At 74.7% G+C, this 46,175-nt stretch carries 39 protein-coding genes; 15 read left to right on the top strand and 24 right to left on the bottom strand.

What is annotated here, in order from left to right:
- The 6 genes from UW392_RS37100 to UW392_RS37075 all read right to left on the bottom strand — a co-directional run.
- Positions 1-2,342 (bottom strand): beta-ketoacyl synthase N-terminal-like domain-containing protein (locus UW392_RS37100; protein WP_320779622.1); only part of this gene is annotated, 2,342 nt, incomplete at its 3' end.
- A gap of 8 nt (positions 2,343-2,350) precedes the next feature.
- Positions 2,351-8,236, bottom strand: coding sequence for an SDR family NAD(P)-dependent oxidoreductase (locus UW392_RS37095; protein ID WP_320779621.1), 5,886 nt, complete (start codon positions 8,234-8,236; stop codon positions 2,351-2,353).
- Positions 8,237-8,260: 24 nt separating this feature from the next.
- Positions 8,261-9,883 carry a PfaD family polyunsaturated fatty acid/polyketide biosynthesis protein gene (locus tag UW392_RS37090; RefSeq protein ID WP_320779620.1) on the bottom strand — a complete coding sequence of 541 codons (1,623 nt, stop codon included), beginning with the start codon at positions 9,881-9,883 and terminating at the stop codon, positions 8,261-8,263.
- Positions 9,880-10,977 (bottom strand): SDR family oxidoreductase, encoded by a 1,098-nt coding sequence (locus UW392_RS37085; protein WP_320779619.1) that lies wholly within the window; start codon positions 10,975-10,977, stop codon positions 9,880-9,882. The genes UW392_RS37090 and UW392_RS37085 overlap by 4 nt, the downstream gene beginning before the upstream one ends.
- Positions 10,978-11,152: 175 nt before the next feature.
- Complete coding sequence (locus tag UW392_RS37080) at positions 11,153-12,262, bottom strand: hypothetical protein (protein ID WP_320779618.1); 1,110 nt, start codon at positions 12,260-12,262, stop codon at positions 11,153-11,155.
- A complete protein-coding gene (locus UW392_RS37075) occupies positions 12,259-13,926 on the bottom strand; it encodes a M48 family metallopeptidase (protein WP_320779626.1) in 1,668 nt (555 codons plus the stop codon). Before UW392_RS37075 ends, UW392_RS37080 begins: the two co-directional genes overlap by 4 nt.
- A 179-nt stretch (positions 13,927-14,105) precedes the next feature.
- Here UW392_RS37075 and UW392_RS37070 point away from each other — a divergent pair, with 179 nt between their 5' ends.
- The 3 genes from UW392_RS37070 to UW392_RS37060 all read left to right on the top strand — a co-directional run bounded on the left by UW392_RS37070 (position 14,106) and on the right by UW392_RS37060 (position 17,404).
- On the top strand, positions 14,106-14,480 hold the full coding sequence (locus UW392_RS37070; protein ID WP_320779617.1) for a VOC family protein: 375 nt from the start codon (positions 14,106-14,108) through the stop codon (positions 14,478-14,480).
- A 65-nt stretch (positions 14,481-14,545) separates the two neighbouring features.
- On the top strand, positions 14,546-15,088 hold the full coding sequence (locus tag UW392_RS37065; protein WP_320779616.1) for a GNAT family protein: 543 nt from the start codon (positions 14,546-14,548) through the stop codon (positions 15,086-15,088).
- A 237-nt stretch (positions 15,089-15,325) separates the two neighbouring features.
- Positions 15,326-17,404, top strand: coding sequence for a beta-galactosidase (locus tag UW392_RS37060; RefSeq protein WP_320779615.1), 2,079 nt, complete (start codon positions 15,326-15,328; stop codon positions 17,402-17,404).
- Between the two features lie 9 nt (positions 17,405-17,413).
- Here the strand turns inward: UW392_RS37060 and UW392_RS37055 are convergent, their stop codons facing one another.
- Together UW392_RS37055 and UW392_RS37050 are read right to left on the bottom strand one after the other, a co-directional pair.
- Positions 17,414-18,217, bottom strand: a complete 804-nt coding sequence (locus UW392_RS37055) for an SDR family NAD(P)-dependent oxidoreductase (protein WP_320779614.1) — start codon at positions 18,215-18,217, stop codon at positions 17,414-17,416.
- Entirely contained in the window at positions 18,214-18,624 is a 411-nt protein-coding gene (locus UW392_RS37050) for a CBS domain-containing protein (protein ID WP_320779613.1), read from the bottom strand. The genes UW392_RS37055 and UW392_RS37050 overlap by 4 nt, the downstream gene beginning before the upstream one ends.
- Before the next feature lie 221 nt (positions 18,625-18,845).
- Here UW392_RS37050 and UW392_RS37045 point away from each other — a divergent pair, with 221 nt between their 5' ends.
- A complete protein-coding gene (locus UW392_RS37045) occupies positions 18,846-20,348 on the top strand; it encodes a Gfo/Idh/MocA family oxidoreductase (RefSeq protein WP_320779612.1) in 1,503 nt (500 codons plus the stop codon).
- A 10-nt stretch (positions 20,349-20,358) separates the two neighbouring features.
- Here the strand turns inward: UW392_RS37045 and UW392_RS37040 are convergent, their stop codons facing one another.
- The 5 genes from UW392_RS37040 to UW392_RS37020 all read right to left on the bottom strand — a co-directional run bounded on the left by UW392_RS37040 (position 20,359) and on the right by UW392_RS37020 (position 27,018).
- Positions 20,359-21,105: a VCBS repeat-containing protein gene (locus UW392_RS37040; protein ID WP_320779611.1), complete on the bottom strand. Its 747-nt coding sequence runs from the start codon at positions 21,103-21,105 to the stop codon at positions 20,359-20,361.
- Between the two features lie 40 nt (positions 21,106-21,145).
- The gene (locus tag UW392_RS37035; protein ID WP_320779610.1) at positions 21,146-22,591 is read right to left on the bottom strand and encodes a glyceraldehyde-3-phosphate dehydrogenase; all 1,446 of its coding nucleotides are present in this window, start codon (positions 22,589-22,591) and stop codon (positions 21,146-21,148) included.
- A gap of 87 nt (positions 22,592-22,678) precedes the next feature.
- Positions 22,679-23,947 carry an amidohydrolase gene (locus tag UW392_RS37030; protein ID WP_320779609.1) on the bottom strand — a complete coding sequence of 423 codons (1,269 nt, stop codon included), beginning with the start codon at positions 23,945-23,947 and terminating at the stop codon, positions 22,679-22,681.
- 82 nt (positions 23,948-24,029) lie between these two features.
- Positions 24,030-25,097, bottom strand: coding sequence for a LacI family DNA-binding transcriptional regulator (locus UW392_RS37025; protein WP_320779608.1), 1,068 nt, complete (start codon positions 25,095-25,097; stop codon positions 24,030-24,032).
- A gap of 157 nt (positions 25,098-25,254) precedes the next feature.
- A complete protein-coding gene (locus UW392_RS37020) occupies positions 25,255-27,018 on the bottom strand; it encodes a beta-galactosidase family protein (RefSeq protein WP_320779607.1) in 1,764 nt (587 codons plus the stop codon).
- A 215-nt stretch (positions 27,019-27,233) separates the two neighbouring features.
- Here UW392_RS37020 and UW392_RS37015 point away from each other — a divergent pair, with 215 nt between their 5' ends.
- Entirely contained in the window at positions 27,234-27,632 is a 399-nt protein-coding gene (locus UW392_RS37015) for an SseB family protein (RefSeq protein ID WP_320779606.1), read from the top strand.
- 19 nt (positions 27,633-27,651) lie between these two features.
- Here UW392_RS37015 and UW392_RS37010 read toward each other — a convergent pair whose 3' ends face one another.
- The gene (locus tag UW392_RS37010; RefSeq protein WP_320779605.1) at positions 27,652-28,080 is read right to left on the bottom strand and encodes a MarR family transcriptional regulator; all 429 of its coding nucleotides are present in this window, start codon (positions 28,078-28,080) and stop codon (positions 27,652-27,654) included.
- 239 nt (positions 28,081-28,319) lie between these two features.
- Between UW392_RS37010 and UW392_RS37005 the strand changes: the two genes are divergently transcribed.
- From UW392_RS37005 to crcB (UW392_RS36995), 3 genes are all read left to right on the top strand, one after another.
- Positions 28,320-28,610, top strand: a complete 291-nt coding sequence (locus tag UW392_RS37005; RefSeq protein ID WP_320779604.1) for an ArsR family transcriptional regulator — start codon at positions 28,320-28,322, stop codon at positions 28,608-28,610.
- A 359-nt stretch (positions 28,611-28,969) separates the two neighbouring features.
- Positions 28,970-29,437 carry a fluoride efflux transporter CrcB gene (crcB, locus tag UW392_RS37000; RefSeq protein WP_320779603.1) on the top strand — a complete coding sequence of 156 codons (468 nt, stop codon included), beginning with the start codon at positions 28,970-28,972 and terminating at the stop codon, positions 29,435-29,437.
- Positions 29,434-29,808, top strand: coding sequence for a fluoride efflux transporter CrcB (gene crcB / locus UW392_RS36995; RefSeq protein WP_320779602.1), 375 nt, complete (start codon positions 29,434-29,436; stop codon positions 29,806-29,808). Before crcB (UW392_RS37000) ends, crcB (UW392_RS36995) begins: the two co-directional genes overlap by 4 nt.
- 65 nt (positions 29,809-29,873) lie before the next feature.
- On the opposite strand, the gene UW392_RS36990 is transcribed toward crcB (UW392_RS36995), so the two are convergent.
- From UW392_RS36990 to rho, 3 genes are all read right to left on the bottom strand, one after another.
- A complete protein-coding gene (locus UW392_RS36990) occupies positions 29,874-30,926 on the bottom strand; it encodes an acyl-CoA desaturase (protein WP_320779601.1) in 1,053 nt (350 codons plus the stop codon).
- Between the two features lie 278 nt (positions 30,927-31,204).
- Positions 31,205-32,377, bottom strand: coding sequence for a D-alanyl-D-alanine carboxypeptidase family protein (locus tag UW392_RS36985; protein WP_320779600.1), 1,173 nt, complete (start codon positions 32,375-32,377; stop codon positions 31,205-31,207).
- Positions 32,378-32,503: 126 nt separating this feature from the next.
- Positions 32,504-33,652, bottom strand: coding sequence for a transcription termination factor Rho (gene rho, locus UW392_RS36980; protein WP_320779599.1), 1,149 nt, complete (start codon positions 33,650-33,652; stop codon positions 32,504-32,506).
- Between the two features lie 305 nt (positions 33,653-33,957).
- Here rho and UW392_RS36975 point away from each other — a divergent pair, with 305 nt between their 5' ends.
- Both UW392_RS36975 and UW392_RS36970 read left to right on the top strand, forming a co-directional pair.
- Complete coding sequence (locus UW392_RS36975) at positions 33,958-34,659, top strand: GNAT family N-acetyltransferase (protein WP_320779625.1); 702 nt, start codon at positions 33,958-33,960, stop codon at positions 34,657-34,659.
- Between the two features lie 56 nt (positions 34,660-34,715).
- Positions 34,716-35,438: a class I SAM-dependent methyltransferase gene (locus tag UW392_RS36970; RefSeq protein ID WP_320779598.1), complete on the top strand. Its 723-nt coding sequence runs from the start codon at positions 34,716-34,718 to the stop codon at positions 35,436-35,438.
- 61 nt (positions 35,439-35,499) lie between these two features.
- Here the strand turns inward: UW392_RS36970 and UW392_RS36965 are convergent, their stop codons facing one another.
- The 5 genes from UW392_RS36965 to UW392_RS36945 all read right to left on the bottom strand — a co-directional run bounded on the left by UW392_RS36965 (position 35,500) and on the right by UW392_RS36945 (position 39,323).
- Complete coding sequence (locus tag UW392_RS36965; RefSeq protein WP_320779597.1) at positions 35,500-36,474, bottom strand: acetylxylan esterase; 975 nt, start codon at positions 36,472-36,474, stop codon at positions 35,500-35,502.
- A gap of 195 nt (positions 36,475-36,669) precedes the next feature.
- Positions 36,670-37,254, bottom strand: coding sequence for a hypothetical protein (locus UW392_RS36960; protein ID WP_320779596.1), 585 nt, complete (start codon positions 37,252-37,254; stop codon positions 36,670-36,672).
- A gap of 203 nt (positions 37,255-37,457) precedes the next feature.
- Positions 37,458-38,177, bottom strand: coding sequence for a ferredoxin reductase (locus UW392_RS36955; RefSeq protein WP_320779624.1), 720 nt, complete (start codon positions 38,175-38,177; stop codon positions 37,458-37,460).
- 58 nt (positions 38,178-38,235) lie between these two features.
- Positions 38,236-38,841, bottom strand: coding sequence for a sulfite oxidase-like oxidoreductase (locus tag UW392_RS36950; RefSeq protein ID WP_320779595.1), 606 nt, complete (start codon positions 38,839-38,841; stop codon positions 38,236-38,238).
- Positions 38,842-38,876: 35 nt separating this feature from the next.
- On the bottom strand, positions 38,877-39,323 hold the full coding sequence (locus UW392_RS36945) for a MarR family winged helix-turn-helix transcriptional regulator (RefSeq protein WP_320779623.1): 447 nt from the start codon (positions 39,321-39,323) through the stop codon (positions 38,877-38,879).
- Positions 39,324-39,624: 301 nt separating this feature from the next.
- Between UW392_RS36945 and UW392_RS36940 the strand changes: the two genes are divergently transcribed.
- From UW392_RS36940 to UW392_RS36920, 5 genes are all read left to right on the top strand, one after another.
- On the top strand, positions 39,625-40,431 hold the full coding sequence (locus UW392_RS36940) for a putative protein N(5)-glutamine methyltransferase (RefSeq protein WP_320779594.1): 807 nt from the start codon (positions 39,625-39,627) through the stop codon (positions 40,429-40,431).
- A gap of 150 nt (positions 40,432-40,581) precedes the next feature.
- The gene (locus tag UW392_RS36935) at positions 40,582-41,466 is read left to right on the top strand and encodes a hypothetical protein (RefSeq protein ID WP_320779593.1); all 885 of its coding nucleotides are present in this window, start codon (positions 40,582-40,584) and stop codon (positions 41,464-41,466) included.
- Between the two features lie 128 nt (positions 41,467-41,594).
- Entirely contained in the window at positions 41,595-42,020 is a 426-nt protein-coding gene (locus tag UW392_RS36930) for a hypothetical protein (RefSeq protein WP_320779592.1), read from the top strand.
- 102 nt (positions 42,021-42,122) lie between these two features.
- Positions 42,123-44,147: an NADPH-dependent 2,4-dienoyl-CoA reductase gene (locus UW392_RS36925; protein WP_320779591.1), complete on the top strand. Its 2,025-nt coding sequence runs from the start codon at positions 42,123-42,125 to the stop codon at positions 44,145-44,147.
- A gap of 41 nt (positions 44,148-44,188) precedes the next feature.
- The gene (locus UW392_RS36920; protein ID WP_320779590.1) at positions 44,189-44,731 is read left to right on the top strand and encodes a PadR family transcriptional regulator; all 543 of its coding nucleotides are present in this window, start codon (positions 44,189-44,191) and stop codon (positions 44,729-44,731) included.
- Between the two features lie 27 nt (positions 44,732-44,758).
- Here UW392_RS36920 and UW392_RS36915 read toward each other — a convergent pair whose 3' ends face one another.
- Both UW392_RS36915 and UW392_RS36910 read right to left on the bottom strand, forming a co-directional pair.
- The gene (locus UW392_RS36915) at positions 44,759-45,310 is read right to left on the bottom strand and encodes a hypothetical protein (RefSeq protein WP_320779589.1); all 552 of its coding nucleotides are present in this window, start codon (positions 45,308-45,310) and stop codon (positions 44,759-44,761) included.
- 268 nt (positions 45,311-45,578) lie between these two features.
- On the bottom strand, positions 45,579-46,175 hold a 597-nt coding region (locus UW392_RS36910), incomplete at its 5' end, for a fibronectin type III domain-containing protein (protein ID WP_320779588.1).

Genomic DNA, 46,175 nt, shown 5'->3' with positions numbered 1-46,175 from the left:
GTGAACGGCTCGTCGGCCGGCAGCGCGGGGGCGCCCGTACGCGGCACGGCCCGGTGCCGTACGGCGATCACGGCCACCGCGACGGCGAGCGCGCCGTGGGCGGCGTGGGCCACGCCGAACGACCGACCGGGGTCGAAGCGGAGGGCGGCACGGCCGGAGCCGTCGGCGTCCCCGAGGTGACTGTCGTCTCCGCCGTCCCCGATCAGCAGGGCGGCCGGGGTGCCGGCGTCGTCCGGGCCGTGGTCCAGCAGGGCCAGGATCTCGTCGCCGTCCTGCACGGCGTCGGACAGCCGTTTCAGGACCAGGACGACGGCCGCGTCACCGGCGGGCCGGTCGTCACCCAGCGCGCGCGACGCCGCCTCGTGCACCGGCTCGTGGGACAGGTCGACCGCGCCGGCGAGCACCGCGTCGGCCTCCCCGGCGCGCAGGGCCCGCGCGCCCAGCTCCAGGGCGACCAGGCCGGACGCCTGCTCGGCGCAGACGACGTGACCGGGGCCGCGCAGCCCCAGTTGGACGTTGATCCGGTTGGCCACCAGGTTGGGCATCGTGCCGGGCACGGTCTCCGGGACGACGGGCGCGCGGACCGCGTCCGGCCAGTCGGGTGTCGGGGCGGGCCCGCCGGTGCCGGTGTCCCAGCCGGGCGCGCGCCAGCGGGCGTGGCAGCGCGCGGCCTCCGGGTCCGGGCCCATGCCGAGCAGGACCATCGTCCGGTCGGCGGGCAGCCGGGTGCCGGCGGCGGCCTCGCGGGCCGCCTCCAGCGCGAGCACCTGCTGCGGCAGCGCCTCGGCGAGGTCGGCCGGTGGGAACCGCAGCCCGGCGAGGACGACCTCGATGGTGCGGCGGGGCCCGGCATCGGTCGCACCGGCCAGCACCGCCCGGCACAGATCCGGAAAACCGGCCCCGCCCCCGACCCGAGCCCCGACCGCGACGACGGCCACGGTCCCCTCCGGCGGCGCCGGCGGGGGGACGGACGCGGGGGTCGCGGCGACGGGTCCGGGAGGTGGAGGGGGTGGTGCGGGTGTGCCGGAGGGCCACGCGTCCACCACCACGTGTGCGTTGGCCCCGCCGAACCCGAACGCGCTGACCGCCGCCCGGCGCGCACCCGTCCACTCCTCGGCCTCCCGCAGCAGCCGCAGCGGCGTTCCGGCGAGGGCGTCCAGAGGCGCGTCCGCGTGCAGGGTGGGCGGCCGCACCCCGGCGTCGAGCGCGCCGAGGACCTTCAGCAGCCCGGCGCCGCCGGCCGCCGTCAGCGGGTGCCCCAGGTTGGACTTGACCGAGCCGATCGGCACGTCGGCCGCGCCGCCGAACACCTCGCGCAGCACCAGTGCCTCGGTGAGATCCCCGCCGGGCGTACCCGGCGCGTGGCACTCGACCAGCGAGACCGTCTCCGGCGCGACCCCCGCCGCGGCGTACGCGGCCCGCACGGCGCGCTCCTGCCCGGCGCGGTCCGGGGCCAGCAGACCACCGCCGGCACCGTCGTTGCTCAGCCCGATGCCCCGGATCACACCCAGCACCGGCAGGTCCCGGGCGAGCGCGTCGCGGAGCAGGACCAGCGCGAACAGGACGGCGCCCTCGGCGGGTACCAGCCCGTCCGCGTCCCGGTGGAAGGGACGGCTCCGCCCTGACCTGCTCATCGCGGTCAGCGCGCAGAACCCCTGATGGACGAAGAGGTTGTCGGCGGCGGCCACCGCACCGGCCAGCACCAGGTCGGCCTCGCCGTCCCGCAACCGGTCGCAGCCCAGCTTCACGGCGTACAGCGACGAGGCACAGGCGGCGTCCAGCGCGTAGCCGCCGGCGCCGAGACCGAGCGCGCGGGCGGCCAGGTGCGCGGGGAGCCCGCCGCCGAACCGGTTCCGCGGGTCCGGCCGGGACCCGGCACCGACGAGCCCGCCGGCCCCCGCGGGCCGGTCCTGGCCGGACAGCCAGACGTGTTCGGCGAACCGGGCCATGGCCGTGGTCGGGTAGGCCAGGTTGCCCAGGACCAGACCGGCGCGGCCGAGGTCGGCCGGGCCGCCCGCCTCGCGGAGCGCCTGCCGGCCGGCGTGCAGCACCCAGCGGAACACCCGGTCCAGCGAGGCGATCTCGGCCGGGGTCAGCGCGAACCCGGCCGGGTCGAACACCGCGTCGAAACCGCGGACGTACCCTCCGGTGTCGGTCCAGACCCGGTCCGGCTCACCGGGCGCCCCCAGCACCCGGGACGGCGGCACGCCCCACAGCCCGTCGGGCACGGCGGAGAGCGCGGACCGCCCGGCGACGACGTTGTCCCAGAACGTCCCCGGGTCGAGCGCACCGGGGAGCACGCAGCCGCGCCCGACGATCGCGACCGGTTCGAACGGGCCCATCCCCTCGCTCACCGACCCGTCGGCTCAGGGCGGCGGATCAGTTCCACGCCGAGGAGTTCGGCCAGCGGAGTGCCGTCGTCGGCCAGGACCGCCGCGTCGCACTCGGCGGACGCCCCGTCCGCCCGCCGCGCCGAGACGACGACGCGCGCCGCACCCCACTCCGCACCGCCCCGGTGGATCCGGCACTCCCGCAGCGACATCGGCAGCGCGGCCCCGGCACCGTCCCGCGCGGCCCAGGCGACGGCGAGCTGGAGCGCGCCGTCCAGCGCGGCGACGTCCACCGTCCAGGGCACGGCCCGCCACGGCTCGGCGGCGGCCGGGGCGCGGAGCACGGCCCGGCCGCCGGCGGCGGAGAGCCGTACCTCGTCCAGCACCCGGAACGCCGGACCGTGGAAGAGGACCCGCCCGTCGTACGGCTCCGGCAGCGGCTCGGCCTGTTCCGGGCCGTCCCAGGAGCCGGGGTACGGGGCCGGGGGCGGGCCGGTGACGACCACGGCACCGGCGTACGGCGTTCCCGCGGAGGTGAGTTCGACGGCGAGGCCGCCCGGCGACGAGGGCTCCGCCGGGTCCGGCCGGCCGCGCAGCAGCAGTGTCCGCTCCCGCTGTCCTGGCAGGTCGATCCGGCGCAGTACCCGCACGTCGCGCAGGACGACCGGGCCGCTCTCCGGCCGCCGGGACCGGGCCAGCCCGGTGAACCAGTGCACCAGGACGGCGACCGGGACGACCGCCGTCCCGTCGATCCGGTGGTCGTCGAGGAGCGCGTACGCGGGCCGCCCGACGGTCACCTCGGCGGTGGCGGTGGCGGTCGCGGTCGGTGTGGTCTCGGCGAGGCCCTCCCGCGGTGCCCCGGCGAGCACCGCCACCCGGGTGGGACCGTCCGCGTCGGCCAGTTCGGCCACGAACGCCCGCGCACCGGCGGCCGGTTCGATCAGCCCGATCCCGGCAGCGCGGAACCGCTCCGCGAGCGCCGGGGTGACCATGCCGCCGGCCCACGGCCCCCACGCCAGCGAACGGGTCAGACAGCCGGGGTGCCCGGCCGCGTACGCGGAGAGCAGGTGGTCGACGGCGGTGTTCGCCATCGCGTAGTCGGCCTGCCCGGGACTGCCGAACACCCCGGACACGGACGTGAACGCCACCAGCAGGGCGAGGGGATCGTCGGCGGTGGCGGCCAGCAGCGCGCGCACTCCGTCGACCTTGGTGGAGTACACCCGCGCGAACTGCTCGTCGGTCTTGTCCCCGAGCAGCCGGTCGGCGATCACTCCGGCGCCGTGCACCACCCCGGTGACCGGCCCCCACTCCCGCCGTACCTCCGCGAGCGCGGCCCGCAGCGCGGGTTCGTCGCGGGTGTCCACGGCCAGGTAGCGCGCCTGCGCACCGGTCTGCCGCAGTGCGTGGAGGGTCTGCCGGATCTCCCGTACGGCCAGTACCCGCCGTGCCTCGGCGGCCAGGTCGGCCGGTGTGCCGGGGCGGGGACCCGCGGCGAGCGACCGGACGAGCGACGCCTCGTCGTCGGCTCCGTCCGACCCGGGCGGTTCGTCGGTGAGTTCGGTACGGCCGAGGAGGAGGAGCTTCGGACGGTGGGCGGCGGCGAGCGCGCGGAGCGCCTCGGCGGTCACCCCGCGCGCGCCACCGGTGGCCACGATCACCGAGTCCGCGGTGACCCGGGGGAGGGACGGGCCGTGGGCGACGGGGCGGAGCAGCGGAACCACCCGGCCGCCGCCGGCGGGCAGGCCGACCGTGACCGCCGGTCCGCCGGCGGTCAGTTCGGCGGCGAGCGCGGCCGCGACCTCCCGGTCGTCGCGGCCGGTGCGCGCGCAGTCGATCGCCTTCACGGCGGCCGACGGCCACTCCAGGGCGGCGGTCCTGGCGAGGGCGGCCAGGCCGCCGCCGCCCGGGTGGTCACCGGCTCCGCCCAGCCCGAAGTCGCCGCCGGTGTCCTGCACGGTGACCAGGAGGCCGCCGTCCGCGCGCAGCCGCTCGGCCAGTCCCCGGACCACCGCGAAGGCGGCCGCCGGGTCGTCGCCCCGGTCCAGCAGGACGACCGACCGCGCGTCGTGCGGTACGCGGGCCACCACCCGGGCCGTCACGCCGTGCGCGGCGAGCGCCTCGACGAGCAGCGGACCCACCGGGGTCGCGTCGTCGAGGACGAGGACCTCCCGGTCGCGCAGACCGGCCAGGGCCAGCCCGGCCGGCGCCAGCGGCACGGCACGCACCGCCCGTCGGACCGGCTCCGGCGGATCGGCGGCGGACCGGGCCTCGGGGAGCACGGGAACGCCGGGGACGGTGGAAGTGTCCGGCGTCGCGGCCGGTGCCGTCGCCACGCCCGCCATCTCGGCCACCTTGACCGAGATCTCCCGCAGCGTCCGCAGGGAGGCCAGCTCGGACAGGTCGGCGGCGGGCAGCTCACCGACGCGCTGCCGGACCCGGGACAGCACTTCGACCTTCTTGATCGAGTCGATGCCCAGGTCGGCCTCCAGCTCCATGTCCAGGTCGATGATGTCCGCCGGGTATCCGGTCCGGTCGGCGACCACCTCGAGCAGGAGCGTGCCGATGGACTCGATGTCCGTCGGCAGGGCGGACACGCCGGGAAGGTCGTGGGCCGGCATGGGCATCGGCGCCGGTACCGGCGCGGACGCCGTGACCGGGCCGGCCTCCTCCTCGGGCGCCGGTGCGGGTGCCGGTACGGACACGATCCGCGGCGGCGGAGCCATCGCGACCGGCGCCGCGCCCCCAGCGGGAGCGGGAACGGGCGCCGGCGCCGATGCTTGCGCCGGCACGGAGACACCGGCCGCCCCGAGGAGCGCCTCCATAGATGCCTGCGCCGTACGCAGATACAGCTCGTGGTTCTCCGCGGTCACCCGCTGGTACGTGGCATGCGCCTCCGCGCTCTGCCGCTGCGCCTCGGCGAGCAGCGACAGCCACTCGGTGGGCGGAGGGACGGCCGCGGGCGCCGCGACCGGGGGACGCCCCTGGTCCGGCGCGGGCGCCGGTGTGGGCGTCGGCGCGGGCGCCGGCGTCGGCGTGCTCACGACGGGGGCCGCACCACTCGGCCGACCGGATGCCGCACCGTCCCCCGCCTCACGCTGGTTGCCCCCGTTGATCAGAACCGTCATCCGCGGCTTCCCTCCACCTTCTCCCGCACCCGTGTCGTCCCGCTGGGCCGACGGCCCGTGCCCGCCCCCCTCCCCCTCGCCCTCCCACAGCTCCGACAGGTTCATCGGCACCCCGCGCACCGCCGCTCGCCCCAGCCCGTCGTAGAAGGCGGCCAGCGCGTCGCGTCCGCGTCGGTCCAGGGCGATCGCCTCGTGCGGGCGGTCGCCGAGGACCGCGTCGGCCAGGCCGGTCAGGGTGGTGCCGGGGCCGACCTCCACGAAGGTGCGCACACCCGCCTCGTACATCGCCTCCACCACGTCCTGGAACCGCACGGGCGCGGTCAGCTGCGCGGCGACGCCGTCGCGTACGGCGGCCGGGTCTCGGCCGTACGGTGCCGCGTCGGCGCCCGCGTACACCTCGGGTCCCGGCGGACGGACCGCGACGTCGTCCAGGAAGCGGCGGAACGGTTCGGTGGCCGCGGCGACCGCCGGGCTGTGGAACGCGGCGGCGGCGTTGAGCCGGCGCGTCACCACCCCTTCTCCGGCGAACCGGTCCGCCACGGCGCCCAGCGCCTCCTCCGTGCCGGCCAGCACGACCTGCCGGGGCGCGTTGTGGTTGGCGACCCACACGCCGTCGACCTCGTCCGCCACCGGCCCGACCCGCTCCAGCGGCGCGTGCACCGCGAGCATCCCGCCGGGGGAGGTGGCCGCGTCCCGCATCAGCTCGCCCCGCCGACGGGCCAGCCGGACCAGCGTGGCCGCGTCGAAGCAGCCCGCCGCGTGCAGGGCGGTCAGTTCGCCGAAGCTGTGCCCGGCGACGCAGTCCGGCGTGAGGCCGAGCCGGCCAAGGACGGCCAGCAGGGCCAGACCGTGCGCGGCGAGCGCCGGTTGCGCGACCTCCGTGGCCGTCAGCGCGGCCTCCTGCGCGGCCCGCCCCTCGTCGTCGAAGGCGGGGGGCGGGAACACCTCCCGGTGTACGGGGAGGACCGCCGCCACGGCGTCCCAGGCGTCCCGGGCGGGCGCGTGGTGGACGGCGAGCGCGGCGCCCATGTCGACGTACTGCGCGCCCTGGCCGGGGAAGAGGAACGCGATCCGCCCGGGGTCGGCGGTGCCGGTGGCGAAGTGGGCCCGTGGCGCGGAGAACGGCTCACCGGCCGCGACCCGGTCCGCCAGTGCCTCAAGGCGCCCGGTCAGATCGGTGTCGTCGTCGGCCACCACGGCCAGCCGCGCCGCGTGCTCGGCCCGGAACGCCGCGTGGCTCTCCCGCGCGGTCGCCGCCAGCGGCCGGCCGGACCGGGGACGGCGGATCAGGTCGGCCAGTTCGCCGGGGGTGGCGGCGCTGAACAGCACCAGTTCGTGGCCGGCGGCCGGGGTGAGCCGGGCGGGCCGGCCGCCGCCGCCGGAAGGCACGTACTCCTCCAGCGTGACGTGGAAGTTGGTGCCGCCGAAGCCGAAGCTGGAGACCCCGGCGCGGCGCGGCACGTCACCGGCGCTGACCCACGGGCGGACCGCGGTGTTCAGGTAGAACGGGGAGTCGGGCAGGCCGAGGTCCGGGTTGGGGCGGGTCACCTTGATGGTGGGCGGCAGCACCCGGTGGCGCAGGGCGAGCACCGCCTTCAGCATCCCGGTGGCACCGGCGGCCGACTTGGTGTGCCCGAACTGCGACTTGGCCGATCCCAGCGCGCACCACTGCCGCTCGTCACCCGCGCCGTCCCGGAACACCTCGCGCAGCGCGGCGAACTCGGCGGCGTCCCCGGCCTTGGTGCCGGTGCCGTGCGCCTCGACCAGTCCGACGCCGCGGGGGCTGTAACCGGCCGCGTCGTACGCACGGCGCAGTGCCCGCTCCTGGCCGGTGGCGAGCGGTGCGTAGATGGCCTTGCTCCGGCCGTCCGCGGAGGCGCCCAGGCCGCGGATCACCGCGTGGATCCGGTCGCCGTCGCGTTCGGCGTCGGCCAGCCGCTTCAGGGCGAACATGACCACGGCCTCGCCGAGCATGGTGCCGTCGGCGTCGGCCGCGAACGGCCGGCAGTCCTCGGTGGGGGAGAGCGCCGGTGTCTTGGAGAAGCAGACGTACATGGTGATGTCGTTCATGACGTCCACGCCGCCGCACACCACCAGGTCGCAGCTGCCGAGGGCGAGTTCGCCCAGGGCGGTGGAGAGTGCGGCCAGCGACGAGGCGCAGGCGGCGTCGGTGACGTGGTTGACGCCGTGCAGGTCGAACCGGTTGGCGATCCGGCCGGCCACCACGTTGCCGAGGAGACCGGGGAACGTCGCCTCGGTCCAGGTCGGGAAGTTCGCGCTGATCCGGTCGCAGATCCGCTCGGCGCGGTCGGGGTCGATGCCGGAGGCGAGCAGTTCCCGCTTCCACACCGGCCGGGAGAGCCGGGCGGACACCTCGAAGCCCAGCGCCAGTCCGCTGCTGCCCAGTACGACGCCGACGCGCTCGCGCTGCCGTGCGCTCATGTCGCTGAGGCCGCAGTCGGCCAGCAGGTCGCCCGCCGCCATCATGGCCAGCAGTTGCGCGGTGTCGGTGGCGGGCAGGTCGCTCGGCGGGATGCCGTACGCCAGCGGGTCGAACGGGATCTCCGGCAGGAACGCGCCCCGCCGCACGTAGGTCTTGTCCGGGGCGAACGGGTCCGGGTCGTAGTGGTCCGCCGGGGACCAGCGCTCCGGCGGTACATCGGTCATCAGGTCGCGTCCGGCGAGCACGTTCCGCCAGAATCCGGCGACGTCGCGCGCTCCGGGGGTGTACGCGGCGAGGCCCACCACCGCCACCGGGACCTGGACACCTTCAGCAGTCATCTTCGCGGCACACTCCACAGGCGGTCAGACGAGTTCGCGGGGACGGAAGGTCAGGGCGGCGTCCGGCACGGGGACGCCGTGGGTGCGCAGTTGGTGGGCGCGGGTGAGCACGGCCGCGCCCTCCAGGAGGTTGAGTGCGATCTGGGTGACGGAGCACCGGGCGGGGTCGGCGAGCACACTGCCCCGGGCCCAGTCGTTGAACGCGCCGAGCGCGGGGCCCGCCCACAGCTGGTAGTCGGCGCGGCGCTCAGGGCGGCCCTCGATCGCCCAGCGGCTGGCGTTGCCGACGTACCAGCGGAACACCAGGGCCATGCGGTGGCGGGGGTCGCGTGCGGCGCGGGTGAGCTGGTCGGGGTCGCGCCGCTGCCAGAAGCGTTCGGTGTCGGCCCAGATCTCGTCGAGTCCGGCGCCGAACACCTCGCGCTCCAGCCGCTGCCGCAGCTCCGCGGGGATCTCCGCCAGTGAGCCGTAGCGCCGGTAGGTGTCGTAGAGCCGTCGGGAGCGGGCCGCGAAGAGGGTGTTCCTGGTCAGTACCTGGACCCGGACGCCCTGCTCGAACATGTCGGCGGCGGGGGCCATGGTCACGTCGGTGACGCCGGCGGCGGCGAGGAGTTCCCGGGCGTCCGCGGACACACCGGACTCCACGGCGAGCTGGTTGACCGAGCCGGTCATCACGTAGGCGGCGCCGAGGGCGAACGCGGCGGCCACCGCGGCGGGGGTGCCGAGACCGCCGGCGGCGCCGACCCGGACGGGCCGCCGGTAGCCGTAGGAGACGGCCAACCGGTCGCGCAGCGCGAGGAGTTCGGGGAGCACCACGGTGAGCGGGCGGTTGTCGGTGTGGCCGCCGCTGTCCGCCTCGACGGTGATGTCCTCGGCGACCGGAACCCGGCGGGCCAGCCGGCCCTGCTCGGCGGTGAGCCACCCGTCGCGGACCAGGGCGTCCAGCAGTGGGCCGGGGGCGGGGGACATGAACTTCTCCGCCACCTCGCGGCGGGACACCTTCGCGAACACGTGGGTGTCGCGGACCACCCGCCCGTCGGCGTCCTGCCGCAGTCCGGCGGCCGCGCAGCGGACCACGGCGGGGGTCAGGTCGAGGTAGGCGGAGGCGGAGATCCGGCGTACCCGGTGGCGCAGCAGCAGGTCGGCGACCTGCCACTCGGTGCGCGGCTCGGCGGGGGAGTGGATCAGGTTGACGCCCCAGTTGGGCGCGGTGCCCAGGGCCGCGGTCAGCTCCGTCACCGCCCGTTCCACCCGGTCGGGGGAGAGCCCGGCGGCGCCGAAGAACCCCAGCAGCCGGGCGCCGGCGAGCGCGGTCACCATCCGGGTGGTGGCGATGCCGCCGGCCATCTCCCCGGCCACGTAGGGGAACCGGGTGCCGTGCGCCTCGGCGAAGCCGCGGTCGCCGAGCCACTCCGGGTAGACCGGCGGGAGGAGCCCTACCAAGGGGTGGCCGCCGCCGGTGCCGAGCGACCCGCCCGTCGCCGTGCCGTGGCCGGCGGGGCCGCGCACGACGTACAGCGGCTCCCGGACACGGGCCGTGTGGGCGGTGACACCGGCCGGGTCGAACGCGGGGGCCTCGGTGCCGGGCCGCCAGCACACGGGGGGCACCCCGGTGTCCGGCCCGGACGTCTGGGGGACGAGGGTCATCGCGGGGCGGCCTCCGTTCGCGGCCGGAGCCCCGCGAGCAGGTACTCCACGCCCATGGGTGCGGCGACACCGGGCGGCCCGAGCCGGGCCCGCACCCGGGAGTCGTCGTAGCGGCGGCGCTGGCGCAGGTAGCAGAAGACGCCGCTGAGGAAGGAGAGGGCCGACTCCAGCGGTGTGGGGTCGGTCAGCTCCGGCACGATCTCCACCCGGGCGCCGCCGAGCCGCTCCAGCAGTTGGCGGAGCACGTCGACGGGGGTGTCCCGGCCGTGCACGACGTGGTACGTCTCCACGCCGTCGCCCGGTGGCACTTCGGCCAGCCGGGCCATCACGGCGGCGGCTTCCTCCACCGGCATCAGGTTGAGCTGTCCGTCCGGGCGGCCCGCGACGCGGAACCGGGAGGTGTCCCGGAGAACCGCCTCGGGTGTCCGGCCGGGTCCCAAGTACTCGTGGCGCAGGTCGGACAGTGTCCGCTGGATGTTCAGCAGGGGGTGTTCGGGGAGGTCCGGGTGGGGCGGCGACGCGGTGGTCAGCACGCTCGGCCGGAAGACGGCCACCGGCCGGCCGGTGGCCCCTGCCCAGGTGTGCACCAGCCGCTCCGCCTCGTACTTGGACCGCTCGTAGCTGCCCTCGAAGCCGTAGGCGTCGGTCAGTTCGTCCTCGTACACCACTCCGGCGCGGCGCGCTCCGGCCACGAAGGCGGTGGAGACGTGGAACACGGCGGGGAGCCGGCGGCCCGCCGCGGCGAGGCCGAGGATGTGCCGGGTGCCCTCGACGTTGACCCGGCGCAGGTGCGCCAGGTCCCCGTCGAGGGTGGTGTCACCGGCGCAGTGCCAGATGACGTCCAGCGAGTCGGCCAGTTCCCGGTAGGCGCTCCCGGACAGGGACAGGTCCTGTTCCGTGATCCGCGCCGGGACCACCTCGACGCGGGCCGGCAGGTCGGTGACGTCGGCGGCGATGACGCCGAGTGCCCGGGTGACGCGCTCCCGTACGCGGTCCGGTTCGCCGCGCGCCAGCACGGTGACCGACCGATGGCGGCGCAGCAGTTCGACAAGGAGTCGGAGCCCGAGAAATCCCGTCGCTCCGGTCAACGCCACCCGCACCGTTCCTCCCCTGCCTCGGTCCGCACGGTGGCCCCGTGAGGCGACCACTTTCTCGTGCGATGACAGGAAGTAAAGGAGAACAGGGGAGACATCACTGATTATGCTGATGCGCTGGCGAATGCGCTGACGAGTGCCGGTGTCGTTGCTACACGCGGCTTTCCGGCCGTCGTCACTCCCCGGCGGCCACCGCCAGCGCGGAGGCGTCGCGGATCCGGCAGTAGTGGGCGGTCATGGCGTCGCCGCTGCCCCGGTAGCGCCAGGGCAGCGCGTTCACATGGCCGTCCACGAGCCGGAACTGCTCGATCGCCGCCTCGTCCCGGTCCTGCAACGAGAGGTAGTACGCCAGCAGGTGGCGCAGCTCCGGCAGCCGCGGGTGGTCCGGGTCGGCCGCCGCGGCGTCCGCCAGTCCCGCGTCCACCCGCGCCACCATCTCGGGCGTGCGGTCGGCCTCGGCGTCGTCGGACTCGTCGTGCTCGAAGTGGGCGATCAGCGGCAGTACGGTCAGCAGGCTGCCCGGGGGTGCCTCGGCCGCGGCGCGCTCGGCGAACTCCATGGCCAGCCGCTCGGAGCCGCGCCACTTCGCGCACCAGTACTGGAGCGCCCACCAGTGCCCCTCGTAGTGGTGCGGGGCGCGCGCGGTCAGCTCCGCCCACACCTTGTCCAGCTCGGCGTGCGAGTAGCCGAGGCCGAGCGCCACGGACAGCTCCGTGACGTACGGTGTGGGGTCGTCGGGGCCGAGGGCCGCGGCTCGGGCGATCTCCTCGCGCGCGCCGCGCAGCACCCGGTGGAATCCGGCGAACTGCTCCTCCGTCGTGTACTTCGCCCGCTTCGCGCCGCGGATCCGTCCGGCGACGGAGACCGTGCTCGCGGCCCGCACCACGGCGGCGTCGGGATCGTCGGGGCGGGCGGCCTCCCAGGCGAGCAGCCAGGTGTCGTCGTCGGCCGCCAGCCCGGCGAGCTGCCCAGCGGCCAGGGACCGCCGGTCCCAGTCCCGGCCGATCTCCCGCAGCAGCCCGGCCGCCGCCTCCCAGTCGCCGTCGGCGACCCGGGCGAGCACCTCGTCCCGGCCCGCCGGGAGCGGACCGGCGTGCCGGGTGTCCTGCCGGTCGGCGGGGAGCAGGCCGAGCTTCAGCGCCGCCTCGGCGGCGGCGTTCTCGTCATGGGCCGGGGAGTCCTCGCTCGGGGAGAAGAACTCCTTGAGGAACACCCACGCCAGCCACCCGCCGATGAGCAGTGCGGGGACGGCGAGGACCACCAGGATCCACAGAAGTACGGTCATCGGGAAGCGTCCGTTTCGAGGTCGGGGGAGCCGGCCGGGGCGGCGGGCAGCAGGGCGCGCAGCGGGCCGGTGTCCGGATGGTCGGCGACGGCGGCGGCCACGGCGGGCCGGATCAGGTCACCGGCGCTCCGGCCGGGCTCCGGGTCCGGGTCCCCGGCACCGGCGACCAGCCGCGCGGAGGCCGCCTCGGCCCAGGAGAACTCCCAGCGCAGCCGGGCGTGCGCGCTCAGCTCGGCCAGCACCATCTGATGCAGCGACTCGGCCAGGGCCGGGCGCGCGAACTCCCTGAAGACCCGCCCCTGCGCGGCCGCCGCCTCCTCCGACAGCGGCAGCCGCCGCGCGAGCTGCCACAGCTGCCCGCCGTCGATGAGGCCGAGCAGCGCGGTGAGCGTCGGCCGCTCCGCGGTGTACGCGGCCAGTGCCCGGTGCAGCGGGGTGCCGGACGCCGAGAGCTGCGCCGCCATCGAGCCGCCCAGCAGCTCGGACCAGTCGGCCGCGCGCCGGAAGTCGCGCACCCGCTCCGCCAGGACCGCGTCCTCCAGGGCCGCCAGGGTCCGCGCGGGGTCGGTCAGCAGGTCCAGGGCGGCGCCCCGGCCCTCGTCGGTGCGGCCGTCCGCGGGCAGCTCCTCGATCCGCCGGACCCGGTCGGCGATCGGCGGGTGGGAGTCGTACGGGGAGAGGGCCTCCGTCGGCAGCTCGGCGCGCAGGCCGGCCAGTTCGAGCCGGCGGGCGTCCAGCATCCGGCCGAAACCGCCGAACACCTCGCCGCGCGGCGGCAGCAGCTCGACGTCGTCGCCCAGGCTGACGTAGGCCCGCAGGTAGAAGCCGAACGAGGCGTCCAGCACCGGGATCTCGCGCAGCGCCGACGCGGTGGCGTCCCGGCCGGCGATGCGGGCGGCCGCGGCGTCGGCGGCGTACTCCTGGCCGCGGGCCCCGGCCAGCGTGGCGCGGAAGAAGAACTTGGCGTACGCGGTGTAGATCCACGCCATCGCGCGGTAGGTGAGACCCACGTGCCGGGTGTCGACCTCGCTGGTCTTCTTTCCCTTCGCGGCAGCCTTGGTGTTCTTCTTCTCCTGTCGGGCGCGTTCCCGCGCCGCGGTCTTCCCGGCGCGCTCCTCGAAGTGCCCGATGGTGCGCAGGATCTGGGCCCGGCCGCGCACGACGAGCGCGCTGAGGCGGGTGTCGGCGTGCGAGTAGTGCCCCAGCTCGTGGGCGAGGACCGACCTCAACTGGGCCTGCGTCAAGCCCTGGAGGAGCGGGACGCCGAGGTGGAGACGGCGCGGGCCGGGCAGCAGACCGAGCAGCCGGGTGTCCTCGGCGACGGAGGCGTTGACCTCGGGCGTCAGCAGGATCCGGGACGGCGCCCGGGTGCCGATCAGGTCGGCCAGCTCCCGCACGGTGCGCCACAGTTCCGGCTCGTCGGCCTCCGTGACGGGCAGGCCGTCGGCCTCCTCAGCCTTCGGGGTGCGCAGCATGAACAGACCGCGGACCAGCGGGATCGCCAGCAGTACGGAGACGACGTACAGCTTCGCCGCGGCGCCGGAGGGGACGTACAGGTACAGCAGGAGGTCGAGGGCGGCGAGCACCGCCAGCAGCACCACGCCGAGCAGATGGAAACCGGCGAGCAGCAGGAGGGCGCGCAGCGCGCGCAGCATGGGGCCCATCGGGCAGAGTCCCCCCAGGGGATGAATGATCATGTGAGTGTGGGGGGAAGCGGAGTATCACCCACCGGGCCCTTGACGTGCAAGACGTGTCCATGGCAGGCGGGTCCGGCGGGGTGGCCGGTGGGCCCGCCCTGGGTTACCGTCGGCGTCCGTCACCGTACGAGCGGGGAGTGTCGGAAGTGATTCGTAAGCTGCAGGCGGTCGCGCTGGACTGCGCCGACCCGGTACGGCTCGCCGAGTTCTACGCGGAACTGCTCGGCGGCCGGGTGGTCGGCAGACCGGACGAGCCCGACTGGGTCGAGGTGCACGGCTTCGAGGGAACGCCGCTGGCCTGCCAGCGGGTGGACGGCTACCGGCCCCCTCAGTGGCCCGGTCAGGACCGTCCGCAACAGCTCCACCTGGACTTCGACGTGGACGACCTCGACGGCGAGGAGGCCAGGGCCCTCGCCCTCGGCGCGACCGTCCTGGAGCGCACGGACCAGCTGCGCCCGGAGGCCAACTGGCGGGTCTACGCGGACCCGGCCGGCCACCCGTTCTGCCTCTGCTTCCACTGACCCCGGCCGCCCGCCCGCGGTCAATTCGCTTGCCGCGGGCGGGAACGGTCGGATAGGAAGCCCGCATGCTGAGAGGCGACAGAGTCGGGCTGCGGGCCCGGCACGAGGACGACATACCGGTCCTGCGGGCCGAGCTCTTCAACGACGTGGTCAACGCCTCCCGGGCAGAGGGCGGACCCTGGCGGCCCGTCTCGCCGGACGCGAAGGACCCGCGGCTCGTGGTGGACGACAAGGAGCAGAAACACGTTCCGTTCTCCGTCGTGGAGCTGACCGGCGGAACCCTGATCGGCACCGCCAACCTGTGGGGCATCGACACCCACAACCGGTGCGCGCACATAGGGCTGGGTCTGCTGCCGTCGGCCCGCGGCCAGGGCTACGGCACCGACGCCGTCGCCACCCTGTGCCACTACGGCTTCGTCGTGCGCGGCCTGTGGCGGTTGCAGATCGAGACCCTGGCGGACAACACCGCGATGCTCCGCGCCGCCGAACACAACGGCTTCGTCCGCGAGGGCGTGCTGCGCTCCTCGGCGTGGGTGATGGGCGAGTACCTGGACGAGGTGCTGCTGGGTCTCCTCGCGCAGGAGTACAAGCGCGGCGCGGGAGCCTGAGGACGGGGCCCCGGCGGCAGAGCGCGGCAGCCGGGGCCCCGGCGGGTGTTCCGCGGTATGGATCACCCGCCCGACCGCTACAACGACGCACCACGCCGGGAGACACCCCGGAGACACCCGGAAGATCCCCGCGGGCTTCCGGAGGTGTCCGAGGACCCCCGCGGAGACCTGAAGGCAGCCCGGAGAGCAGTCGCGAAGACAGCCGCGAGAACAGTCGGCGGACACCGGAAGGCAGCCGTGTACACCAGTCACTCCCGCGTCCTCTTCGGCGCCGCGTACTACCACGAGTACCAGCCCGCGCCCCGCCTCGACGAGGACCTGGACCTGATGGCCCGCGCCGGGTTCACCGTCATCCGGGTCGGGGAGTCGGTCTGGTCCACCTGGGAGCCCGAGAACGGCCGCTTCGACCTGGAGTGGCCGCTGCCCGTCCTCGACGGCGCCCACGCCCGGGGCATCTCCGTCGTGCTCGGCACCCCCACCTACGCCGTACCGCCCTGGCTCGCCCGGCTGTACCCCGAGATCGCGGGCGAGGACGCCACAGGGCGGCGCGTCGGCTGGGGGCAGCGGCAGGAGGCCGACCACACCCACCCGGCGTTCCGCTTCCACGCCGAGCGGGTCGTCCGCGCCATCGCCGGCCGGTACGCCGCCCACCCCGCCGTCATCGGCTTCCAGGTCGACAACGAACCCGGCCTGCGCCTCCTCCACAACCACGGGGTCTTCCAGCGCTTCGTCGACTCCCTGCGGCAGCGCTACGGCGACGTCGACACCCTCAACCGCGAGTGGGGCCTCACCTACTGGTCGCACCGGCTCACCGACTGGGCCGACCTGTGGACCCCGGACGGCAACGCCCAGCCCCAGTACGACCTGGCCTGGCGCCGGTTCCAGGCGCGGCAGACCACGGAGTTCATCGCCTGGCAGGCGGCGCTGGTGCGCGAGTACGCCCGCCCCGGGCAGTACGTCACCACCTGCGTGGCCTACGACCGTCCCGCCGTCGCCGACGACGACGTGAGCCGCGCCCTGGACGTCACCGCCGGCAACGCCTACTACGCGATGCAGCGCGGCCTCCAGCTCCCGGCGCCCGCCCACACCCCGCAGAGCTGGACGACGACCGGCGTGTGGGCGCTCTACCACGCCGCGGACCGCATGTGGTCGTCCCGCCAGGCACCCTTCCTCGTCACCGAGACCGACGCGCAGGCCATCGGCGCTCCCTGGGCCAACCGGCCCGGCTACGACGGACAGTGGAAGCAGGCCGCCTGGGCGCTGGTGGCCCGCGGCGCCGACATGGTCGAGTACTGGCACTGGCACACCCTGCACTTCGGCGCGGAGACCCACTGGGGCGGCGTCCTGCCGCACAGCGGCCGGCCCGGACGGGTCTACCGGGAGATCGCCGAACTGGGCGCGCAGTTCGCGGCGGCCGGTGCCCTGGTGACCGGCGTACGGCCGCACCACGACGTCACCCTGCTGTACTCGCAGGACTCCAAGTGGTCGATGCAGGGCGCCCCGCCGCTGGCCCTGGCGGACGGCGGACCCGACCACGACTCCTACCGGACCGTGACCGGCGCCTTCTACCGGGGCGCCTTCGACGCCGGCGCGCAGGTCCGGCTGGTGCACACCGGGCAGGTCCCGGCCGACGGGGACGCCGCAGCGTTCGCGGCCGAGCACCCGGTGCTCGTGGCCGCCGCGCTGTACGTCGCCGACGACCCGCTCCTCGGGTTCCTGCGCCGCTACGCGCTGGCCGGCGGCCATCTGCTCCTCGGGCCCCGCACCGCCTGCGCCGACCCGGAGAACCGGGCCCGCCGGGAGGTGACGCCCGCCGGTCTCGCCGAGGTGGCGGGGGTCCACTACGACGAGTTCTCCAACCTGGACGGGGAACTGCCCGTCGACGGGCTGGGCGGCCCGCACGCCCGCGCCACCCGGTGGGCCGACGGACTGCTGCCCGCGGCGGGCACGGAGGTCCTGGCCCGCTACGCCGACCGGCACTTCTCCCGCTGGCCGGCCGTGACCACCCGTACCGCCGGGAAGGGACGGGTGACCGTGGTCGGCACCGTGCCCGGCCCCGCGCTCGCCGAGGCCGTGCTGCGCTACGCGCTGCCCGGATCGGACACCTCCTGGCGGGGGGAGTCGGAAACGGTGACGGCCACCTCGGCGACCGCCCGCGACGGCTCCGTCCTGCGCTTCCTCACCAACTGGTCCTTCGACCCCGCCGTGGTACGTCTCCCGGCCGCGGTGCGCGACGCGGTCACCGGAGAGCGGCTGCCGGCCGGGACGCGCCTGGAACTGGGCGCCTCGGACGTCCGCGTCCTCGTGGAGCGGTGACGCAGGCTCTCAGCCGGCACCCTCGCGGGCCGCGGTCCGCACGGCCAGCTCCGCCTCCGCCAGCCGGGCGACCGGCGCCGCGTCCCGCAGGCCTGGCACGCACACCACCCGCTCCGTCTCCAGCGCCGCGAGCGAGGCGTCGACGACCCGGTCCACCGGCATGCCGCCGTCCTCGTGCACCGCCTGCTCCCGCCCCGGGACCGGCGCCTCGCCGCGCGAACGGTGGAACTCCGTGGCGGTCAGCCCGGGGCAGAGCACCTGCACCCGCAGCGGGGAACCGGCCAGCTCCGCGGCGAGGGTGCGGGTGAACGTGACCACGTACCCCTTGGTGCCGCCGTACACCGCGCGCTCCGGCAGCGGACGCGGCGGCAGCCCGCCCGCGAAGGCCAGCTGCGAGGCCACGTTGACGAGGGTGCCGTGCCCGCGCTCCAGCATCCCCGGGACCACGGTCCGGGCGAGGGCGGTGACGGCGAGCACGTTGACGCTCACCACCTTGGCCAGGAGGGCGGGTTCGAGCGTGGCGAACGGACCGTAGCCGTTGATCCCCGCGTTGTTCAGCAGGAAGGCGATGTCGTCACCCGCCGCGCGCCGCGTCACCCGCTCCAGACCGTCCGGCTCCGACAGGTCCGCCACCAGCGTCTCCACCGACGTCGCCGTCCGCGCGCGCAGCCGCGCCGCGAGGTCATCGAGGCGCTCCGCCCTCCGCGCCACCAGGACGGTGTCCCAGCCAAGCCCGGCCAGCCGCCCGGCGTAGGCCGCGCCGATACCGGAGGAGGCGCCCGTCACCAGGGCCGTGCCCCGCCGGGTGCTCACTCGTCCCCGCCGATCCGCGCCAGGACGCACGTCGGGTCCCGCTCGGCGGCCACGTCGCTCAGCGTGACGATGCCGACGGGCTGCCCGTCGTCGACGACGGGCAGCCGCCGCAGCGCCTTGCCCCGCATCAGCTGGACGGCCCGGTCCATGTCGTCCTCGGGGGCCACGCACACCACGTCGGGGCTGCACGCCTCGGCGACCGGCCGCTCGGCGGCGTCGCCGTCGTCGGCGAGGATACGGACCGTCAGGTCGCGGTCGGTCACCAGTCCGCGCAGACGCCCGCCGTCCATCACCAGGACGGCGCCGACGTTCCTGTCACGCATGACACGGGCCACCTCCCGCACCGGGGTGTCGGGGGCGACGGTGACCGGACCCAGGGTCATCACCTCGCGTACCTGCGGAGCCATCTCATCTCTCCTTGCCGGGCAGTGACGGTGTGTTACACGGTCCCAGCGGACGTGAGAGTGAGGTACCACCTCAGGAGCGAATCGAACCCGGTTCCGCCCCTTTGCTCTCGCCGAGTCCGTGCCGTCTGGTGGGTCGGGGCACGGAGCACCTACCATGCGTGGAAAGCGCTTGCCGTCACCGTACGGACCGGACTCTGCCCGCCCCGGAAGTCGAGGAACCCGTGACCGAGCACAGCCCCGTGGACCAGAACCCGACCGCGCCGCTGCCCGCGTCGAGCACCCGGACCGCCGCAGGCCCCGGTGTGGTCGCGGCGTTCGCGCCCCCGCCCGCGGACCGGCCGCGGCGCCGGTACGCGGTCGCCGGCACCGGTCACCGCGCCGGGATGTACGTCGCCGCCCTCACCGGCGACCACGCCGACGTCGGCGAGATCGTCGCCTGGCTCGACCCCAACCCCGCCCGCGTCGACTACTACGACGCCCAGGTCGGGACCGCGCTCGGCCGGGGCGAACCCGCGGGACTGCCCCGGTACACCCCCGACGCCCTGGAGCGCATGATCGGCGAGCAGCGCGTCGACACGGTCGTCGTCACCAGCGTCGACCGCACCCACGCCGACCTGGTCGACCGCAGTCTGCGGGCCGGTGCCGACGTCGTCGTGGAGAAACCGCTGACCACCGACGCCGACGGCTGCCGGCGCATCACCCGGGCCGTCGCCGACACCGGCAACGACCTCGTGATGACCTTCAACTACCGCTACGCGCCCCGCAACTCGGCCCTGCGGCAGGTCATCGCCGACGGCGCGATCGGCCAGGTGACCGGCGTCCACTTCGAGTGGGTCCTGGACACCATGCACGGCGCGGACTACTTCCGCCGCTGGCACCGGGAGAAGTCCAACTCCGGCGGACTGCTGGTGCACAAGGCCAGTCACCACTTCGACCTCGTCAACTGGTGGCTCGACGACGTTCCCGAGCGGGTCTACGCCTCCGGCGGCCTGCGCTTCTACGGCGACGCCAACGCCGCCGCCCGCGGTCTGGGACCCCGCCCCGCGCGCGGCACCGGCGCGGGCGCCGACCCCTTCGCCCTCGACCTGCGCGACGACCCGCGCCTTGAGGCGCTCTACCTGCGCGCCGAGCGGCACGACGGTTACCTCCGCGACCAGGACCCGTTCGCGCCGGGTGTCACCATCGAGGACAACATGTCCGTCCTCGTCGACTACCGGCGCGGCGCCACCCTGTCCTACTCCCTCAACGCGCACGGCCCGTGGGAGGGTTACCGCGTCTCGGTCAACGGCACGCTCGGCCGGGCCGAACTCTCCGTCGTCGAACGCGGTCACATCCGCCTCGACGGCGACGGCAACATCGACCTCGACCCCTCGGCGAGCGCCGGGCCCGGGGCCGCCGACCCGGTCCGCCCCGCCGGTGACCGCCTCGTCCTCCAGCGGCACTGGGGGCGTGCCGAGGAGGTGGCGATCCCGGACGGCATCGGCGGCCACGGCGGCGGGGACGCCATCCTCCTGATGGACGTCTTCCGCCGCGACCTCCGCCTCCACGCCGACCCGCTGGGCCGCGCGGCGGGGCACCTCGACGGCGTGCGCGCCGTGGCGGTCGGCATCGCGGCCAACGAATCCCTCCGCACCGGCCACCCGGTCCGCGTGGCGGACCTCGCCCTCGGCACCCCGCTCACCGGCGACGACGCCCCGCGCACCGGGGCGGCCGCCCGGGTCTGAACGCCGCCGCCTACGAGACGCACGGTGCCAGGAAGGCGGACAGGCCGGAACGGGGCAGGTCCTCCAGCCTGTCCCAGCCCTCCTGCTCGCCGCCGGGGCGGGTGTACCGGCTGGCCGGTACCGGCTCGCGGCCGAGCCCGGACCCGCGCTCCCCGGGCAGGGCGACGATCTGGTGGTAGCCCTCTCCCCAGTACTGGTACAGGGCCAGGTCGGGGAAGTCGTCGTGGTCGTAGTCGGCGACGGCGACGCCGCTCGCCTCGAAGAGGGGGAAACGCTCCTCGCGGTCCGCGCGGCCGGCGGGGGAGACCGGCCCGAACCGCAGCCGCACCTCCGCGTTGCGTGGATCGTCCATCGGGGTGGAGGAAGGGGTGACGACGAGGACGAGATCGACGTGTCCGTCGTCGTCGAAGTCCGCGACAGCGGCGAGGACGTCGTGCCGGGCGGGGACACGGCCCGCCAGCTCCCGCGCGGTGACGGGCGTACCGTGTCCGTCCCCCGACCCGTCGCCGAACGAGACCGTCAGCCGCCGCCCGCTGCCCGAGGGGTCGGAGACCCGGTCGGCGCGACCGTCCCCGTCCACGTCCGTCGACTGGTCGCCCGTCGGGGTGACGCAGTCACCGCGCCCGCCGGCCGGACGCGTCGGGCTCCCGGCGGCGCCCCCGCCGGGGGCGCCGGCGGGGCCCCCGCCGCACGCGCAGAGCAGTGCCAGGGCCGCCCCCGCCGCGAGCACGCCGGTCCTTGCGTACGAGTACGTCATGCGGGGGAGACCGACACCGGGGACGGAACGTTGCCCCAAATCAGATTCCGGGCGACGGATACGTCGGGTACTCCACGCCGGACACGTGCTGCACGACCCGGATGACCTGGCACGAGTAGCCGAACTCGTTGTCGTACCAGAGGTAGAGGATGGCGTTGTCGCCCTCGACCTTCGTGGCACCGGCGTCCACGGTCGAGGCGTGACGGGAGCCGATGAAGTCGCTGGAGACGGCGTCGGGCGCCGTGGTGAAGTCGATCTGGCGCTTGAGCGGTGAGGTCAGTGACACCTCGCGCAGGTGCTCCAGGACGTCCTCGCGGGTGGTGGCGCGGGCCAGCCGGAGGTTGAGGATCGCGATCGACACGTCCGGGACCGGGACGCGGATCGAGGAACCGGTGATCCGTGCCTTCAGCTCCGGGAGGGCCTTGGCGACGGCGGAGGCGGCACCGGTCTCGGTGATCACCATGTTGAGCGGCGCCGACCGGCCCCGCCGCTCCGCCTTGTGGTAATTGTCCAGCAGGTTCTGGTCGTTGGTGAACGAGTGGACGGTCTCCACGTGCCCGCGTTCCACGCCGTACTGGTCGGCCATCGCCTTCAGCGGCGGCACGATCGCGTTGGTGGTGCAGGAGGCACAGGAGATGATCCGCTCGTCCGGCTTGACGGTGTCGTGGTTGACGCCGTGCACGATGTTCGGGACGTCGCCCTTGCCGGGCGCGGTCAGCACCACCTTGTCGATGCCGGGCCGCAGGTGTTTCGACAGGCCCTCGCGGTCCCGCCACCGCCCGGTGTTGTCGATGAGGATGGCGTCGCGGATGCCGTACGCCGTGTAGTCCACCGCCGTCGGGTCGTCGGAGTAGATCACCTTGATCGAATTGCCGTTGGCGACGATCGTGCTCTCCGCCTCGTCGACGGTGATCGTGCCCTGGAACTGGCCGTGGATGGAGTCGCGGCGCAGCAGCGAGGCCCGCTTCACCAGGTCGCCGCCGCCGCTGTCGCGGACGACGACGGCGCGCAGCCGCAGCCCGTTGCCGGACCCGGCCTTCTCGATGAGCAGCCGGGCCAGGAGCCGGCCGATGCGGCCGAAACCGTAGAGGACCACGTCGCGCGGCTCGCGGCGCTCGATCTTGTTCGCGCCCGTGGCCCCCGCCACCGCCTCGGCGGTGAACTCCGCCACCGACATCCCGCGGTCGTCGGCCTGGTAGCTCGCGGCGAGCATGCCGAGGTCGATCTGGGAGGGGCCGAGATCGAGCGTGGTCAGCGCGCGCAGAAACGGCCAGGTCTCGGTGACCGACAGCTCCGCGCCGGCGATCTGCCGGGCGAAGCGGTGCGTCTTGAGGATGCTGACCACCGACTTGTTCACCAGGGAGCGGCTGTGCAGCAGGACCGTGACGTCCCGCTCCCGGTGCAGCCTCCCGATCATCGGGATCATCGATTCCGCGATCTCCTCGCGGTTCTTCCAGTCGGTGAACGAGTCGTCGTTGACAGTCACAGTTCCATCTTCCGAGCTAGGCGGCGCTCATATGGTGCGCTCATATGTTAGCCCTTCCCGATGGATGAGCGATCAACGGGTCGGTGATCACACGGCCAGCCAGGCCAGCGCACCCACCGTCAGCGCCCGCATCCCGGTCTCCAGCGTCGGCTGCGGCGTCGGCGCGAACCGCGGACTGTGGTTGGACGGGATGTCCTGGCGCACCGTGCCCCGCTCCGCGGCCTGCGCGTACGTCTCCGGCGCGACGGAGCCGATGCCCCAGTAGGTGTACGGCACCCCGAACGCGTCCGGGATCTCGCTCATGTCCTCGCTCGCCGTCTGCAACTCGACCGTGTGCAGATCGTCGCCGAAGTGGGCGGCGAAGGCACGGGTCACGGTGTCCGTCGTCGCCTCGTCGTTGACCGTCGGCGGGAACGACCGCAGGTGCTCGATCTCCGGGTCCTTCGGCGCGCCGGACGCCTGCGCCTCGGCGCGCACGATCCGCTCGATCGCGGCGAGCACCTCCGTCCGCACGCCCTCGTCGTAGGTACGCACGTTCAGCTGGAGGACGGCGTGGTCGGGGATGATGTTCGGCCCCGTACCGGCCTGGACACTGCCCACGGTGACGACCACGGGCGTGGTGGCTCCCGTCTCCCGCGACACCACCGTCTGGAGCCGGATCACGCACATCGCCGCCATGACCACGGGGTCGACACCGGTCTGCGGGGCCGAGCCGTGCGCGCCCTGTCCGTGCAGGGTGACCCGGAGGTTGTCGGCGGCGGAGAGGAAGGAGCCCGCCCGGGTGCCGACCCACCCCGCCGGGTAGGGCAGCACGTGCTGGGCGAGGACGACGTCCGGCCGGGGCACACGGTCGGTCAGCCCGTCGTCGAGCATCGCGCGGGCACCGTCGCCGTTCTCCTCCGAAGGCTGGAAGAGCACGACCAGCGTGCCCTGCCAGGTGCCGTCGGGCGCCGACGCCATCAGCCGCGCGAAACCGACCATGCAGGCCACGTGCACGTCGTGTCCGCAGGCGTGCATGACCGGCCGCTCGTTGCCGTCCTGGTCCGTCGCCGTGACCGCCGACGCGTACGGCAGACCCGTCGCCTCCCGCACCGGCAGAGCGTCCATGTCCGCGCGCAGCAGCACCGTGGGCCCGGTGCCCCGCGTCAGCACCCCTGTCACGCCGGTCCCGCCCACCCCCTCGGTCACCTCGTAGCCGCAGCCCCGCAGCGCCTCGGCGGCCTTCCCCGCCGTACGGTGCTCCTGGAAGCCGAGTTCGGGGTGGGAGTGGAGATCCCGGTACAGCTCCTCCACGTCGGACCGGACGCCGTCCAGCCCGGACAGCACGGCGCTCGCCGCCGCCTCGACGTAGCTCATGGTCGTGCCTCTCTCTCGCCCGCGCGCGACGATCACTCGCGCGCCGCCAGCGAAACACCCCGGCCGACCTGCTGCAACCGGCCTAGACCGGAGTCCCGGGCGCCGGGCCGCTGCTGCGGCGCTCGACCAGCTCCGCCGGGGCCGGGGCGGGCGCCCGCCCCGGCCCCGGCGCGCCGTCGATCCGGTCCAGCAGCAGCCGCAGCGCGCGCGTGCCCAGGTCGGCGAAGTCGGTCCGTACGGTCGTCAGCGGCGGCAGGAAGTGCGCCGCCTCCGGGATATCGTCGTACCCGACCACACTGACGTCACCGGGGACCGCGCGCCCGGCCTCGTGCAGTGCGTGCAGCACCCCCAGCGCCATCTGGTCGTTGGAGACGAACACCGCGGTCACCTCGGGGCGCCGCGCCAGCCGCCGCCCCAGCTCGTACCCGGAGTCGGCGCTCCAGTCGCCGGCGAGCGGCTCGGGCACCTCGGCCCCGGCCGCTCCGAGCGCCGCCCGCCACGCGGCGAGCCGCAGATCGGCGGAGGTCCAGCCGGCCGGACCCGCGAGGTGGTGGACGGTGCGGTGCCCGAGGCCCAGCAGATGGTCCGTGGCCTTGCGCGCCCCGCTGCCGGAGTCGCCGACGACCCCCGAGCCGCCCTCGCCGGGAACGTCGTCCAGCACCACCAGCGGCGTCGGCAGACCGGCCTGCGCGAGGGCCCGGCCCACCCACCGCTGCGGCGCGATGGCGACCACCCCGTCCGCGCCCTCGGCGGACAGCCGGTCCACGGCCTGGACCACCGTCTCCCGGTCGGCGGTGTCCAGGGCGATGGAACTGACCAGGTAACCGGCCTTCTGCGCCGCCGTGTCGACCGCGGTGAGGATCGCCGCGGGCCCGTAGCGCGCCGCGTCGAAGGAGATGACGCCGAGCATCCTCGTCCGCCCGCTGGCCAGCGACCGCGCGCTGCGGCTCGGCCGGTACCCCAGCTCCCGCATCGCCGCCCGCACCGCCTCCCGGGTCTCGGGCCGCACGGCCGGATGCTCGTTGAGCACCCGGGAGACCGTCTGCTTGGAGACCCCGGCCCGGCGCGCCACGTCGTCCATCACGGGCCGCGCCCCCGCGAAGGCGCGTCGGCTGCGCCGCGCGGGTCCGTCGGGCGCGCTCGGGCTCATGGCGGTCGATTCCTCGGCGGGGTGCGGGTGCGGGTGCGGGCGGCGGGACGAGGGGCGGTGCGCTCCGGGTGAGGCGGGGCGGGCGGTAGGGGTGCCCGTCCCGCCCGGCCAGGAGCACAGCATAGGCCGGGCGGGACAGGTACCGGCGGCAGTCGTGTCAGACCTTGTCCGGCCCCAGGTCCGGTACGTCGGTGAACCGGGCCCGCGCCGCCGGGGTGCCGTGCAGCTCCAGCACCACCAGGTCGTTGCTCCCCGGACGCAGCACCGGCGCGGGGACGTACAGCGTGTGCTGCGGGCCCCGGTTCCAGTAGCGGCCGAGGGCGAAGCCGTTGACCCACGCCTGCCCCTTGGTCCAGCCCGGCAGCGCGAGGAAGGTGTCGGCGGGCTCCGCCACCTCGAACGTGCCGTGGTGGTACGCCGGTACGGCGGCGGACGCGGACTCCGCCGGAGCGAACGCCGCCGCCTCCGGCACCCCCCGCGGCACCGCGTGGCAGTCCCAGCCGCGCAGTTCGGCGCCGTCGAGCGAGACGGGCCCGAGCAGCCCCTTGGGATCGCCGATGTGCGGCCCGTAGTTGACCCCGCCGAGGTTCTCCACCAGCACGTCCAGCCGCGCGCCGGGCCGCGGGACCCGCACCGCCAGCGTCTCGTCGCCGCGCTCGCGCTCCAGCACGCCCGCCGGGGCGCCGTCCACGAAGACCTGGGCGCGGTCGCCGACCCCGCCCGTGAAGCGCAGCAGACCGTCCCCGGCGGCGGGCAGCGCGGTCCGGTACAGGATCAGGCCGGCCGCCTGCCCGAGGGCGTGCGCCGGCAGCGGTTCGTCGTCGCGCACCCCGGCCGCCGCGCCCACCGCGTACGGCAGCAGCGGCGCCCGCCGGTCCAGCACGACCTCCGGCAGGGCCAGCTTGGGAGCGGGCGCCGGGACCGGCTCGTCCGGCACCGTGGTGTGCCGGGCGATGACCTCGCGGAACGCGTGGTACTTCGGCCCGGGGTCGCCCCACTCGGTGAGCGGCGCGTCGTAGTCGTAGGACGTGACGGTGGGGGCGTAGGCGTGGTGGTGGTTGGCGCCGTTGGTGAGGCCGAAGTTGGTGCCGCCGTGGAACATGTACAGGTTCACCGACGCCCCCGCCGACAGCAGCCGGTCGAGGTCGGCGGCGGCGTCGGCGGCGTCCCGCACGTGGTGCGGCCCGCCCCAGTGGTCGAACCAGCCGATCCAGAACTCGGCGCACATCAGCGGGCCCTGCTTCTGATGGGCGCGGAGCCTGCCCAGCGACTCCTCGATCCGGCTGCCGAAGGTGCCGGTGGCGAGGACGCCCGGCAGGGACCCGGCGGCCAGGTGCGCCGGATCGGCCTGGTCGCAGGTGAACAGCAGTTCCTCGACGCCGCGCGCCCGCAGCCCCTCCGCGAGGTGCTTGAGATAGGCGGTGTCGTCGCCGTACGCCCCGTACTCGTTCTCCACCTGGACGGCGATCACCGGGCCGCCCGACGCGGCGAGGTGCGGCAGGAGCGGCGGGAGCAGCAGATCGAGGTAGCGGTCGACGGCGCCGGTGAACCCGGGGTCGGCGCTGCGCGGCCGGATGTCGCGGTCCGCGGTGAGCCACGCGGGCAGCCCGCCGCCGTCCCACTCGGCGCAGATGTACGGGCCGGGCCGCAGCAGCACCCGCAGCCCCTCCTCGCCGGCCAGCCGCAGGAAGCGCGGCAGATCGAGGATGCCGTCCAGGTCGAGGGGGCCTTCCGGGTCCGGCTGGTGGAGGTTCCACGGGACGTACGTCTCCACCGTGTTGAGCCCCATCAGCCGGGCCTTGCGCAGCCGGTCGGCCCACTGCTCCGGGTGGACCCGGAAGTAGTGCAGTGCGCCGGAGACGATCCGGAACGGCGCACCGTCGAGCAGGAATCCGTCGGACGTCGTCGTCAGGGCGGGCATACGGGGGTTCCCCCTTCGGGACAGGTGTTACCGGTAACTTCTGTTACCGGTAACAGTGCAGCGCTCGGAGTGGTTCCGGGTCAACCCCCGGGCGCCGACGCGCGCTCCCGACCGGGATTGGCCTCCCGGCGGCCGGGTACGCGAGCCGGGACCGCGACTCCGCCGATCTCCTACGGGCCGGCGGACCGCACGACCGCCGCGACCAGGGAACTGCCATGGAGACACCTGCGAACGACACCCCCGCCACCCCCGCGCAGCGGGCACTGGACACCCTCGTCGAGAACACCGAGGACACCACGGCACTCGACACACTGGCCGGCAGCGAGGTGCTGGTGCCGGTACCGGACGACGCGGGCGAGGAGGACGCCGGTTCGGCGACGCTGGCCCTGCCGGTGCTGGAGCAGACGGGCGGCGGGCAGGTGGTCCCCGTCTTCACCTCGGAGCTGGAGATGGCCGACCTGCTGCCGTTCGTCTCCCGCTACCGTCTGGTGCCGCTCGGCGCGCTCGCCTCGCAGTGGCCGGCCGACGACCTGTCGCTGTCCATCGACGCGGGCTCGGAACACCGCCTCACGCTCACCTCGGACGGCGTCCGCACCCTGCTGGCCCGTTCCTGAGGGGCTGCGGCCGTACTGCTCAGCCGAGATCGCCGTCGCTGCCGTCGCTGCCGTCGCTGCCGTCGCCGAGCATGCGGGCCAGCACGGCCCGCTGCACCGGCAGCGTCTCGGCGTGCAGCGCCCGGCCCTTGCCGGTCGGCGCCACCCACACGCCGCGCCGGTCCTCCTGGCAGACGGACCGCTGCACCAGGCCGTCCTTCTCCAGCCGGGCGATCAGCCGGGACAGCGCGCTCTGACTGAGGTGGACCCGGCCCACCAGGTTCTGCACCCGGCAGTGGTCGACCTCCTCGCGCGGCGCGGAGACGAGCAGGTCGAGCACCTCGAAGTCGCTCGCGCCGAGGCCGTACGGGTGCAGTGCCCGGTCGATCTCACAGATCGTGCGCGCGTGCACGGAGAGGATGCCCCGCCAGCGCTCCTCAAGTCGCGCGTCGACCGTCTTCGCTGCCATGACGGCATCGTAGTACCGCCCGGTCAGGCGTTCACCGGGCGATGCCGCCGCCGTCCGGAACGGGGCGGCGAACGGTCCGCGCGCCCGCCGCACTCCCCGCGCGCCCCCTTCCGCACCCTCCAGCGCGCCCGTGCCCTCACCGGGCACAACCCGGAACGCGCATCGGCGGACAGCGGGCCCGCGGCTGCGGGAGAGTGGAAGCAGCCGGCCGAGCCGCCCCGAGCGGAGGGAGGGACACGATGCTGAGGCATCCCGTCGACGGCACCCGCCTGAACATCCTGGAGCGCCTGAAGGACCCGGCCGCGTGCTTCCCGCCGCCCCGTGGACCCGTCGACCCCGTGGCGCACGGCGTCGACGCGGACGCCGTGGCCGCCGGGCTCGGCGTCCCGCGCCGGGTCGCCGAGACCCATCTCGCCCTGCTCGCCGCCCTCGGCCTGCTCCGTACCAGCCAGGTCCGACGGCGGACGTACTACCGGCGCGACGAGGTACGGATCGCCGAGGTCGCCCGCATGTTCGAGAAGGGCTGGTAGCGGCAGGCGACGGCAGCGGCGCCGGTGCCGGCGGCACTGAGACCGGCGGCAGACCGGCGGCAACGGGACCGGCGGCAGACCGGCGGCAACGGGACCGGCGGCAGACCGGCGGCAACGGGACCGGCGGCAGACCGGCGGCAACGGGACCGGCGGCACCAAGGTCGGCGGCATCAAGGCCGGCAGCGGTCGCGCGGCCCCGCGTGCGTCGCCTCCCCGCGTTAGGGTGGCCGGAGGCCGCGCCCCGCCGCGCGGCGCGGCGGAGGGGCCCGCCGTACCCGAACCGCGGCACAGCCGCCGCCAACGGTCCCTGCTTGCGCACGAGGGCATCCGATGCCGGCGAGTAGGAGACGCACCGCCCCATGACGACCCCCGAGACCGAGGGCGCCGCCGCGCGTCCGGCCGCCCCGTCCCGCCCCGCCCGCGTGCTGCGCGGGCAGCTCCCCGCCGTCGCCGCCGTGGCGCTCGGCGGCGCCGCGGGAGCCTGTGCCCGGTACGCCGCCACCCTGTGGTGGCCGGGCGGGGAAGGCGCCTTCCCCTGGACCGTGTTCTGGGTCAACGCGGCCGGCTGCGCCGTGATCGGCGCGTTCCTGACCCTCACCGACGTGTGGCCCGTCCACCCCCTGCTGCGCCCCTTCTTCGGCACCGGGGTGCTCGGTGGCTTCACCACCTTCTCCACCTTCACCGTCGATGTCGCGCGGCTGGTCGACACCGGACACGTCCGCACCGCACTCCTCTACCTGGCCGCGACGCCGCTGCTGGCGCTCACCGCCGTCTGGCTCGCCGCCACGGCCACCCGCCGGCTGGTGCGGAACGGACGGCCCGCGTGAACTGGCTGCTCGTCGCCGTGGGCGCCATGGTGGGCGCCCCGCTGCGCTACCTCACCGACCGTGCCGTACGCGCCCGGTACGGCACGGCGTTCCCCTGGGGGACGTTCCTGGTCAACGTCGTCGGCTCCCTGGTGCTCGGCGTGCTCACCGGCGCGGCGGTCGCCGGGGCCGCGGGGTCCGGGCTCCGACTGCTCCTCGGCACCGGCCTGTGCGGGGCGCTGACCACGTACTCGACCTTCTCGTACGAGACCCTGGGCCTGGCGCGGACGGGCGCCGCCCGGTCCGCCCTCGGCTACGTGCTACTGAGCGTGGCGGCCGGACTCGGCGCGGCGTTCGCGGGACTGGCCCTGGGCGAGACGCTCTGGGGGTGAGGTTCCCTCCCTCGCACGAGGGCCTCCCTCATACGAGGGCCTCCTTCGCACGAGGGGGCCTCGTCTCACCGGGCGGCGCGCAGTGGCTCACCGACGTCGCGCATGTGGCGGAGCGCCTCCCGGTGCGAGGCGAGCAGCCCCGTCCGGTGGTAGGGGATGCCCAGTTCGGCGCAGTACCGCTCGGTGATGTGCTGGGCCCGCGCCAGGGCGGGTGTCGGCATGCTGGGGAAGAGGTGGTGCTCGATCTGGTAGTTGAGGCCGCCCATCAGCGCGTCGACGAACACCCCGCCCCGCACGTTGCGGGAGGTGAGGACCTGACGGCGCAGGAAGTCCAGCCGCGTGCCCTCCTCGATCATCGGCATGCCCTTGTGGTTGGGCGCGAAGACCGACCCGAGGTAGATCCCGAACAGCCCCTGGTGCACGGCGAGGAAGACGAGCGCCTTGCCGGGGGAGAGGACGGCGAACAGACCGCCGAAGTACAGGGCGAAGTGAACGACGAGCAGCGTCCCCTCCAGCAGCGGCCGCTTCAGCGCCGGGCTCCGCAGCGCCTTGAAGCTGTTGAAACTCAGATTGAGCCCTTCCAGCGTCAGCAGCGGAAAGAACAGCGCGGCCTGGTGACGGCCGATGAAACGCGGTATTCCCACGGCCCTGCTCGCCTGCCGGCGCGACCACACCAGGAGGTCCGGCGAGACGTCGGGATCCTTCTCCTCGTGATTCGGATTGGCGTGGTGGCGCGTGTGCTTGTTCATCCACCAGCCGTAACCCATGCCCAGCAGCAGATTCGCGGTCAGCAGACCACCGGCCTCGCTGGGCCGCCGCCGGGAGAAGACCTGACGGTGGGCGAGGTCGTGCGCGGCCAGTCCGAGCTGTCCGAACACCACGGCCAGGGCGACGGCGACGAACAACTGGCTCCAGCTGTCCCCGAGGACGAGGAAGGCCGCCACCGAGCCCGCGAGAGCGAGTCCCACCGCGCCGAAACGCACCGAGTAGTACAGCGGGCGGCGCCGCAGGAGCCCCGCCTCGGTGATACGCCGCGAGAGTTCGGAGAAATCGCTCCCCCTCTCCCTCCCCCTTTCCGGTCGGGACGTGTTTTCCGTGAGTATCGTCGGATTGGCCATGCGCTTCAGTATGTGAACATCCGACGGCGCGCAGAATGATGTTGGCACCCGGACCGGGAGGGGGCCCACCCCCCGCCAGGGGTGGGGCCGGCACCACCACGGCGCCGGAGCACACGGCGTCACACGCAGTCCCGTGGGTGACCCACTCGCTCCCCGGACGGTGAGTGGACCGCCCCTCGTTCCGACGGGGAACGTCCCACCGGCCCGTCCGTGGGGCGAGCGCGTCACTCACCCTTCGACGGGCGATCGGGTCACCCTTCGTCCGGACGCCGCGTGGATCACTCGTCCCAAGGACGGCGCACGACGCGTCGCAGCACCAGCGCGACGCCGCCCGCGCCGAGCCCGGCGGCGGCCGTCACCGCGCCGGTCGCCGCCCAGCCCGGTCCGTCCCCGGCCGACGACGCCGCGACGGGCTCGGCCGCCGGACCCGGCCGCGACCGCTCCCGCGGACCGTCCAGCGACCCCACCGGGTCGACCCGCCCGGCCGAGCCGAACCCCCAGTCCAGCAGCGAGCGGGCCTCCTCGTACACGGCGAAGGCGCCGCCCTCCTGAGGGTTCATCACCGTCACCACCAGGGTGCGCCCGTCGCGGCGGGCGGCGGCGACGAGCGTGTGCCCCGCGCCGCTGGTGTAGCCGTTCTTCACGCCGACCAGCCCCGGGTAGGCGCTGACACCGTCCGTCCCGGTCAGCAGCCGGTTGGTGTTCTCGATGGGGTACGCGCTGCCGCCGGCGCCGGGGAAGACGGCCGCCGCCCGCGCGCAGTACCGCGCGAAGTCGGGGTTGCGCAGCCCCGCCCGCCCGAAGACCGCGAGGTCGAAGGCGGACGACACCTGGCCCGGCGCGTCGTAGCCGTCGGGCGACCTGACGTGGGTGTCGCGGGCACCGAGGGAACGCGCCTTGTCCTGCATCCGGGCGGCGGCCTCGCGCCAGCCGCCGCTGAGCGCCGCGAGGACGTGGACGGCGTCGTTGCCGGAGTTGAGGAAGACGCCGTTCCACAGGTCGGCGACCCGGTAGGTGCGGCCCTCGGCGACACCGACCAGGCTGCTGCCCGGTCCGACGTCGGCCAGCTCCTCGGGGAGCACCTCGTGCCGGACGCCGCCCGGCAGCACGGGCAGCACGGTGAGGGCGAACAGCGTCTTCAGGGTGGAGGCGGGCGGCAGCGGGCGGTGCGCGTCGTGCGCGGCGAGCACCTGGCCGGTGCCGGCGTCCGCCACCACCCAGGACAGAGCGGAGACATCGGGGAGTTCCGGCGCCCCGGGGCGCGGGCGGACCTGGGTGCCGGAGCGGTACAGCAGGCCGGCCTGAGGAGCCACCGCCCGGGGTCCGGCGGCCGGACCGGGATCCGGCGGCCTGGCGCGGACCGCCGCCGCGGCGGGCGCGAGGGCCAGGAGACCCATCGTGCACAGCGCACAACCGGACAGAACCAGCCGGGTAGAGAATCCGATAGTCATACCGCAAACCTAGGAACGTGCCCGTCCGGCGCCACGCTGCGCGGGCCGACTGGTGGACGCGTGCACCCGAATGCCGCATGCGACAGCGCCGGCGACGCGGGACGTGTATGGGCGTCGAGGCGGCCGTCAGCCGGTCGGCAGGGTCGGCTGGACGCGGCGCAGGAACGTGGCGTTGTCCGGCGTCTCGCGCATCCGCGCCAGCAGCGTCTCCAGACCGGAGTGTCCGTCCCGGCCGCTCCGCAGCGCCCGCCGCAGCCCGGTGACGGCCGCCGACTCGGCCGGGGTGAGCAGCAGTTCCTCGCGCCGGGTGCCGGAGCCGTCGATGTCCACGGCCGGGAAGAGCCGGCGCGAGGCGGGTTCGCGGCCGAGCCGCAGCTCCATGTTGCCGGTGCTCTTCAGCTCCTCGAAGAAGAAGTTGTCGGCCCGGGAACCGGTCTCCACCAGCGCGGTGGCCAGGATCGTGAGCGACCCGCCCTCCTCGGCCTGCCGGGCCGCGCCGAAGAACCGCTTGGGTCCGAGCAGCGCACCGGCGTCGACACCGCCGCTGAGGGTGCGTCCGCCCGCGCCTGCGGCGTTGTTGTGCGCCCGGCACAGCCGGGTGAGGGAGTCCAGCAGGATGACGACGTCCTCACCGGCCTCGACGAGCCGCTTGGCCCGCTCGATCACCAGCTCGGCCAGGGCGATGTGCTGCTTGGGCGTCCGGTCGAAGGTCGAGGCGTAGACCTCGCCGCGCACGGAGCGCCGCATGTCGGTGACCTCCTCGGGGCGCTCGTCGAGCAGCAGGATTATCAGCCGGCACTCGGGGTGGTTGCCCGTCACGGCGGCGGCGAGCTGCTGGAGCAGGACGGTCTTGCCCGTCTTCGGCGGGGCGACGAGCAGGCCGCGCTGGCCCTTGCCGACCGGGGCGAGCAGATCGACGACGCGCCCGGCGAGGCCCGACGCGGGGTGTTCGAGGCGCAGCCGCCGGTGCGGGTGGAGCGGCGTCAGCTCGGCGAAGCGCCGCCGCGCGTCCCGCCGGTCGCCGGGGGCGCGGCCGTTGACCCGCACCACGTCGGTGAGGGTGCGCCGGTCCCCGCGTACGCCCTCGACCAGGTCGCCCTTGCGCAGGCCGTGGCGGCGCAGAAGTGCGGGGGAGAGCTGGAGGTCGGCGGGGGTGGGGAGCAGGTCGGCGGCGAGCAGACGGCCCTTGCCGCCCGCGCTCTCGATGTCGAGGACACCGGTGACGGTCTCGGCCGGAGCCTGCTGTACGGGAGGGTGTTCGAGTGTGGTGGTCATGAGAGGGGTCCTTTCACGGACGGCAGGCGACGAGGCGTGCGCGGGGAACAGCACCTCGGCGACGGCGGTCACGACAACGGGCGACCCGCTCGCGTACGAGGTGGTGTGGGAAAGCCGCTGTACCGACCGGACGAGGACGGGACGGGTGATGCGGCGAACCGAGAGGAGAACTGGCACCGGCGCCCGACAGAAGAGGGGGCGTGCACGTGTGCTTCTTGCACGGTACCACCAGGAGCGGTGTCACGCCAGACACACCGATGCGCGATGATCGAGGGCACGACGTCGGACGAGGGAGCAGCATGGTGATGAACGGTGACGAGTCGGTACTCGACGATCCGGTGGGTACGTCGCTCAGCGGCCGGCACGCACACCTCGCGCGGCGCGTGGGCCGGGCCGTCGGCTACCTCCCGGACGTGGCGACCTTCTGCTCCGTGTCCGCCGAGCCGGACGACGCGGACTGGGCGGACCTGGCCGCGCTGCTCGGTCCGGGCGCCTTCGCCGACATGTTCAGCTCCCCGGCCGTTCCCCCGCCGGGCTGGGAGCCGGCCTTCACCCTGGAAGGCCGGCAGCTGATATGGCCCGGCGACGGTCCGCCCGGCCTCCCGGGGGCCGAGCCCGACACCGGTCTGGTCGAACTGGGCCGGGACGACGTCCCCGAGATGCTCGAACTCGTCGCCCGGACCCGGCCGGGCCCGTTCTGGCCCCGCACCCGTGAACTCGGCACCTACCTGGGCGTCCGGGTCGACGGCGCCCTGGTGGCGATGGCGGGCGAACGGCTGCGGCCGCCGGGCTGGACGGAGATCAGCGCGGTCTGCACCGCCCCCGAGGCGCGCGGCCGGGGTCACGCCGCCCGCCTGGTCGGCGCGCTCACCACCCGCGTCGTGGCGCGCGGCGAGCGTCCCTTCCTGCACGTGGCCGAGGCGAACGCGGCCGCCCTCGCGCTGTACGAACGCCTCGGCTACAAGACCCGCAAGCAGGTGACCTTCCGGGGGTTCACCACCCCCTGACGGCCGAGCGGCACGGGGTGGGCACGGAGCGCGCCGCCCGCCACTAGGCTGACCCGATGTCCCGCCCCGGTGCCCCCACCCTGCGCGAACTCGCCGTCCAGGCGCTGTCGTCGGTCGAGCACGGCTACGACCTGCTCGCCCCGAAGTTCGACCACACCCCGTACCGCACACCGCGCGCCGTACTCGACGCCGTCGCCTCCGCGCTGACGCCCCTGGGTCCCTTCGAATCCGGGCTCGACCTGTGCTGCGGCACCGGCGCGGGCGTGGACGTCCTCGCCCGGGTCTGCCGGAAGAGCGTCACGGGGGTCGACTTCAGCGCGGGCATGCTCGACGTGGCGCGGCGCTGCGCCCGGCCCGCGGGGCCCGCGGTGTCCTGGGTCCGCGCCGACGCCCGCGCCCTCCCGTTCGCCCCGGCCTTCGACCTGGTGGTGAGTTTCGGGGCGTTCGGGCACTTCCTGCCACGCGAACTGCCCGGCCTCTTCGCCCAGGCGTACTCCGTACTGCGTCCGGGCGGCCGCTTCGTCTTCCCGGTCGCCGCGCCGCCGCGCCCCGGGTCCCGGGGGTACTGGGCGCTGCTCGGCTTCGACGCGGCGATGCGGGTGCGCAACGCCGTGTGGCGGCCGCCCTTCGTCATGTACTACCGCACGTTCCGGCTCGGGGACGTGCGACGGGAGCTGGTCCGGGCCGGCTTCGAGGTCGGGCTGTGTCCCCTGCCGGAGTTCGGGCGGCGGCCCGACGGCAGCCCGCGCGTCCGGCTGGTGACGGCCCGCCGGCCATGAACCGCCACCGCCACCGCCGGAGCCGGAGCCGTAGCCGGAGCCGGAGCCGGATCCGTAGCCGTCAGAGGCGGCCGCTGAGCCAGCGCACCCTGGCGGCCTGCTGGTAGGGACCGCCGCCTTCGTGGTCGTTGAACTCGTACACCTCGATGTCCTTGTCTCCGTGCGACCAGGCGTTGAACGCCGCGAAGACCGTCGACGGCGGGCAGGTCGCGTCCTCCAGCGCCGCCGAGAACAGCGCGGGCGCCCGGCCGCGCGCCGCGAAGTGCACTCCGTCGAAGTACGACAGCGTCCGCTGGACGTCCTGGACACGGCCCCGGTGCGTCTTCAGGTACGAACCGATCTCCCGGTAGGGCTGCCGGTCGGTGATGGTGGTGGAGCGCGGGAAGTCGCACAGGAACGGCACGTCGGGCGCGACCGCCGTCAGGTCCGGCACCAGGCCGCCGGCGGCGAGGGCGATGCCGCCGCCCTGGCTCGCGCCGAGGACGACCGTACGCGCCGCGTCGGTCAGCGGGTGCGAACGGGCCGCCTCGACCGCGCGCACCGCGTCCGTGAACACCCGGCGGTAGTAGTAGTTCTCCGGCGCGTCGATACCCCGCGTCATGAACCCCGGATAGGCGGGCGCGCCGCCGACCGGGTCGGCCGTGCCGCCCCCGCCGCCCCAGCCGCTGCCCTGGCCGCGCGTGTCCATCACGAAGTGCGCCCGCCCGGTGGAGGCCCACAACAGGTGCTCGTACGGCAGTCCGCGCCCGCCGCCGTAGCCGATGTACTCGACGATCAGCGGCAGCGGCGCGTCGGTGCCGGCGTCGGCGGGCAGGATCAGCCAGCCCTTGACCGGGTGTCCGCCGAACCCGGCGAACGTCACGTCGTACGTCCGGACCGTGGTCAGTCCCGTGTCGACCGGCTCGAAGCGGGCGTCCAGGTCGTGCTCGCGCGCCTCCTCCAGCGTCTTCGTCCAGAACGCGTCGAAGTCCTCCGGCTCGGGTGACGAGCTGCGGTACTCGCGGAGTTCGTCGAGCGGAAGGTCGAACAGGGCCATCGAGAACCGCCTTCGCGTGAGGGGCAGGGCAGGGCCGTGCAGGTGATCACACCGTACGCGAATGGTCGGAGGTCTTGCCAGATCCGCCCCGCTCGGGCGATGAGGTTCGGCATCTCGGATGTCCGGCACCTCGGATGTCTCGCACCGAGGATCTCTCGGTGCCTTGGGTGGCGAGACGGTCGGCGGCGGCGGGCGTCAGGCGCTGCGCTGCGTCCACAGCGGCTCGGTGCGCGCCCAGGCGGCGTCCCACTCCGCCATCCGGTGCCGCAGCGCGACCCGGCGGACGGCGCAGTGCGCCAGCAGGAGGAGGGCCGCCGTGCCGGCGGTGGCGCACGCGCCCATGGTGACCGAGTGCCGCCACACCATGGAGCCGTCGGCCGGCGCCGGCACGCTCCGGTTCCGCGCGTCGAGCCACACGTCGACGGTGTCGCCGTGCCGGGTCCGCGCGGGAAGGCGGGCCGTCGTCGTCCGCGGCGGCCCGCCCGGTTCGGTCCAGCGCACCGTCGCCCGGTAGGAGTGCTCCCCGCCGGTCTGCACCGACGGCAGGGACCCGGGCGTCGTGCCGATCACCTCGGCGCGGACGGGGCGGCGTTCGGCCTGCTGCCGCTCCGCGATCGACCGCGCCTGGCCGTGCGCCCACCAGGCCGCGGCGGTCCCCAACGCGGGCGCCCCCACGAACAGCAGGACGGCCAGTACCAGTACCGTCCACGCCTCGACCACGTCCGACCGGCGTCGCAGCGGGTTCTCCCGCCGGCACCGGCCGAGCACCCGGGTTCGCATCTCGTCCTCCTCGCCGTCGCCGAGGCCGGCGCCGAAGGCGCCGCTCGGACCGTCACCGGGCCGGAGAACCCGCGGACCGCGCCCGCCGGACCCTCCGCATCGCGGCACGCGCGCGTGCCCCACCGGTTCCGGTACCCCGTCCGGCGAAACCCGTTCCCGACGACACGGGACCCGGCGAGAATGGGCCTGTTCCCGGCCCCGGCTCAGCCGAAGCGTTCCACCCGGATGCGTTCGACGGGCTGGCCCGCGGCCACCAGCAGTCGCGACGCGTGCTCGGCGAACGCGTTGGAACCGCACACATAGGCTTCCCAGCCGCCCGCCGGGCGGTCGGCCAGCAGCGGTGCCAGATGCGCGGCGGCCAGTCGCCCCACCGGCTCCCCGTCCGGCGCGCTCCGCGTGAACACCCGCGTCGTCTCGGCCCCGTACTCCTCCGCGTAGAGCAGGTCCTCGGGGCTGCGCGCGGACACCACCAGCCGCAGCGGCACCGACAGGTTCCGCGCCCGGCGGTGGCGGACCATCGACATCAGCGGTACGACACCGGAACCGGCCCCCAGCAGCAGCGCCGGCCGGTCGCCGGGCCAGGCGAAGAACCCGCTCAGCGGCCCCCGCACCTCGACCCGGTCACCGGGCCGGGCCACCGTGTGGAACCAGCCGGAGACCTCGCCGTCCGCGACCCGGTCCAGGGTCAGTTCGAGGTGGCCCGAGCCGTCCGGCGCGGACGCCAGCGAGTAGTGGCGCTGGGCGACGTACCCGTCCTCCGCGGTGAGCCGCAGCAGCAGGTGCTGGCCGGGCAGGTGACCGGCCCAGCCGGGCACCGCGAACCGGAACGTGCTCGCGCGCGGCGTCTCCCGCCGGATCTCCGTGAGCACGGCGGTCTGCCAGCACGCCGCCACCTGCTCGTCCACCCCGATCCGCCCCGGCACGGCGAAGCGGCTCGGCGGTACGAAGCGCACCGTCGCCCCGGACACGGAAGCCGACGTCTCAGTCACCGGAGTACCTCTGTTCCTCCCAGGGGTTGCCGCGCGGGTGGTAGCCGTTGCCCTCCCAGAAGCCCGGCTCCTCGTGGTCCAGCAGCTGCACCCCCGCGATCCACTTGACGCTCTTCCAGAAGTACAGGTGCGGCACCACGAGCCGGGCGGGGCCGCCGTGTTCGGGACTGAGCGGCCGGCCCTCGCAGGAGCGGACGAGCCAGGCGCGGCCGCCGGTGAGGTCCGCGAGCGGGATGCTCGCCGTGTAGCCGGTGTGCGCGTACGCCACCGCGTGGGTGGCGGACGGCAGCGGTCCCGCCGCCCGCAGGAAGACGTCCAGCGACACGCCCTCGAACCGCATGCCGAACTTCGACCAGCCCGTCACGCAGTGGATGTCGCCCTCGTACGCCGACCCGGGCAGCGCCCATGCCCCTTCCCAGTCCCAGGCGCGCTCCTCGGCCACCAGTCCGCCGACGCGGAAGGACCAGTCGGCGGGTGCCAGATCGGGGGTGACCTCGGCGGACAGGACGGGCCAGTCGTCGCGCGCGTCGTACTGGCCGGGCGGCAGCCCCGGCCGGACGGCGCGGGAGCGCCCGGTGAAACCTCGGGTGACGGTCATGCTGTGGTGCCTCATCGTGATCGTGCGTTGTGGCGTTATCGTGCGTTGTAGCGTTCCAGGTACGTGGCGAACCGTACGAGATCCTCCTCCGGCCAGTCCGCGAGCCGCTCCCGGAACGCGGCTCGGCGGCTCACGGTGACCTGTGCCAGGATGCGCCGCCCCGCGTCGGTCAGGTGCAGGACCTGCACCCGGGCGTCGTCCGGGTCGGGACGCCGCTCGACCAGGCCGGTCCGCTCCAGGGCGGTCACCTGGCGGCTGACGGTGGACTTGTCCAGCGCGTAGTGCGCGGCCAGGTCGGTGGCCCGGCAGCCGTCCTGCTCCTCCAGGTGCGCGAGCAGGGTGTAGGACACCAGCGACAGTTCCGGGTGCATGCGGCCCGCCGAGGCGCGGGCGCGGCGGGCGAAGGCCGTCAGCTCACGGTGGATGATCTCCTCGGCCTCACTCACCCCGAGAGCCTCACTCGCCGCGAGAGCCTCGTTCATAACGAGCGCCTCGCCCGTCTCGGGGGCGGCGGCCGTCTCCTCGGGCCCGTCCGGTGCTGTCACGGCGCCTCCTTCACATACTTGGTTGCATCATACAACTTGATCTCGCGGGGGCGGTGCCACGTCCGGCCGCTGGGGTAGTGTGGCCGTCGGCCGCGGACCGTCCCCGGCCGTCGCGACCGAGGAGGTGGGACCCATCACCGCTGTGTCGGCACAGGCGCTCTCAGTCCCCGGCGGCCGGACCCTCCCCGGCAAGTGACCGCGAGAGTGCCCTTCGGTTCTCGAAAGGCTCTCGTCCTTCATGTTCCCACCGTCTTCCGTCTCCCCTTCCCCCTGCCCGCCCCGCCGTGACCGGGTCGTGGCCGCGCTGCGCGCCGCGGGCTGCGTGTTCGCCGAGGACGAGGCGGAGCTGATCCTCTCCGCCGCCCGCACCCCCGACGAGGTGAGCGCCCTGGTGGACCTCCGGGCCGGCGGCCTCCCCCTGGAACTCGTCGTCGGCTGGGCGGAGTTCCGCGGGCTGCGGATAGCCGTGGAACCCGGTGTCTTCGTCCCCCGGCGCCGTACCGAGTTCCTCGTCGACCGGGCGCTGGCCCAGGCGCCGGACGCGGCCGTCGTCGTCGACCTGTGCTGCGGCTCGGGCGCGGTCGGTGCGGCGCTGGCCGCCGCTCTCGACGGCCCCGAACTGCACGCCGCCGACGTCGACCCGGCCGCGGTGCGCTGTGCCCGCCGCAACCTCGCCGCGGTCGGCGGCCGGGTGCACACGGGTGACCTGTTCGACGCGCTGCCCGGCTCGTTGCGCGGACGCGTCGACCTGCTCACGGCCAATGTGCCCTACGTACCCACCGGTGAGGTCCCCCTGCTGCCCGCCGAGGCCCGCGACCACGAGCCGCAGCACGCCCTCGACGGCGGCGCGGACGGGCTCGACCTGCTGCGCCGGGTCGCCGCCGAGGCCCGCGACTGGCTCGCCCCCGGCGGCTGCGTCCTGACGGAGACGAGCGAACGGCAGGCTCCGGCGGCCCTGGACGCGTTCACCCGCGGCGGCCTGCGGGCCCGCCTCGCGGCGTCGCGGGAACTGCGCGCGTACGTGATAGCCGGCGTACGGCCCTGAGCGCCACCGGGCTCCCCGGTACCGGGGTCCACCCTCCCGCCACCCCCACGTCACCAGATTGGTCTGTACATGACCCGCTGGACCGGCCACACTGTTGCGCCGAGCGCCTCCGCTCGTCGCCACTCACTCCCCCCACCGAGGAGCCCGCCCATGCCCCTTGATGCCCGGCAACGTTGTCACGCCCTCCTCTCCGGTCTCGCCGCCCTCTCCCTCGCGGCGGTTCTCGCCGCGGCCCCGCCCGCCTCGGCCGCGTCCGCCGCCGACACCTGGACGGAGGTCGGCTCCGACCGGGCCGACCCGCTGACCGAGAGCCAGGGACTGGCCTCCGTGGAGGTCCCGGCCGGCAGCCCCAACCGCTACACGGGCATCGGCACCATCCCCGTCGGCCTCGCCACCCGCGGCTGGAACCACGTCGGCGACCCGGACGCCTCCTATGACGGCTACTACGTCGAGCCGTACCAGCGCGACGACGACAGCGTGAAGATGTACCGCACGCAGGCGCCCGACGGCACGTGGAAGGAGTATGTGCACGCGCTGAGCCCGGGTGAGGCGCTGAACAACTCCTGGGTGGCGATATCACCGGACGGGCAGTGGATGCTGTCGGGCGAGTGGGGCACCATGGACCGCTTCCTGGTCTTCCCGACCCCCGGCGTCAACCCCGCCACGTCCCCCACCGCCGACCTCCCGCAGGTCGCCACCGTGCGGCTGGACCGCCCGGTCCGCGACGTCCAGGGCTGCGACTTCGTCTCCGCCACGCGGCTGCTCTGCTCCTCCGACGACCCGGCGGGCGCCCTCTTCGGCATGACGAAGCCGCTCCTCCAGGTCGACCTGTCCGCCGCGCCGAACGGCACGGCGGACGTCACCGGCACGGTCACCGCGCTGCGGCAACTCCCGCTGCGCAGCGGCTGTTCCGGCGAGTTCGAGGCGGAGGGGATCGACTACGACCGCCGTACCGGCACCCTGCGCGTGATCGTCGTGTCCCCGGGCTTCTGCGTGCTCACGGACAGCAAGACCTACCGCTTCACCCGCGGCTGAGCGCGGCCCGGCCCGGGGGCGCCCGGCGCGCGGTCGTGCTCCGCCCGGGGTGGTGCTTACCTGGGAGAGGGGTGCGGTTCCGCGGAGCGCCCGCGGGCCGTGTCCACGGCCCGAGAGGAGCGATCACCATGGAACGAGCGGTGACCACGACCACCACGACGACCACGAGCGGGACCACCACCGCGGAAGGTGAGCGGCGGCACCCCGAGTCCGTCTCGGTGGAGCTGAGCGGGTGCAGCAAGGAGGACGCCCGGATCGTCTTCGAGGCGCTGTGCGCCTGCTACACCTCCGACCGGTGCCGGGACGACGTACCGCGGGAGTACCACGAGGTGCGCCCGACCGTCTGGCTCGGCACCTTCGACGTCGCCGACGCCCCGCGGGCCGAGTGCTGTCCGATACACCTCGGCGCCTCCGTGGACGCCGACGTGCAGGGCGGCTACTGGGCGATCGACCGGTTCCGCACCACCCTGGACTCCCTCTTCACCGTGCGGGACCTGAGCGGCGCCTCCGGGGACCAGGAGCAGGAACTGCACATCCGGCTGGAGAACCGCTGACGGCCGGGTCCGCCGTGCGCGCCGCCCCCCTTTTGCAACTAGTTGCAAAAGGGGGCGGGTGTCCTCTACAACAGAGGCACCACACCGCGCCCGGAGGCCCCGATGAGCCGCTATCCCCACCTGCTGAGCCCGCTGGACCTCGGCTTCCTCACCCTGCCCAACCGGGTCCTCATGGGCTCCATGCACGTGGGCCTGGAGGAGGCCGAGGGCGGCTTCGAGCGGATGGCCGCGTTCTACGCCGCCCGCGCCCGTGGGGGAGTGGGCCTGATCGTGACCGGCGGTATCGCCCCCAACGAGGAGGGCCGGCCCTACGAGGGCGGCGCCAAGCTCACCACCGAGGCGGAGGCCGAGCGGCACCGCGTCGTCACCGACGCCGTGCACCGCGAGGGCGGCCGCATCGCCCTGCAGATCCTGCACTTCGGGCGCTACGCCTACCACCCGGACCTGGTCGCGCCGAGCCCGCTCCAGGCGCCGATCAGCCCCCACGTCCCGCGCGAGCTGACCGACGCGGAGGTCGAGCGGACCGTCGAGGACTACGTCCGCACCGCCCGCCTGGCCCGCGCCGCCGGCTACGACGGCGTCGAGATCATGGGCTCCGAGGGCTACCTGATCAACGAGTTCACCGCGGCCCGCACCAACCACCGCACCGACCGCTGGGGCGGCTCCCACGAGAACCGGACGCGCTTCCCCGTGGAGATCGTCCGCCGGGTGCGCGAGGCGGTCGGCGTGGAGTTCGTCATCGTCTACCGCCTCTCCATGCTCGACCTGGTCCCCGGCGGCTCCACCCTCGACGAGGTGATCACCCTGGCCAGGGCCGTCGAGGCCGCCGGAGCGACGATCATCAACACCGGCATCGGCTGGCACGAGGCCCGCGTCCCCACCATCGCCACCTCCGTGCCGCGCGGCGCCTACACCTGGGTGACGAAGCGGCTGATGGGCGAGGTGTCCGTGCCGCTCGTCACCACCAACCGCATCAACACCCCGGAACTGGCCGAGCGGCTGCTCGCCGAGGGCACCGCCGACCTGGTCTCGATGGCCCGCCCGATGCTCGCCGACCCCGACTTCGTCGCCAAGGCGGCGGCCGGCCGGCCCGAGGCGATCAACACCTGCATCGGCTGCAACCAGGCCTGCCTCGACCACACCTTCAGCGGGAAGATCACCTCCTGCCTGGTCAACCCGCGCGCCTGCCACGAGACGGAACTGGTCCTCACCCCCACCCGGCTGCGCAAGCGCGTCGCCGTCGTCGGCGCCGGACCCGCCGGTCTGGCCTGCGCTGTGAATGCCGCCGAACGCGGCCACCGGGTCACCCTGTTCGACGCCGCCGACGAGATCGGCGGCCAGCTGAACGTCGCCCGGCGGGTCCCCGGCAAGCAGGAGTTCGACGAGACGCTGCGCCACTTCCGCACCCGCCTCGCCGACCTCGGCGTCGACGTACGCCTCGGCACCCGCGTCACCGCCGCCGACCTCGACGGCGACGCCGGCCACGACGAGACCGTCGTCGCCACCGGGGTCGTACCCCGCGTCCCCGACATCCCCGGCGTCGGCCACCCGAGCGTCGTCGGCTACCTGGACGTCCTCACCGGCGGAGCCCCCGTCGGCGCGCGCGTCGCCGTGCTCGGCGCGGGCGGTATCGGCTTCGACGTGGCGGCGTACCTGACCGACGACGGCTCCCGGGCGCACGAGGACCCCGCGACGTACTTCCGCCGCTGGGGCGTGGACATGGAGTACGCGGCGCCCGGCGGTCTCGCCGTACCCGAGCGCCCCGCCCCGCCGCGCACCGTCCACCTGCTCCAGCGCAGGACCACCAAGGTGGGCGCGGGCCTCGGGAAGACCACCGGCTGGATCCACCGCGCCGAGCTGAAGCACCGCGGCGTCACCATGATCCCCGGCGCCCGCTACGACCGGATCGACGACGCCGGACTCCACGTCACCGTCGGCGGCGAGAGCACCGTCCTGCCGGTCGACACCGTCGTCCTGTGCACCGGCCAGGAACCCCGGCGCGGCCTCTACGACGACCTGGTCGCCGCCGGCCGCCGCGCGCACCTGATCGGCGGCGCCGACGTGGCCGCCGAACTCGACGCCAAGCGCGCGATCCTCCAGGGCACCGAGCTGGCGGCGACGCTGTAGGGCGGGCCGGGAGGCGCCCCGGCCGTCCCTAGGATGAGCCCATGTCACTCCCGCACGCGATCCTCACCGCCCTGCTGGAAAAGCCGTCGTCGGGACTGGAGCTGACCCGCCGGTTCGACCGGTCGATCGGCTACTTCTGGTCGGCGACGCACCAGCAGATCTACCGCGAGCTGAGCAGGCTGGAGGACGGCGGACTGATCCGGGCCCTGCCCGCGGCGCAGCCGGCCCGCGGCCAGAAGAAGGCGTACGAGGTGCTCCCCGCGGGCCGCGCCGAACTGGCCCGCTGGACCGCCGCCGCCCAGGACCCCAAGCCGCTGCGGGACGCGATGCTGCTGCGGCTGCGGGCCGCGGCCGTGGTCGGCACCGAGGGCATCGAGCCGGACCTGCGCCGCCATCTGGAGCTGCACGAGGCGCAGTTGGCCGAGTACCGGGAGATCGAGGAGCGCGACTTCCCGCCCGGCCGGGACGGCGCCGAGGACCGGCTGCGCCACCTGGTGCTGCGGGCCGGCATCGACCTGGAGACCTTCTGGACCGGGTGGCTGCGCTCCGCCCTGGCCGACCTCCCCGACGTGCCGGAACGCTGAGCCTCCCCCGACGGTCGCGGCCGGCGGTCAGAACCGGTACGGCTTGGAGCGGCGGCGCAGGAACCAGGCCGTCGCGATGACACCGGAGCCGACCAGGGCGCCGCCCGCGACCAGCGTGGCCGTGCCGTAGTCCTTCACCGCGCCGCCGACGCCGCCCATGACACCCCGGGACGGCGCGGTCGTCGCGGAGATCGTCGACCTGCTGGACGGCGAGGGGGAGGCGGTCCGCGAGACGATGACGGTCTGGCTGCCCGCGGTGCTGTTGTTGGAGCACATGACGATGACCGTGTAGGTCCCGGCGCCGACGTTCGACCACGCCGCCGACTGGCTCGCGCTCGTGCCGGACAGCGCCACCTGGCGGCCCTGGGCGAAGTTCGACTGGCCGCTGTTGAGCAGGGAGGCCGTGCCCCAGCTGCCGTTGAGCTGGGCGCAGGCGCTCGTGGTCACGGAGACGGTGGTCCCGGACGTGCTCACGGAGATCCCGGTAGCCGCGTGGGCCGGGGCGGCGCTCAGGGCGAGGGGCAGCGCGGCGGCTGCCACGGACAAGCCGGAGCGGAGGAGGGGCGGGGAGATGCGCATGTGGACTGCCCTTTCGACAGCGCGGGCCGACGGCACACCCCTTGCGTCGCCTCATCAGGAAAGGCACGTGCCGTCCCAGGCAGCCAACAGGGCGACGGCCCGCCCCGCACGCGGGACGCATCCGCCCAGGTGACACACCCGTACGCGGGACGCATCCGCCAGGTGACACACCCGTACGCGGGACGCACTCGCCCGGGTGGCACCCCCCCCGTACCACCGGGACGCATCCGCCCACGTGGCACCCTCGTACCCCGAAACGCGGGTGCCCTCAGCGTTCGCCGGTCGTCACCGTCCGCTCCTCGGACCAGCCGCCCCAGGTGCCGTCGGGCAGCTTGGCCCGCACCCGGACGCGGTGCGTGACACCGGCCCGGCGGCCCGCGTAGAAGCTGTACTCCGCCCGGCCGCGCGGGGCGTCACCGCCGTAGACGAGCGAGGTGGCGGGCTGTCCGTCGAGCCGGATGCCGTACTCGGTGATCACCCCGTCCGTGACGGGCGGGACCCAGCTGAGGTCGATGTGGTACGCCCCGTCGGCGCGGTGGCTGCCCGCCCGCAGGCCGGTGGGTGCCGTGGCTCGCCCGTCGTCGCTGCCGGGGGTCGTGACGCGGACGGCGGCACCGGCGGGGGAGACGTTGCCCGCCGCGTCCCGGGCCCGGACCGTGAACGCGTACCGGTGGCCGGGCCGCAGCCCCGTCACCACGGCCGCCGTCTGGTCCCCGCCCACGCTGTGGATCTCCGTGCCGCCCTGGTGGATCTCGTACGAGGTGACGTCCGCGCCGTCCGCCGGCGCCGACCAGGAGAGCTGCGCCGCCCGGCCGCCGGCGGCCCGGCCCCGTACGCCGGACGGCCGTCCGGGCGGGGTGCGGTC

This window comes from Streptomyces sp. CRN 30 (assembly GCF_034105845.1).
This window is presented reverse-complemented; position numbering and strand designations above follow the sequence as displayed.

Bases quoted from the DNA above. Each gene is read 5' to 3' on its own strand.
- rho (WP_320779599.1), bottom strand. From the start codon at position 33,652: ATGACCACCACACTCGAACACCCTCCCGTACAGCAGGCTCCGGCCGAG.
- UW392_RS37010 (WP_320779605.1), bottom strand. From the start codon at position 28,080: ATGGCAGCGAAGACGGTCGACGCGCGACTTGAGGAGCGCTGGCGGGGC.
- UW392_RS36945 (WP_320779623.1), bottom strand. From the start codon at position 39,323: ATGAACGAGGCTCTCGCGGCGAGTGAGGCTCTCGGGGTGAGTGAGGCC.
- UW392_RS36935 (WP_320779593.1), top strand. From the start codon at position 40,582: ATGCCCCTTGATGCCCGGCAACGTTGTCACGCCCTCCTCTCCGGTCTC.
- crcB (WP_320779603.1), top strand. From the start codon at position 28,970: ATGACGACCCCCGAGACCGAGGGCGCCGCCGCGCGTCCGGCCGCCCCG.
- UW392_RS36965 (WP_320779597.1), bottom strand. From the start codon at position 36,474: ATGGCCCTGTTCGACCTTCCGCTCGACGAACTCCGCGAGTACCGCAGC.
- UW392_RS37030 (WP_320779609.1), bottom strand. From the start codon at position 23,947: ATGAGCTACGTCGAGGCGGCGGCGAGCGCCGTGCTGTCCGGGCTGGAC.
- UW392_RS36940 (WP_320779594.1), top strand. From the start codon at position 39,625: ATGTTCCCACCGTCTTCCGTCTCCCCTTCCCCCTGCCCGCCCCGCCGT.
- UW392_RS37025 (WP_320779608.1), bottom strand. From the start codon at position 25,097: ATGAGCCCGAGCGCGCCCGACGGACCCGCGCGGCGCAGCCGACGCGCC.
- UW392_RS37005 (WP_320779604.1), top strand. From the start codon at position 28,320: ATGCTGAGGCATCCCGTCGACGGCACCCGCCTGAACATCCTGGAGCGC.
- UW392_RS36925 (WP_320779591.1), top strand. From the start codon at position 42,123: ATGAGCCGCTATCCCCACCTGCTGAGCCCGCTGGACCTCGGCTTCCTC.
- UW392_RS37050 (WP_320779613.1), bottom strand. From the start codon at position 18,624: ATGGCTCCGCAGGTACGCGAGGTGATGACCCTGGGTCCGGTCACCGTC.
- UW392_RS36970 (WP_320779598.1), top strand. From the start codon at position 34,716: ATGTCCCGCCCCGGTGCCCCCACCCTGCGCGAACTCGCCGTCCAGGCG.
- UW392_RS37080 (WP_320779618.1), bottom strand. From the start codon at position 12,262: ATGACCGTACTTCTGTGGATCCTGGTGGTCCTCGCCGTCCCCGCACTG.
- UW392_RS36990 (WP_320779601.1), bottom strand. From the start codon at position 30,926: ATGGCCAATCCGACGATACTCACGGAAAACACGTCCCGACCGGAAAGG.
- UW392_RS37075 (WP_320779626.1), bottom strand. From the start codon at position 13,926: ATGGGCCCCATGCTGCGCGCGCTGCGCGCCCTCCTGCTGCTCGCCGGT.
- UW392_RS36985 (WP_320779600.1), bottom strand. From the start codon at position 32,377: ATGACTATCGGATTCTCTACCCGGCTGGTTCTGTCCGGTTGTGCGCTG.
- UW392_RS36950 (WP_320779595.1), bottom strand. From the start codon at position 38,841: ATGACCGTCACCCGAGGTTTCACCGGGCGCTCCCGCGCCGTCCGGCCG.
- UW392_RS36920 (WP_320779590.1), top strand. From the start codon at position 44,189: ATGTCACTCCCGCACGCGATCCTCACCGCCCTGCTGGAAAAGCCGTCG.
- UW392_RS37015 (WP_320779606.1), top strand. From the start codon at position 27,234: ATGGAGACACCTGCGAACGACACCCCCGCCACCCCCGCGCAGCGGGCA.
- UW392_RS37095 (WP_320779621.1), bottom strand. From the start codon at position 8,236: ATGACTGCTGAAGGTGTCCAGGTCCCGGTGGCGGTGGTGGGCCTCGCC.
- UW392_RS36975 (WP_320779625.1), top strand. From the start codon at position 33,958: ATGAACGGTGACGAGTCGGTACTCGACGATCCGGTGGGTACGTCGCTC.
- UW392_RS36915 (WP_320779589.1), bottom strand. From the start codon at position 45,310: ATGCGCATCTCCCCGCCCCTCCTCCGCTCCGGCTTGTCCGTGGCAGCC.
- UW392_RS36960 (WP_320779596.1), bottom strand. From the start codon at position 37,254: ATGCGAACCCGGGTGCTCGGCCGGTGCCGGCGGGAGAACCCGCTGCGA.
- UW392_RS37090 (WP_320779620.1), bottom strand. From the start codon at position 9,883: ATGACCCTCGTCCCCCAGACGTCCGGGCCGGACACCGGGGTGCCCCCC.
- UW392_RS36930 (WP_320779592.1), top strand. From the start codon at position 41,595: ATGGAACGAGCGGTGACCACGACCACCACGACGACCACGAGCGGGACC.
- UW392_RS37065 (WP_320779616.1), top strand. From the start codon at position 14,546: ATGCTGAGAGGCGACAGAGTCGGGCTGCGGGCCCGGCACGAGGACGAC.
- UW392_RS37040 (WP_320779611.1), bottom strand. From the start codon at position 21,105: ATGACGTACTCGTACGCAAGGACCGGCGTGCTCGCGGCGGGGGCGGCC.
- UW392_RS37020 (WP_320779607.1), bottom strand. From the start codon at position 27,018: ATGCCCGCCCTGACGACGACGTCCGACGGATTCCTGCTCGACGGTGCG.